The sequence below is a fragment of the Xanthomonas sp. CFBP 7698 genome (assembly GCF_003600855.1).
Taxonomy (GTDB): domain Bacteria; phylum Pseudomonadota; class Gammaproteobacteria; order Xanthomonadales; family Xanthomonadaceae; genus Xanthomonas; species Xanthomonas cannabis.
In genome coordinates this window covers 1-57,250 of record NZ_PRDN01000003.1, presented here as the reverse complement: position 1 = coordinate 57,250, position 57,250 = coordinate 1, and the positions used below count along the sequence as shown (strand labels likewise).

46 protein-coding genes, 1 other RNA gene and 1 pseudogene are annotated in these 57,250 nt (G+C 64.2%); 33 read left to right on the top strand and 15 right to left on the bottom strand.

What is annotated here, in order from left to right:
• Positions 1–71 precede the first annotated feature (71 nt).
• Both XnspCFBP7698_RS14025 and XnspCFBP7698_RS14020 read right to left on the bottom strand, forming a co-directional pair.
• Positions 72–992, bottom strand: coding sequence for an SMP-30/gluconolactonase/LRE family protein (locus XnspCFBP7698_RS14025; RefSeq protein ID WP_123137508.1), 921 nt, complete (start codon positions 990–992; stop codon positions 72–74).
• Positions 992–1,510 carry a hypothetical protein gene (locus tag XnspCFBP7698_RS14020; RefSeq protein WP_123137507.1) on the bottom strand — a complete coding sequence of 173 codons (519 nt, stop codon included), beginning with the start codon at positions 1,508–1,510 and terminating at the stop codon, positions 992–994. Before XnspCFBP7698_RS14020 ends, XnspCFBP7698_RS14025 begins: the two co-directional genes overlap by 1 nt.
• 210 nt (positions 1,511–1,720) lie before the next feature.
• Here XnspCFBP7698_RS14020 and XnspCFBP7698_RS14015 point away from each other — a divergent pair, with 210 nt between their 5' ends.
• From XnspCFBP7698_RS14015 to glnE, 7 genes are all read left to right on the top strand, one after another.
• A complete protein-coding gene (locus tag XnspCFBP7698_RS14015) occupies positions 1,721–2,230 on the top strand; it encodes a sigma-70 family RNA polymerase sigma factor (protein ID WP_047693480.1) in 510 nt (169 codons plus the stop codon).
• A gap of 9 nt (positions 2,231–2,239) precedes the next feature.
• Positions 2,240–3,283, top strand: coding sequence for a FecR domain-containing protein (locus XnspCFBP7698_RS14010; RefSeq protein ID WP_104579249.1), 1,044 nt, complete (start codon positions 2,240–2,242; stop codon positions 3,281–3,283).
• 223 nt (positions 3,284–3,506) lie between these two features.
• Complete coding sequence (locus tag XnspCFBP7698_RS14005) at positions 3,507–6,017, top strand: TonB-dependent siderophore receptor (RefSeq protein WP_104579248.1); 2,511 nt, start codon at positions 3,507–3,509, stop codon at positions 6,015–6,017.
• A gap of 64 nt (positions 6,018–6,081) precedes the next feature.
• The gene (locus tag XnspCFBP7698_RS14000) at positions 6,082–7,677 is read left to right on the top strand and encodes a PepSY-associated TM helix domain-containing protein (RefSeq protein ID WP_233548987.1); all 1,596 of its coding nucleotides are present in this window, start codon (positions 6,082–6,084) and stop codon (positions 7,675–7,677) included.
• Positions 7,674–7,997: a hypothetical protein gene (locus XnspCFBP7698_RS13995; protein WP_104579246.1), complete on the top strand. Its 324-nt coding sequence runs from the start codon at positions 7,674–7,676 to the stop codon at positions 7,995–7,997. The genes XnspCFBP7698_RS14000 and XnspCFBP7698_RS13995 overlap by 4 nt, the downstream gene beginning before the upstream one ends.
• On the top strand, positions 7,997–8,344 hold the full coding sequence (locus tag XnspCFBP7698_RS13990; protein WP_233548985.1) for a DUF3325 domain-containing protein: 348 nt from the start codon (positions 7,997–7,999) through the stop codon (positions 8,342–8,344). Before XnspCFBP7698_RS13995 ends, XnspCFBP7698_RS13990 begins: the two co-directional genes overlap by 1 nt.
• Before the next feature lie 145 nt (positions 8,345–8,489).
• Complete coding sequence (glnE, locus tag XnspCFBP7698_RS13985; protein ID WP_104579244.1) at positions 8,490–11,315, top strand: bifunctional [glutamate--ammonia ligase]-adenylyl-L-tyrosine phosphorylase/[glutamate--ammonia-ligase] adenylyltransferase; 2,826 nt, start codon at positions 8,490–8,492, stop codon at positions 11,313–11,315.
• Positions 11,316–11,509: 194 nt separating this feature from the next.
• On the opposite strand, the gene XnspCFBP7698_RS13980 is transcribed toward glnE, so the two are convergent.
• The gene (locus tag XnspCFBP7698_RS13980; RefSeq protein WP_047693348.1) at positions 11,510–12,067 is read right to left on the bottom strand and encodes a VUT family protein; all 558 of its coding nucleotides are present in this window, start codon (positions 12,065–12,067) and stop codon (positions 11,510–11,512) included.
• A gap of 979 nt (positions 12,068–13,046) precedes the next feature.
• On the opposite strand from XnspCFBP7698_RS13980, the gene XnspCFBP7698_RS13975 reads away from it, so the two are divergent.
• The gene (locus tag XnspCFBP7698_RS13975) at positions 13,047–14,921 is read left to right on the top strand and encodes a S53 family peptidase (protein ID WP_123137506.1); all 1,875 of its coding nucleotides are present in this window, start codon (positions 13,047–13,049) and stop codon (positions 14,919–14,921) included.
• Between the two features lie 98 nt (positions 14,922–15,019).
• Here the strand turns inward: XnspCFBP7698_RS13975 and XnspCFBP7698_RS13970 are convergent, their stop codons facing one another.
• A complete protein-coding gene (locus tag XnspCFBP7698_RS13970) occupies positions 15,020–15,967 on the bottom strand; it encodes a mitochondrial fission ELM1 family protein (protein WP_123137505.1) in 948 nt (315 codons plus the stop codon).
• A gap of 132 nt (positions 15,968–16,099) precedes the next feature.
• On the opposite strand from XnspCFBP7698_RS13970, the gene XnspCFBP7698_RS13965 reads away from it, so the two are divergent.
• The 3 genes from XnspCFBP7698_RS13965 (at position 16,100) to XnspCFBP7698_RS13955 (ending at position 17,900) form a co-directional block, all read left to right on the top strand.
• Positions 16,100–16,690 (top strand): malonic semialdehyde reductase, encoded by a 591-nt coding sequence (locus tag XnspCFBP7698_RS13965; protein ID WP_123137504.1) that lies wholly within the window; start codon positions 16,100–16,102, stop codon positions 16,688–16,690.
• A 341-nt stretch (positions 16,691–17,031) separates the two neighbouring features.
• Complete coding sequence (locus tag XnspCFBP7698_RS13960; protein ID WP_081422286.1) at positions 17,032–17,763, top strand: YceI family protein; 732 nt, start codon at positions 17,032–17,034, stop codon at positions 17,761–17,763.
• A 61-nt stretch (positions 17,764–17,824) separates the two neighbouring features.
• Positions 17,825–17,900, top strand: a non-coding RNA gene (locus XnspCFBP7698_RS13955) — sX9 sRNA.
• Positions 17,901–18,279: 379 nt separating this feature from the next.
• Here the strand turns inward: XnspCFBP7698_RS13955 and XnspCFBP7698_RS13950 are convergent.
• Positions 18,280–19,068 carry a siderophore-interacting protein gene (locus XnspCFBP7698_RS13950; protein ID WP_123137503.1) on the bottom strand — a complete coding sequence of 263 codons (789 nt, stop codon included), beginning with the start codon at positions 19,066–19,068 and terminating at the stop codon, positions 18,280–18,282.
• A gap of 436 nt (positions 19,069–19,504) precedes the next feature.
• On the bottom strand, positions 19,505–20,047 hold the full coding sequence (locus XnspCFBP7698_RS13940; RefSeq protein ID WP_123137502.1) for a PadR family transcriptional regulator: 543 nt from the start codon (positions 20,045–20,047) through the stop codon (positions 19,505–19,507).
• Between the two features lie 186 nt (positions 20,048–20,233).
• Between XnspCFBP7698_RS13940 and mdcA the strand changes: the two genes are divergently transcribed.
• From mdcA to XnspCFBP7698_RS13890, 10 genes are all read left to right on the top strand, one after another.
• On the top strand, positions 20,234–21,880 hold the full coding sequence (gene mdcA, locus XnspCFBP7698_RS13935; RefSeq protein WP_123137501.1) for a malonate decarboxylase subunit alpha: 1,647 nt from the start codon (positions 20,234–20,236) through the stop codon (positions 21,878–21,880).
• Positions 21,881–21,889: 9 nt separating this feature from the next.
• Positions 21,890–22,207 carry a malonate decarboxylase acyl carrier protein gene (gene mdcC / locus XnspCFBP7698_RS13930; protein ID WP_104579238.1) on the top strand — a complete coding sequence of 106 codons (318 nt, stop codon included), beginning with the start codon at positions 21,890–21,892 and terminating at the stop codon, positions 22,205–22,207.
• A 391-nt stretch (positions 22,208–22,598) separates the two neighbouring features.
• A complete protein-coding gene (locus tag XnspCFBP7698_RS13925) occupies positions 22,599–23,522 on the top strand; it encodes a biotin-independent malonate decarboxylase subunit beta (protein ID WP_104579237.1) in 924 nt (307 codons plus the stop codon).
• A complete protein-coding gene (mdcE, locus tag XnspCFBP7698_RS13920) occupies positions 23,513–24,217 on the top strand; it encodes a biotin-independent malonate decarboxylase subunit gamma (RefSeq protein WP_104579236.1) in 705 nt (234 codons plus the stop codon). Before XnspCFBP7698_RS13925 ends, mdcE begins: the two co-directional genes overlap by 10 nt.
• A 2-nt stretch (positions 24,218–24,219) precedes the next feature.
• On the top strand, positions 24,220–24,861 hold the full coding sequence (gene mdcG / locus XnspCFBP7698_RS13915; protein ID WP_104579235.1) for a malonate decarboxylase holo-[acyl-carrier-protein] synthase: 642 nt from the start codon (positions 24,220–24,222) through the stop codon (positions 24,859–24,861).
• A gap of 251 nt (positions 24,862–25,112) precedes the next feature.
• On the top strand, positions 25,113–26,012 hold the full coding sequence (gene mdcB, locus XnspCFBP7698_RS13910) for a triphosphoribosyl-dephospho-CoA synthase MdcB (RefSeq protein ID WP_104579234.1): 900 nt from the start codon (positions 25,113–25,115) through the stop codon (positions 26,010–26,012).
• Positions 26,009–26,194 (top strand): hypothetical protein, encoded by a 186-nt coding sequence (locus XnspCFBP7698_RS13905; protein WP_104579233.1) that lies wholly within the window; start codon positions 26,009–26,011, stop codon positions 26,192–26,194. The genes mdcB and XnspCFBP7698_RS13905 overlap by 4 nt, the downstream gene beginning before the upstream one ends.
• Positions 26,191–27,111 carry a malonate decarboxylase subunit epsilon gene (gene mdcH, locus XnspCFBP7698_RS13900; protein ID WP_104579232.1) on the top strand — a complete coding sequence of 307 codons (921 nt, stop codon included), beginning with the start codon at positions 26,191–26,193 and terminating at the stop codon, positions 27,109–27,111. The genes XnspCFBP7698_RS13905 and mdcH overlap by 4 nt, the downstream gene beginning before the upstream one ends.
• A gap of 87 nt (positions 27,112–27,198) precedes the next feature.
• Entirely contained in the window at positions 27,199–28,554 is a 1,356-nt protein-coding gene (locus tag XnspCFBP7698_RS13895) for an SLC13 family permease (RefSeq protein WP_047693332.1), read from the top strand.
• 79 nt (positions 28,555–28,633) lie between these two features.
• Positions 28,634–29,353, top strand: coding sequence for a GntR family transcriptional regulator (locus tag XnspCFBP7698_RS13890; RefSeq protein WP_104579231.1), 720 nt, complete (start codon positions 28,634–28,636; stop codon positions 29,351–29,353).
• A 309-nt stretch (positions 29,354–29,662) separates the two neighbouring features.
• Here the strand turns inward: XnspCFBP7698_RS13890 and XnspCFBP7698_RS13885 are convergent, their stop codons facing one another.
• The 4 genes from XnspCFBP7698_RS13885 to XnspCFBP7698_RS13870 form a co-directional block, all read right to left on the bottom strand.
• Positions 29,663–30,286 carry an HAD hydrolase-like protein gene (locus XnspCFBP7698_RS13885; protein WP_104579230.1) on the bottom strand — a complete coding sequence of 208 codons (624 nt, stop codon included), beginning with the start codon at positions 30,284–30,286 and terminating at the stop codon, positions 29,663–29,665.
• Positions 30,287–30,379: 93 nt separating this feature from the next.
• Positions 30,380–30,799: an STAS domain-containing protein gene (locus tag XnspCFBP7698_RS13880; protein ID WP_104579229.1), complete on the bottom strand. Its 420-nt coding sequence runs from the start codon at positions 30,797–30,799 to the stop codon at positions 30,380–30,382.
• Positions 30,796–31,227 (bottom strand): ATP-binding protein, encoded by a 432-nt coding sequence (locus XnspCFBP7698_RS13875; RefSeq protein ID WP_047693326.1) that lies wholly within the window; start codon positions 31,225–31,227, stop codon positions 30,796–30,798. Before XnspCFBP7698_RS13875 ends, XnspCFBP7698_RS13880 begins: the two co-directional genes overlap by 4 nt.
• A complete protein-coding gene (locus XnspCFBP7698_RS13870) occupies positions 31,224–33,176 on the bottom strand; it encodes a SpoIIE family protein phosphatase (RefSeq protein WP_233548995.1) in 1,953 nt (650 codons plus the stop codon). Before XnspCFBP7698_RS13870 ends, XnspCFBP7698_RS13875 begins: the two co-directional genes overlap by 4 nt.
• A gap of 296 nt (positions 33,177–33,472) precedes the next feature.
• On the opposite strand from XnspCFBP7698_RS13870, the gene XnspCFBP7698_RS13865 reads away from it, so the two are divergent.
• The 6 genes from XnspCFBP7698_RS13865 to XnspCFBP7698_RS13840 all read left to right on the top strand — a co-directional run bounded on the left by XnspCFBP7698_RS13865 (position 33,473) and on the right by XnspCFBP7698_RS13840 (position 41,764).
• Positions 33,473–34,072: a hypothetical protein gene (locus tag XnspCFBP7698_RS13865; protein ID WP_184374653.1), complete on the top strand. Its 600-nt coding sequence runs from the start codon at positions 33,473–33,475 to the stop codon at positions 34,070–34,072.
• Positions 34,069–35,394 carry an XVIPCD domain-containing protein gene (locus XnspCFBP7698_RS13860; RefSeq protein ID WP_104579228.1) on the top strand — a complete coding sequence of 442 codons (1,326 nt, stop codon included), beginning with the start codon at positions 34,069–34,071 and terminating at the stop codon, positions 35,392–35,394. The genes XnspCFBP7698_RS13865 and XnspCFBP7698_RS13860 overlap by 4 nt, the downstream gene beginning before the upstream one ends.
• A gap of 425 nt (positions 35,395–35,819) precedes the next feature.
• Positions 35,820–36,833: an arabinogalactan endo-1,4-beta-galactosidase gene (locus XnspCFBP7698_RS13855; RefSeq protein ID WP_104579227.1), complete on the top strand. Its 1,014-nt coding sequence runs from the start codon at positions 35,820–35,822 to the stop codon at positions 36,831–36,833.
• Positions 36,834–37,232: 399 nt separating this feature from the next.
• Positions 37,233–39,920, top strand: a complete 2,688-nt coding sequence (gene aceE / locus XnspCFBP7698_RS13850; protein ID WP_123137500.1) for a pyruvate dehydrogenase (acetyl-transferring), homodimeric type — start codon at positions 37,233–37,235, stop codon at positions 39,918–39,920.
• A gap of 54 nt (positions 39,921–39,974) precedes the next feature.
• Entirely contained in the window at positions 39,975–41,144 is a 1,170-nt protein-coding gene (locus XnspCFBP7698_RS13845; RefSeq protein WP_123137499.1) for an AAA family ATPase, read from the top strand.
• The gene (locus XnspCFBP7698_RS13840) at positions 41,141–41,764 is read left to right on the top strand and encodes an HNH endonuclease domain-containing protein (RefSeq protein ID WP_123137498.1); all 624 of its coding nucleotides are present in this window, start codon (positions 41,141–41,143) and stop codon (positions 41,762–41,764) included. Before XnspCFBP7698_RS13845 ends, XnspCFBP7698_RS13840 begins: the two co-directional genes overlap by 4 nt.
• A 58-nt stretch (positions 41,765–41,822) precedes the next feature.
• On the opposite strand, the gene XnspCFBP7698_RS13835 is transcribed toward XnspCFBP7698_RS13840, so the two are convergent.
• The 3 genes from XnspCFBP7698_RS13835 to XnspCFBP7698_RS13825 form a co-directional block, all read right to left on the bottom strand.
• On the bottom strand, positions 41,823–42,578 hold the full coding sequence (locus XnspCFBP7698_RS13835) for a hypothetical protein (RefSeq protein WP_123137497.1): 756 nt from the start codon (positions 42,576–42,578) through the stop codon (positions 41,823–41,825).
• Entirely contained in the window at positions 42,575–44,272 is a 1,698-nt protein-coding gene (locus tag XnspCFBP7698_RS13830; RefSeq protein WP_123137496.1) for a hypothetical protein, read from the bottom strand. The genes XnspCFBP7698_RS13835 and XnspCFBP7698_RS13830 overlap by 4 nt, the downstream gene beginning before the upstream one ends.
• Before the next feature lie 319 nt (positions 44,273–44,591).
• On the bottom strand, positions 44,592–45,083 hold the full coding sequence (locus tag XnspCFBP7698_RS13825; protein WP_123137495.1) for a very short patch repair endonuclease: 492 nt from the start codon (positions 45,081–45,083) through the stop codon (positions 44,592–44,594).
• A gap of 18 nt (positions 45,084–45,101) precedes the next feature.
• Between XnspCFBP7698_RS13825 and XnspCFBP7698_RS13820 the strand changes: the two genes are divergently transcribed.
• The 6 genes from XnspCFBP7698_RS13820 to XnspCFBP7698_RS13795 are packed head-to-tail and all read left to right on the top strand — an operon-like array spanning position 45,102 to position 55,899.
• Complete coding sequence (locus tag XnspCFBP7698_RS13820; protein ID WP_123137494.1) at positions 45,102–46,688, top strand: DNA cytosine methyltransferase; 1,587 nt, start codon at positions 45,102–45,104, stop codon at positions 46,686–46,688.
• A 14-nt stretch (positions 46,689–46,702) separates the two neighbouring features.
• A complete protein-coding gene (locus XnspCFBP7698_RS13815) occupies positions 46,703–48,691 on the top strand; it encodes a sigma-70 family RNA polymerase sigma factor (protein ID WP_123137493.1) in 1,989 nt (662 codons plus the stop codon).
• Positions 48,669–50,222, top strand: coding sequence for an ATP-binding protein (locus XnspCFBP7698_RS13810; RefSeq protein ID WP_233548984.1), 1,554 nt, complete (start codon positions 48,669–48,671; stop codon positions 50,220–50,222). Before XnspCFBP7698_RS13815 ends, XnspCFBP7698_RS13810 begins: the two co-directional genes overlap by 23 nt.
• Positions 50,219–53,101, top strand: a complete 2,883-nt coding sequence (locus tag XnspCFBP7698_RS13805; protein WP_123137491.1) for a Z1 domain-containing protein — start codon at positions 50,219–50,221, stop codon at positions 53,099–53,101. The genes XnspCFBP7698_RS13810 and XnspCFBP7698_RS13805 overlap by 4 nt, the downstream gene beginning before the upstream one ends.
• The gene (locus XnspCFBP7698_RS13800; RefSeq protein ID WP_123137490.1) at positions 53,085–54,095 is read left to right on the top strand and encodes a PD-(D/E)XK motif protein; all 1,011 of its coding nucleotides are present in this window, start codon (positions 53,085–53,087) and stop codon (positions 54,093–54,095) included. The genes XnspCFBP7698_RS13805 and XnspCFBP7698_RS13800 overlap by 17 nt, the downstream gene beginning before the upstream one ends.
• Positions 54,096–54,099: 4 nt before the next feature.
• Positions 54,100–55,899 carry an AIPR family protein gene (locus XnspCFBP7698_RS13795; RefSeq protein ID WP_123137567.1) on the top strand — a complete coding sequence of 600 codons (1,800 nt, stop codon included), beginning with the start codon at positions 54,100–54,102 and terminating at the stop codon, positions 55,897–55,899.
• A gap of 140 nt (positions 55,900–56,039) precedes the next feature.
• On the opposite strand, the gene XnspCFBP7698_RS13790 is transcribed toward XnspCFBP7698_RS13795, so the two are convergent.
• A complete protein-coding gene (locus XnspCFBP7698_RS13790) occupies positions 56,040–56,324 on the bottom strand; it encodes a helix-turn-helix transcriptional regulator (RefSeq protein WP_104579213.1) in 285 nt (94 codons plus the stop codon).
• 68 nt (positions 56,325–56,392) lie between these two features.
• A pseudogene (locus XnspCFBP7698_RS13785) lies at positions 56,393–57,250 on the bottom strand (IS3 family transposase); the annotation flags it as partial.

Here is a 57,250-nt window from a genome sequence, read left to right as displayed (position 1 = left end):
AACCCGGCAAGCTCTCGCCACGCCACAACGGGCGAGGCCCGCGCGCAGTGCAATCGCCAGACTCGCAAGGCTTATTGCGGCAGCTCCAGCAGCCACAGCGCGCTGCCGCCAGTAATGAACAGCCGCCGCTGCTCCATGTCGAACGTGCAATTGGAGGCCGTTGCCGGCGTCGGCACCAGGCCGAGCCATTGCCCATCGCGGTCGAAGACGCACACGCCGGCGCCGGAGCTGCTCCATAACCAACCGTGGCGGTCCACGCAGAAGCCATCCGCCAGGCCGTCTGGCACCACCGCGAACCGACGCTGGTTGTGCAGTGCGCCATCGTGCCAGTCGAAGGCGGTGATCTCCGGCTCGCCCGGGCCGCCTTCGGGCGTCTGCGAGACGTACAGCACGCGTTCGTCGGGCGAGAACGCCAGCCCGTTGGGGTGGTCCAGCGTGGTCATGCATTGCAATGCGCCGCCATTGGGCGGCAGCCGGTAGACGCCGTGATGGTCCAGTTCCTGCGGGGCCGGGCAGCCCTGGCTGGGCTTGAGCAGGCCGAAGGGCGGGTCGGTGAACCAGATCGCGCCATCGCGCGCCACGATCAGATCGTTCGGCGAATTGAGCCGTTTGCCCTCGAAGCGGCTCACCAGCACGTGCGCCTGGCCGTCGCCGTCGCTGCGGGTGATGGCGCGGCGCCCGTGTTCGCAATGCACCAGCCGTTGCTGCGCATCCACGGCATTGCCGTTGGTGAACGCGGTCGCATCCAGCAGCACATCCACCGCGCCGTCCTCGCGCCAGCCCAGCACACGGCGGCCCACCACATCGCTCCACACCAGGGTGCGCTGCGCCTGCCACCAGGCCGGCCCCTCGCTCCAGGTGGCCTGGTCGTAGAGGGTCTGCAGGCGCGAGTCACCCAGCCGCGCAGCTAGGGCTGCGTGCTGTGTGGTGGGTGGCGGGCAATCGGCTGGCTGGGCAGCGCCGGGTGCGCGAACGCGGCAGTAGCTATCCATCAACGTGGCGCCGGATGCCCGAACGGATGCGCAGTGGCGGCCCCAGGCGATTGCGCAAATTGCACCATCATCTGCAGGCAAGGCTCATCGCCCAGTTGGCCGGAGCGGTGGCCACGCTGATCGGTGGTGCCCTGATCTTGGCCGAAGTGGATGTCGCCAGGCCCCATTTCCACCCGTGTGCCGTCGCCGGTTTCGATAAACCAGCGGCCGCGCAGCGGGATCACCCATTGCGGGTGCGGGCTCTCGTGCCAGTCGCCCACCCAGCCCACCGGCAGCACCGCAAACTGGATGCCGAGCACTTCGCCCGGGAACGGCCGCAGCCACTGTGGTGCCGCCCCGCCACCCACGCTCTTGCTGCCGAAGCCGGGCAACTGCGAGGGATTGAGGCGGCTGTTGCCATCCGGACCGGTCCACAGATGCAGGAACGGCAAACTGGGCGGCAGTGCAGGATCGTTGCCGTCGGCGTCGAGCGGGATCTGCGAGGGCAGCAATGCGGCTGGCAGCAGCGTGGGGGACATGACGGGGCCTCCTGCAAAAACCGCAGTGCAGCATGGCGATCGTCAGGGCTTCGTCAGCGGAATGTTCAATCCATCGAACATGCGCACGCCCCGCCGGATAGCCGGGTCGTAGCGGATACCTGCAGCTGCTGCCCGCTTTCGATAGAATGAGAGCAATTCTCATTCCCGTCAGGCGCCGTGTCGCCGGGCTCAGTCGTCCAGGAGGTCTCCGTGTCGGTCACGCAAACGGCGCTGCAGCAGCAGGTGGAGCGCCTGTATGCCGACCACCATGGCTGGCTGCAGGGCTGGCTGCGGCGCAAGTTGGGCGACGGGTTCGTCGCGGCCGATCTGGCGCAGGACACCTTCATCAGCGTGATCAGTGCAGGTGCGGCCGACCAGATCCGCGAGCCGCGGCCGTTCCTGGCCACCATCGCGCGCCGGCTGATGGCGCATCGGCACCGGCGCAAGGTGCTGGAAACCAGCTATCTGGAGCTGCTGGCGGCCCTGCCGGAAGAACTGGCGCCATCGCCGGAGTCGCATTGCCTGGCGCTGGAGGCCATGCAGCAGCTGGATCAGGCATTGGATGGCCTGCCGCCTAAAGTGAAGGAAGCCTTCCTGCTGGCGCATCTGCAGGAACTGAGCTACGCGCAGATCGCGCAACGGCTGGGGGTGTCCAGCAGCTCGGTCAAGCAATACCTCACACGTGCCAACCGGCAGTGCCTGTTCGCGTTGTCGGCGTGAGCGTCGTGCATGGCTGATACCGGCTCCGACGCTGCGCCGCCCCTCGACGGCCAGCGACCGCTGTTGGCCGGTGGCCAGCCGATCAGTGCCGAGGTCGCCGACCAGGCCGCCGACTGGCTGACGGTGCTGATGTCCGGCAATGTCAGCGATGCGCAGCGGCACCAGTGGCAGCACTGGCACGATGCGCATCCGGACCACGCGCGCGCGTGGGCGCATATCGAATCGGTGACCGGGCGGATGAGGACGCTGGCGCCACAGGCGGCGTACCGCAGTCTGTCGCCGTATGCGGGCCAGCACGGCGAGGCATCGCCGGGGCGGCGCAAGGCGCTGAATGTGCTGCTGTGGGGTGGGGTAGCTGGCGCCACCGGCGTGCTGGCCACGCGCACCGAGCGTTGGCAGCATGCCACTGCCGATTACGCCACCGCCACCGGCGAACGCCGCGCGCTGCGGCTGCCTGATGGCAGCCGCATCACGCTCAACACCCATACCGCCATCGACGTGCGTTTCGATGCGCACCTGCGGCTGGTGCGCTTGCTGGAAGGCGAAATCATGGTGGCCACCGCGCATGCGCTGGGTGCCGCGCAAGATGCAAGGCCATTTGTGGTTCGTACGCAGCAAGGTGACATCCGTGCGCTGGGCACCCGCTTTAGCGTGCGCCAGGATGTGGCCGACACCCAGGTGGGCGTGCTGGAAAGCGCGGTGGACGTGCGTCCGCTTGCAGCCACGCAGCACGCCGGGCGTGTGCAAGCGGGCCAGCAATGCCGCTTCACCGCCGTCGCGCTTGGCGCGATCACCAGCGCCGATGCACAGGCTTCTGCATGGGTGCAGGGACAATTGATTGCCGACGAACTGCGCCTGGATGTCTTTGTCGCCGAGTTGAGCCGGTATCGCCCCGGCCTGTTGCGCTGCGACAAGGCGGTGGGTGCGCTGCGGGTTTCCGGAGTATTTCCGCTGGACGATACCGACCGCATCCTGGCCATGCTGCCCAGCGTGCTGCCGGTGCGCGTGAGCCGGCGCAGCCGTTACTGGGTGACGGTGCAGGCTGCCGGTTAGAGGTCAGCGCGCTGATCGAAGCGATGGCGCGGGTGGCAATCGGCCACCTCAAATGGCCGCGTGCATGGCGGTGTCGGCCGCGGATGGCTTGAGGAAACCAGCCGTGCGAGGCCGATGACAAGTGGCCGATCAAAAAAAGCGTGATTCGGTCTGCCCGATCGCCGCAGTTGCGGCACCTCCTTGGTGACGGTGTCAGTGCGACACCAAACCTTGTGGGAACAGCATGTCGATCATTGCCCGCCGCCGCGGCGCCCTTTCTTCGTTGTTTCAGTCCGCACGGCGGCCGATCAGTGCTGCGGTTGCAGTCGCGCTGTGCGGGTTGGCCCTGTGTACGGCAATGCCTGCCGCCATGGCGCAAGACGCCGCCGCCGCGCAGGATGCGCGACAACGCCACCGAATTCCTGCCGGTCCATTGGCGCCGGCGCTGCGCACGCTGGCCGGCTCGGCCAACCTGTTGTTGAGTTTCACCGCCGCGCAGACCGAGGGCAAAACCACTGCCGGGCTCGATGGCACTTACACCGCACCGGCCGCACTGAGTGCGCTGCTGGCCGGAAGTGGCCTGCAGGCAGTACCTCTGGAGACCGGCGGCTATGTGCTGCGCCCGGCACCGGCCCGGCCGGCCGGCCGCAGCCAGGCGGATGCGTCGTTGCTGCCCACGATCACCGTAACCGCGCAGGCCGATCGCAGTGCGGCCACCAGCGGCACCGGCAGCTATACCGCGCGTGCCGTGAGCATCGGGCGTGGCGAGCAATCGCTCAAGGACATTCCGCAGTCGATCAGCGTGGTGACCCGGCAGTTGATGGACGAGCAGAACATCACCTCGGTGTACGACGCGCTGGCCAGCACCGCCGGCATCACCATCGTGCAGAGCCCGCAAGGCGGCAAGTACATCTATTCGCGCGGGTTCGACATCACCACGGTGCAGTACGACGGTGTGCCGCTCAATCGCGGCATGTACGGGCGGGCCAGCAACTACAGCGCCAACATGGGTATCTACGATCGCGCCGAAGTGCTGCGCGGTGCAGCGGGTTTGCTGCAGGGCGCAGGCAATCCGGGTGGCGCGGTCAACCTGGTGCGCAAGCGTCCGCTGGATGTGCCGGGCGTGAGCGTGATGGTGCAAGGCGGCAGCTGGGACCGCTACGGTGCGTTGATCGATGGCAGCGCCACGCTCACCGACGATGGCGCGCTGCGCGCGCGCGGCGTGATCGATTACCAGGATCAGCGCTCATTCGTGGACGGCGTCGAGCGGCGCACGCCGACGTATTACGGCACCCTCGATTACGCGGTCTCAGCGCAGACGCAGCTCAGTCTGGGCGTGAGCTACGAACAGGTCGACGGCCGGCCGTTCTTCGGCGGTTTGCCCAGTTTCACCGATGGTCGCGATATCGGGCTGCCGCGCCACACCAATCTGGGCGCGCGGTGGAACCGGCAGTCGTCATCCAACCGCGGTCTGTACCTCGATGTCGATCATCGCTTCAATGCCGATTGGGCGTTCAAGCTCAGTGCGGTGCAGGTGCGCGAGCAGCACGACCTGAAGTTCGCCAGCTCCAGCCGCGCAATCAAACCCGCAAACGGCACTGGCGCGCTGCTGGCGGCACGCACGATTTCCGATGCGGATGCGTTCGGCTTCGATGCCAACCTGATCGGCCACTTCGCCGCATTGGGGCGCCGTCACGAGCTGGTGCTGGGCAGCAATTTCGCCGAAACCACCGTGGATACCGTGTACGGCAACAAGAACAATTTCCAGACCTTCAATGTGTTCGATCTGCAGCGCAGCGTACGGCCGATCAGCGATGCCGAAATTTTCGCCAATGCGCGTGAGGCGCGACGCGGCACGGCGCGCGAATTCGGCGTGTACGGCGCCTTGCGTTGGCAGTTGAGCGACCCGTTGAGAGCCATCGTCGGCACGCGCGTGAGCTGGCACGACACGCAATGGAACACCACCACGACCGGCATCTCGCCCTCGCAATCGATCGAACACACCCGCGAGACCGGGCAGGTCACGCCGTATGCCGGCGTGCTGTATGCGTTGAACCCACACTGGTCGGCGTATGCGAGTTACGCGGACATCTTTCAACCGCAAAACGCACAGACCGAAGCCGGCGAGATGCTCAAGCCCATGACCGGCACCAACTACGAGCTGGGGGCGAAAGGCGAGTGGCTGGATGGGCGCATCAACACCGCTTTTGCGCTGTTCCAGATCGAGCAGAAGAATCGCGCCCAGGCCGACCTGAGCACCAGCCCCACCTGCCGCAACAACGATTTCTGCTACACCGACAGCGGCAAGGTGCGCAGCCGTGGACTCGATGCCGAAGTGAGCGGCGAGGTGCTGCGCGACTGGAATGTGTTCGCCGGCTATACCTTCAACCGCACCACCTATCTGCAGGATGTCAGCAGCCAGGGCCAGAGTTTCAACAGCTACACGCCCAAGCATCTGCTGCGGGTGTGGACAACCTACCAGCTGCCCGGAGCGCTGCATGACTTCACCGTGGGCGGGGGCGTGAGCGCGCAAAGCCTGGCGTACCGGCAGATCGGCACCGCCACTGCCGACATCAGCGGCCGTGCGGTGTGGAATGCGTTGGCGCGCTACCAGCTCAATCGGCAATGGTCGTTGGCGGTCAACCTCAACAACGTCTTCGACAAGCGCTACTACACCACCTTGTCCAGCTTCGTGAATGGCCGCTATTACGGCGAACCGCGCAACGTGATGGTGACCCTGCGCGGCGCACTGTGATGGGCCGCGTCTGGATGGGGCGGGGTGGGGCGGTTAGCGCATGAAGGAGGGTTTTCGCCAAAGCATGGCGTGGTTGCACACCTGGTGCGGTCTCAGCTGCGGCTGGTTGCTGTGCGCAATCTTTTTGACCGGCACGCTCAGCGTATTTCGCGACCCGATCACGCAGTGGATGCAGGGCACACCTGCGTTACCCAGTGCGGCCAGCCACGCGGCCCTGCACGAAGACAGTCTGGTGCCGCATGCATTGGCACAGTTGCGCCAGCTGGCGCCACAGGCACGCGTGTGGCGGATCGCATTGCCTGTCGAGCGTGGCGATGCGCTCACGCTGTTCTGGCGGACGCTGGACGGGCAGGGTCAGGCCGCGTTGGATCCCGGCAGCGGCGAGCTGTTGCCGGCGCCGTGGGGCCGGCAGACCGAGGGTGGCCGGCATTTCATGAGTTTCCATTACACCTTGCACGGCGGCATTCCCGGCTATTGGCTGGTGGGCTGGGTGTCGATGTGCGGGCTGATCGCGCTGGTGTCCGGTGTGATCGTGCACAAGCGCATCTTTCTGGACTTTTTCACATTTCGCCCCGGCAAGGGCCAGCGCTCGTGGCTGGATGCGCATAACGCCACCGCGGTACTGACGCTGCCGTTCCTACTGATGATCGTCTACACCGGCCTGGCCTATTTCTCCACCAGCTATATGCCCGCGCCGCTGCAGGCGGTGTACGGCAGCGACGATGATGCGTACGCGCGCTACGGTGCGGACCTTGCGCCGACGGTGGCAGCCCGCACAAACGCACCGCCGGCAAACGCGCTGCCCGCCTATCTGCCGGACCTGGTGCAGCGTGCCGCCTTGCTCAATGGCGCGCCGGCGCAGACAGTGGTAGTTGAGCGACCCGATCAACCCGGCAGCACGCTACGCGTCATTGCGCGCGCTGCCGACACCGACAGGTCGCGGCGCCTGCTCAATCCCTCCCACAGCGTGGTGTTCGACGCATCCGCCGGCGCGCTACTCGAACAGCACGCGGATGGGTCACGTGCCACGGTGGAAGCCCGGGATGTGGAAGAAGCCATCAAGACCTTGCACGTGGCCGGCTTCGGTGGCTGGACCGCCAAGTGGCTGTACTTCATCAGCGGGATCGCCGGTACCTTGATGATGGCCACCGGCACGCTGTTGTTTTCGATCAAACGGCGTCGGCGCAGCGAGCAGGAATTCGGTGCCGCCACGGCCGGCATCTACCGAGTGGTGGAAGCGTTCAACGTGGCTGCATTGGCTGGCACCGCACTGGCCAGCAGTGCGTACTTCTATGCAAACCGCTTGCTACCACCGGCATTGGATGGCCGCGCACAGCTCGAAATCCGCGCGTTTCTGTGGGTCTGGGCCGCAAGCCTGGCGCATGCAGTAGCGCGTGCGCCTGCGCGCGCATGGGTCGAACAGTTGAGCGCCACCGCACTGCTATGCCTTGGCCTGCCGCTGCTCAATGCGATCACCACCGGCCAGCATCTTGGTGTCTATCTGGCGGCGGGCGCTTTGCAGCCTGCAGCGGTCGAGCTGACGGCGCTTGCGCTTGGCCTGGCCTTCGCCTATGCCGCGTGGCGGGTACACCGCAATGCGGCGCGGCCGGCACCGACGCCTGCCAGGCGTGGCGCGGCTAGCCCCGTGGACACCGCATGAGACGTTCTCCGGCGCTCGCAGCGGTTGCACGCTATCGCTGGTCGGTGGCAGGCCGTGTGCTGGCCGCCAGCGTCGGCGGCTACGCGTTGACATCCACTGGCTGCAGCGTGATGGCGCAGCTGCTGGTGCATGGCGCGGGCGTCGCACCCGCGGTGGCGGTCCTTAGTGCGACGCTGCTCAGTTTTGTCGTCTACACCGTGGTGGCGCTGTGGATGTTTCGCGCGCGCGATGCAGTGCACATGTGGCGATGGTCGGGCGCGTGGCTGGCAATGTTGGCGGGCGCAGACTGGTTGCTGCGGAGCGCGTCATGGACGGGCTGATGACCGCACTTGCAGGTGCTGCGCTGTGCCACGCCGGGCTGATGGCACTGTGCCTGGCGATGCATCGTCATCATGAGCAACTCACCGGCCAACGCACGGCGCCATCCGCGCGACGCTGGCAGTTGCGCATGATCGGCGCCGGCCTGCTGACCACCGCACTCGCGGTGTGCGTGCAGGGGTGGGGTGGCAGCGTCGGCACGCTGCTCTGGCTGGGCTTGCTGAGCGTGGGCGCATTCTGGGTCGCGTCAGGCATGGCGTACGCGCCGCGGCAGAGTGCATGGCTTGCGCTGCTGGTCGGGTGCCTGGCCTGCCTGCTGCTCGGCTGGCGTGCGATGCCGATGTGGTGACCCCCGCTGCAGGTGTGGTTGCCGATGCGACGGCCTGGGCAACAGTGGGGAAAGGCCATGATCGACAGCACGAGGGACGCAGCTGCCGGGCGAGATAGCGCCGCGTGCACATGCCGCCATCGTGCAGGGATGCCAGAATCGGCGCATGTCGCTGCCTACTGCCTCGGTGTCTCCTGCGCTCACCGCTCTGATCGAGCGGGCGGTGGCGCGCGTCCGTCAATCGCTGCCTGTCGAGCAGGCGTGGCCGGGGGGCGATTTCGATCGGCAGCTTGCCCAGGTCGCGCTCGTCAGCGATTTCGCGCTCGATACATTGGCGCGGCAACCGGCATTGCTGCAGCACCTGGCGCAGCCCGACCCACCACCGTTGCCAGTGCCGCAGCTGGATCCAGCGCAGCCGCAGCTGTGGCCTGCCCAACTGCGGCGCTACCGCAGCGCCGAATCCACGCGCCTGGTGTGGCGCGATGTGCTGGGCCTGGACAGCGTGGATGCCACGCTGGCCGGCGCGACCCGGCTGGCCGAAAACTGCCTGCAATGCGGCCTGCGGGCGTTGCAGCAGCAATTCGACGCCCGCCATGGCCAGGTCATTGCCGCGGACGGCAGCGTGCAGCGGCTGGTGGTGTTCGGGCTGGGCAAGCTGGGCGGTGGCGAGCTGAATTTTTCCTCGGACGTGGACCTGGTGTACGCCTATCCGCAGGGCGGCCAATCCGATGGCGCGCGCCCATTGGCGGCAGAAGAATACTTCGCGCGGTTGGGTCAGCAGCTGGCCAAGTTGCTCGACGAAACCACGGCCGATGGTTTCAGCCATCGGGTGGATCTGCGCCTGCGTCCGTTCGGCACTGCCGGCCGCGTGGCGTTGTCGTTTACCGGCATGGACCAGTATTTCCAGCGCGAAGGCCGCGATTGGGAGCGCTACGCCTGGCTCAAGGCGCGCGCGGTAGCCGGCGATATCGATGCCGGCGAAGCCTGGCTGGAAACGCTGCGGCCGTTCGTCTACCGGCGCTATCTGGATTTCACCGCGCTGGATGGCCTGCGCGAGATGAAGGCGGTCATCACCGCCGAGGTGGCACGGCACGACCGGCTGGACGACATCAAGCGCGGGCCCGGGGGCATCCGCGAGATCGAGTTCCTCGCCCAATCGCTGCAGCTGATCCGCGCCGGCCGCGAGCCGGCCCTGCGCGAGCGGCGCTTGTTGCCCGCGCTGCAGGCGCTGGTCGCCGCCGGCCAGGTCGAGGCCGACAACGGCGCCGCGCTCACCGCGGCCTACCGCTTCTTGCGCCGGCTGGAAAACCGCCTGCAGATGCTGCGCGATGCACAGACCCACGCCTTGCCGCAGGCGGAGATGGATCGCGAACGCATCGCGCTGGGCCTGGGGTATGCCGACTGGCCCGCCCTGCTGGACGCGCTGGCCCCGCACCGCCGGCGTGTGGCCGCCGAATTTGCCGAGTTGCTGGCGCCACGCGTGCGGGCCACCGCGCCGGACGCGCTGGCCGACTACTGGCGCGCGCTGCCCGATGGCGATGCAACGCCGCTGCTGGGCATTGGTCTGCACGACCCGGGTACCGCGCATCAGGTGCTGGGCGATTTTGCGCAGTCGGCCGGTGTGCACGCGCTGTCGGACACGGCGCGGGCGCGGCTAGATCGCGTGGTGCCGGCACTGCTGCTCGCCGCCACGCGGGCCAGCCAACCCGATGCCGCCGTGCGCCGCATGCTGGGCCTGTTGCAGGCCACCTTGCGCCGCACCAGCTATCTGGCCTTGCTGGACGAGCAGCCCAGCGCGCTGGCCCGCCTGGTCGATGTGCTCTCGCGCAGTGCCTTGCTCGCCGAGCGGCTGGCGGCGCACCCGTTGTTGCTGGACGAGTTGCTGGATACGCGCATCGGCGGCCCGTTGCCGGATCGCGCGGCGCTGCAGGCTGCCTGCGTGGAGACCTTGCAGATCGCAGACACCGAGGCGGCCTTGCGCGAGCTCAACGAGCGCCGGCTCGCGCTGAGTTTCCGGATCGCCCTGGCCACGCTCGACGGCCGCCAGCACGCGGTGCAGAGCACCCGGCAACTGGCCTGGCTGGCCGAGGCCGTGGTGCAGGTGGTGCTGCACCTGGCACGCAGCGAGCTGGTTGCCGCGCACGGACAGGTGCCGGGCGGCCTGTTCGCCATCATCGGCTACGGCAGCCTGGGCGGGCTGGAGCTGGGGTTCGGGTCGGATCTGGATCTGGTGTTTCTTTACGACCACCCGCGCACGGTGGACAGCTCCGACGGCAAGCGGCCACTGGATGCGGCGCGCTGGTTCGCCCGTCTGGCGCAAAAGGTGATGGCCTTGCTCGGCGCCGAAACCGGTGCCGGCCGCCTCTACGACATCGATGTGCGGCTGCGTCCGGACGGTGGCCAGGGCGCGCTGGTGTCGTCGCTGGCCAGCTACCGTGAGTACCAGCGCGAGCGCGCCTGGACCTGGGAGCATCAGGCGCTGGTGCGTGCGCGCGCGGTCGCCGGCGATGCCACGCTGTGCGAGGCCTTTGCGCAGGTGCGCCACGACACGCTGACCCGCGCACGCGACCCCGCGCTGCTGCACGACGACGTGCGCAAGATGCGCACGCGCATGCGCGCCGAACTCGATCGCAGCGATGCCGGCCGGCTGGATCTCAAGCAAGGTGCCGGCGGCCTGGTGGACCTGGAATTCGTGCTGCAGGCTGGCGTGCTGGGGCAGGCCGCGCAGCATGCGCGGCTGCTGGCATGTTGCGATACGCCTGGCGTGATCGATGCGCTGGTGCAGGCGCAGTGGTTGCCCGTCGAGATGGCGCAGCCGCTGCATGAGGCGCATGCCGCGCTGGTGGAGGCCGGGCTGGCGTGCACGCTGGACCGGCGTCCACGCTTGATCGCACCGACACCGGCCATCCAGCAGGCGCGCAGCGTCATCTTCAACGCAGCGCGTGCGCAGGGGCTGGCATTTCCGGCCGGCAAGGACGCGGCCACGCTCTAGCGGGGCGGCGGGAGCCGGCTGTCCGCAGTCGCCGGTCGTGCATGCCAGGCCGATGCCACCGGTGCGTGCAGGCGAGCAACGGCGCAGGTCAGGCGTTGTACTCGGCGCGTCCGGGTTGCGCATCGGTCTGCCGGAGGCGGGCAGGGGTGTTGTGCTGTTGCCTGGCGCGCTCGGTAGCTACAGCGCACCGCGCTTCAGACAGGGCGGCGTGGTGCGCTCCGCCACAGCAACGCGCGAAACGGCCCGAGCAGAAACACGCCCATGCCCAGCTTTACCGCCAGATCGCCGGCCGCCCAGCTCACCCACGGCAGCGCCGCACCGGCGAAGGCGATGCTCCAGAAGATCGCCGTATCCAGCGTGGCGCTGCAGGTGGTGGCCACGATCGGTGCGCGCCACCAGCTGCCATTGCGCAGGCGGTCGAACACGGTGATGTCGAGCAGCTGGGCGGCGATGAAGGCGGTGCACGAGGCCGCCGCAATGCGCGGCGTCGCCAGCCACACCGACAGCACCACCGCCAATGCAAAGCCGCACCACGCCACCGTGCGTGCCGCACGCGGCCCGAAGCGACGGTTGATCAGGTTGCTGACCAGAAACGCCAATGGATACGAAAACGCGCCCCAGGTCAGCCAATCGTTGATCGGGTACTGCACCAGGACGTTGGACAACAGCACCACCGCACCCATTGCCAGCACCGCCCAGGTCAAGGCACGGGCGGTGAGCGGGGCGAAGACGGGTGGCGAGGCAAGACGCATGGCGACACGGTGTTGATGGGGTGCGCAATTATCGCTTCGACGGCAGGGCTGGACCAGCGCAATTCATGGGTTTGTGCATCGGTTTGCCACAATAGACAACCAAACCGACGCGGCCACAGTGGCGAACGCCGTGCCGCTAGTTTCCAGCATTACACCGCGCAGCGATGCGCTCGCCGGCCATGGCCTCGGTACGCGACGATCCGCATCCCGGATTGCGCGAGCGCCTGCCGGCGGGCCATGCCTGTATCGCCGGCGGCGACCGACCAGACGCGTGCGCACATCGCGGTCGCAATCGAAAGGTGCGTGGGCCTGCCTTCGTGGCGGCGCATACGCTCGACGGCAGTGTCGGCACGCGATATGCACAGGGGGCACGCCTGCACCACGCTATCGGCGCGTCATCGGGTACGTGTGCACATGACGCCTGACCGACCGCATCGCGAGCACGGGGTGATCGCAAAGCGCGCGGCAGGCCTCGACGTAGGAAATGGGTGGCGTGAGCGGGCGCATGTGCGCGCACTGGGCGCTTGCAGGTGCTTGATGCAACGGCGCGCAGCTTGAGACATCCACGCGCGGTGAGCTGGCATGCCGCGGCACCTGCAGCCGCAGACACGCGCACCTCGCTGGTGGCGACACAATCTCGCCCGCTGGCAGTTCAGCCATAGACATCGCACGTATCGTCCCGGCTCCTGGCCCCGTCGTCTGATGGATGGCGGCCCTTGCACGCCCCGCGACCTGCCGATGCCGATGGAGATAGCCGCCGAATGCGCAGTGTCGCGATGATGCACTGGCAGCTTTGGCCTCGCTGCCGCCTGCGGCAGCGGCCAGGCGTGCGTATTGCGGCCGCCGCGGCCATCGATCGCAGCCGGCACCTGCTTCCTGTTTTCGTGTCGACATGTTCGCGCCGTTGGTCCGCGAGCGCTGGTGCACGCCCCTGCGGTGCCGTTTGGCCTCGCTCACTGTTTTGCCCCCGGAGAGATCCATGCTTACTCGCACCCGCTGTCGGCCGCTGCTGGCTGCCGTGTTGTCCGCTTCGCTGTTCGCCTTCGGCAGCGCCAGCGCTGCCACAACTGTCCCCGATGCTGGGCTTGACGCCATGACGGCCAGCTTGCGCGCAGCCCCCATGTCCTTCGACGTGCATCTGCCATCACGCGACCAGGCGGCGCTGAATGCGCTGCTGGCCGACATCCAGGACCCGCTGTCGCCGCGCTACCACAAGTGGCTGTCGGCGGCCGAATTCCAGCGGCGTTTTGGTCCGGCGCCTGCACAGCTCGCGCAGGTGCGCGCCGCCCTGCAGGCCGCACACATGACCGTGGTGCAGCAGGGGCCAACCCTGCATGTCAGCGCGAATGCAGACAGCGTGGAGCGGCTGTTTGCCGCGCCGTTGGTCGCCGATCTGAAGGCCGGCCAGCAGGTGCGCCTGGCGGCCGCCGCTCCCCTGCAGCTGCCGGCTGCGCTGCGTGCCAACGGTGTCACCGTCACCGGCCTGAGCCGCGGGCTGCCGGTGGCGCACATGGACTCGCGCATGTTGCCCGCCGACCCCGGCAACCGCTCCGGTGATGGCACCACCAGCTATTGGTACAACGACCTCAAGCAGGCCTACGGCTATCCGTCCTACCAGACGATGATTGGTGCGCCGGGGAAGCAGCAGCGGCTCGACGGTAGCGGCAGCACGATCGCCGTGTTGATCGGCAGCGACGTGCTGGACACGGACATCGCCGCGATGTTCGACCACGAACGCTTCAGCCGGTATGCCGGCAACCATGCCAATCCGACGCTGTATGCGCGCCGCTATGTGGCCGGTGCCAAGCCCGGGGTGCAGGATGGCAATCGCGCTGCGGCGCGCGAGGCAACGCTCAATGTGGACATGGCGCTTGGCGGCGCGCCGGGCGCGCACGTGCTGCTGTACGTGACTCCCGATCTCTCCATCGATTCCATCCTGGCCGGCTACCGACAGATCGTGCAGGACAATGAGGCGGACGTGGTCAGCTCCTCGTTCGGGTTCTGCGAACAGGTTTTCACCGCGGCCTATAACGGCAAGGACGCCACCTCCATCCTTGGCCTGTTCGATTCGGTCTTCAAGCAGGGCAACGCACAGGGCATCAGCTTCGTGGCCTCCAGCGGCGACAATGCCGGCCTGGATTGCCCGGACACGCAATACCTGGTGGAGGGCAAGAACGGCCGATACGTCCCCAGCGTGCATTGGCCTGCCGCCGATGCGTATGTGACCGCGGTCGGTGGTGGCAACCTGCTCACTGCCTACAAGAAGGGCAGCCTGGATGCGAGCTACCTCAGCGAAAGCGCGTTTGCCGACCCGTTGCAGGCCGAGGACCCGTATGGCGTGGGCGCGCTGCTCAGCGGTGGCTACTGGGGTGCCGGTGGCGGCGTCAGCACGCTGTTCCAGCGTCCGGCGTATCAGCTGCGCGCGTTGGGCGGCACGCGTACCTCGATGCGCGCATTGCCCGATGTCGGCATGCTGGTCGGTGGTTGCCCGGGAATCGCCGTGCATCCCTGTCAGCAGGGCACCAGCTCGGTGTCCATCTACGTGGGCGGTGCCATCACCAAGTTGATCGGCACCAGCGTGGCGGCGCCGGAGTTCGCCAGTGTGGCCGCGTTGCTGGTGCAGAAGCAGGGCCGGCAGGGCAATCTCAACGATTACCTGTATCGCCTGGCCGCCAACGGCCCGGAGGCCTACCACCGCGGCATCCCCGGCAATAACGGGGTCGTCAGCAACGACGTGCCGATCGCCGGCAAATACAACTACACCACCGGCTTGGGAACCCCGATCGTGCGGCTGATGATCGGCGCGCTGGACGCGGCGCCGGCAGGCATTCCGCGTTCTCCCAGCAATCCGTAAACGCGGCGCGGTTGGAGGCGTCGCGTCGTGGCAACGCCGCCGATGCTCCCTGTCATGCAGATCATCCTTGTGCCGTCTACCCGCCGCCGGGCCTTGGGTCATGGCAGGAGGCGTGCGCGCACCTGCAGGGCGATGCGCTCGGTTTCGCGCACTGGAGTGATATCGACAGCGGGCGCGAGAACTTCATCGGCTGCCTGCAAGCGCTGGCGTTGCCGCAAGGCCTGCAGGTAGCTGCCTACGCGCCCGCTCGCGCGCTCGCCGAATGCGGCGGCCACCGGCGCGCGTGTGGCACAGGCTTCGGAGAGCAGGTTGACCGAGTCGGCGGTGGCGATCAGCGCATCGGCCCAGCCCAGCAGGCCAGCATACGGGTTGGGCCCGTCGCGCGCGTCGCACCACAGCAGGTGCGGCAGGCCGGCGCAGGCCGCACGCAGCGGGGCGATGGCCGCGGGCGGGGTACGCCGGGAAACGGTGACCAGCAGGCTGCCGCCGGCCGCATGCAGCTGGTCGCGCAGCGGCGCGCACAGCGCCGCCAGGTCCTGTACGGTCCAGGGCACCTGGGCGGTCGGGCCGCCGATCAGCAGCGCCAGACGCGGGCCGGGCAGGGCGCCCAGCTCCGGGAAGGTGGCCCGCCCGGCGGCCAGCCAGGCATCGTCCACCGGGTGCAGGCTGCCCAGCAGGGTCAGCACGTTGGCGCCGCGCAACCCATCGTGCTCGGGCACGATCAGCAGGTCCCAGTGGCGCGGGTCCAGGCGCGGGTCCAGGATCTGCACGCTGCGGCTGCCGCGTGCACGCAGCAACCGCGTGGCCAGCGCGGCCTGGCGCCCGCAGCCGATCGCCAGGGCCGGTGGGTGCTGCAGCTGCTGCGCAAATGCAGCGCCGAAGGCGGCCCGTGCACCGGGTAACCGGCGCGGCGCCGCCCAGCGCCAGGGCGCCTGTGCGTGCAGATGCATCGGCTGGAAGGCGCCAGGCTGCAGTGCCCGCGCCAGCGCTTCGGCCTGGCGCGCGTTGCCGGCGCGGCCGTCGCTCAGCGCCCAGGTCAGCCTCATCGTTTCAGATCCGACATAGATTTGTTTCAGATTGAACGCGTGTGACGGCAATCGCACCACTCTACACTGCGGGTCTTCACACTGACGCCGATGCCGCCCGGCCTGGCGCCTTTCCCCTCTTCTGGAGTGCTCATGTCCGACTCGCTCAACGCCGCCGCACTGGACCAGCTGTTCCGTACCGCCCGCACGCAAAACGCGTTTGCCGACACGCCGGTCAGCCAGGACGTGCTGCGCGAGCTCTATGAGCTGGTGAAGTGGGGCCCGACTGCCGCCAACAGCTCGCCGGCGCGGTTCGTGTTCGTGACCAGCGCCGAAGGCAAGGCCAAGCTCAAGCCGGCCCTGTCCGAGGGCAACGCGGCCAAGACCCTGGCCGCACCGGTGACGGTGATCGTGGCGCACGATGAGGATTTCCACGAGAAGCTGCCGTACCTGTTTCCGCATGCCGATGCCAAGAGCTGGTTCGACGGCCCGCGTGAGGGCCGCGCCGAGTCCGCATTCCGCAACAGCTCGCTGCAGGGTGCGTATCTGATCCTGGCCGCGCGCGCGCTGGGGCTGGATGCCGGCCCGATGTCCGGCTTCGACAATGCCAAGGTCGATGCGGCGTTCTTTGCCGGCACGCCGATCAAGTCCAATTTCCTGGTCAATCTCGGCTACGGCGATCCGGCCGGGCTGTTCCCGCGTTTGCCGCGTCTGAGCTTCGACGAAGCCGCGCGCTTCGAGTGAGCGTGGCAGCGCGCAGTGCGGCCTGTGATGCAACATCGGCGCTGCACGCGGGGTGCGGGTGATCGCACCCACGGGGTGTGTGCTTTTGAAGCGTGAGTGCTGCGTTGTTTTGCCTGCGTGTGGAATGTTGTGATCAGCACGTGCGCTCGTGTCCGCGTGAGCGCAGTCGGTGCCCGCAGGCGGTCAGGTCGTGCGGTCAGCTCGCTACCGAGCCTGCCGCGCATCCGCGCTGATCACCGCATGCAAGAAGTGTGTGTCGCCCAGTTTCCTGCAGTCCTCGTCCGTCTGCGTTTTGCCCCATCCGCGTTGTTCCAACGCGTCTCTCATCACATGGAGTTCCAATGAAGATCACCCACAAGCTGTTGCTGCCGCTCGCCCTCACCGTGGCCATCGCCGCCTGCTCCAAGCCGGCCGACAACACCGCCGCACCGGCGGCCGATGCCCCGGCCGCGACCACTGCACCGGCGGATGCCGCTGCTGCCCCGGCCCCGGCCGCCGACGCGGCCGCTTCGACCGCTCCGGCCGTGCAGGTTGCCTCCGGCACCTACACCCTGGACCCGAGCCACACCGACGTGATTGCGCAGTGGAGCCACTTCGGCTTCTCCAACCCGAGCGCGCATTTCGGCAATGTCGACGGCACCCTGGTGTACGACGCAGCCGACGTGACAAAGTCCACCGTGCAGGTCACCCTGCCGCTGTCGGGCTTGAACAGCTTCACCGCCAAGTTCGACGAGCACCTGAAGAGCGGTGACTTCTTCGACGCGGCCAAGTTCCCGACCGCCACCTTCAAGAGCACCAAGGTCGAAGCGGCCGGCACCAACAAGCTGACCGTTACTGGCGATCTGACCATCAAGGACCAGACCAAGCCGGTCGTGCTGGACGTCACCCTCAACGGTGCCGGCGAGCACCCGATGAAGAAGGTGCCGGCAGCTGGTTTCGATGCCACCACCACCATCAAGCGCAGCGACTTCGGCGTGGGCCAGTACGCCCCGAACGTCAGCGACGAAGTAAAGATCCGCATCACCACCGAAGCGCTGCAGGCCAAGGCCGGCGACGCCGCTGCCGCGAAGTAAGAGCAGCTAGCAAAACTGCTGCGCGGCCGCCAGGCGGGCGCGGTCGGTGCTCGGAATCCTCATGTACCACTCGTACACTGCGGTTCCTCCGCGCCGCCCGCACCCACCTGACGACCGCTCGCTACGTGTTGTTAGCCGCTCCAAGACCCGCGCAGATCGCGGTATCGGTGCGCGCAGCCGCCCGATGCCGCAACCCAAAAGCCCGCCAATCGGCGGGCTTTTGCTTGTGTGCGCAAACGCGTTGCCACTCCGGGCGCGCTTGCGTAGGAGCGGACCTGGCCGCGACCGCGTTACCGACGCACTCTCCGACAACGCGCGACCATCTCGGGCAAGCCCGTCGCGCCCGGGTGCGCTCCTACGCGAGGATGCTGCGCCATCCGTGACAGCGAGCACGCCAGCCCTATGTAGGAGCGGACCTGGCCGCGACCGCGTTACCGACGAACCCGGCACAAGGCACGCAATCTCGATAAAACTCCCTCCCGCGCCAGCGCGTCCCAACAAGAAGCGCGTGTCACATCATCCCTCTGCGGAATGTGCCTTCCAGTAGCCCTTCGCGCGAATCCATTCCTTGTCCACGCCCAGGTGTTCTTCGATGAACTTGCGCATTGCACGGGCGCGCATGGACTCGGTGCCGATCCAGTAGAACGTGTCGCCGTCGTGCGGCTCGTAGTCGCGCAGGCTATCTTCCAGCAAGGTGCTGCTGGCTGCATCGAAGCCGTTGCGCTCCAGCCAGTACACATCGACATCGGCCGCACTCAGCAACGCCTGCCGCTCGGCGGCATCGGCCACTTCGATGAACACCTCTGCCTGCAGGTCGGCCGGCATCGCCTCCAGCCAGCGGCCGATTGCCGGCAATGCGGTTTCATCGCCGATCAATACGTAACGATCGAAGTCGTCGGCCACCAGGAACGAGCCGCGTGGGCCGCCAATGCGCAGTTCGTCGCCTGGCTGCGCCTGGGCGGCCCAACCGGAGGCCACCCCGTCACCGTGCAACACGAAATCGATGCTGAGCTCGCCGGTTTGCGGGTCGAACAGGCGCGGCGTGTAGTCGCGGCCGGGCGAGGGCAGGGCGCCGTCGGCGTAACGCGGTCCTTCCGGTGTCATGGTCGGTAGCACGAACGCGCCGTCGGCATTGGGGAAAAACAGTTTGACGTGATCGTCCGGTGCGTCGCTCTGGAAGCCGGCAAGCTCGCTGCCACCAAAGAAAATGCGGCGCATCTGTGGCGTGATCGACTCGCAGCGCACCACCTGTACGGAGCGCAGGCGCGGGTCGCGACGGATTTGGGTGCTGGTATGCGGTGCCATGGGGTGCAGTTCCTGGAGGTACTTTGCAGTTGCGTGGTGGTGGAGGTGGGAGGTCAGGAGCAAAACTGACGAGCTAACAAACAGGTAAGTAGCCACTGACGGACAGCGGCTGTTGGCGATTCCTTCTCCCACCGGGACACTGTCCGCCTTTATGGGGGAGAAGGTGCCCCGGAGGGGCGGATGAGGGTACGAGCGAAGCCCTGCGCAGTTGCAATAACGCGTGGCTTCGTCCGTACCCTCACCCCAACCCCTCTCCCGAAGGGAGAGGGGCTTCAAGCCGCCGCGAAGAGACACGATCGCCGTGGCAATTTGCAGAGTGATGAAACTCGCAAACGGCGCATCCACCGCCACTCCTGCACGCCACTCGCATCAGTAATGCAACCTGTCGTAGTGACGCAGCCGCAATGACAGGTTTGTAGTCGCCAAGCACACCCGCTCAGCCGTCATCGCGCTCCATGCCGTCGGCGGCGGCGTTGAGTAACGCCGCAATGCGGGCAGTTTCTGCGTCGCTCCACTGCCCGTGCCGTGCAAACAGGCCGTGCTTGATGCGGTGAATCGCATCGCGAATCGGCGCCGGCGTCTGCGCCTTGATCAATTCGCGTGCGCGCCGATGCGTGCGTGCCAGCGCTGCGTCGAGTGCATCGCGTTGCTGCGCGACATGCGCGCGGCCGGCATCGGTGACCTGATAGCGCTTGCGGCCGTCATCCAGCGAGGTCTGCACCCAGCCATCGGTTTCCAGCTGCGCCAGCGCGGGATAGATCGCGCCGGCACTTGGGGTGTACAGCCCTTTGAACAGCGCGGCGATCTGCCGCATCAACTCGTAGCCATGGCGCGGGCGCTCGTCGATCAGCGCCAGCAACAGCAGGCGCAGATCGCCGTGCTCCAGCGGCCGCGCCCGCCCGCTCGCCGCGCGGCCACGTGCGGCGAGCGGAGACGGATCGAGATCTGGAGGGCTGGACTGGCGCAAGCGCGGTCTCATTCGATATATCGAAGCATGCCGAAACGATATATCGAAGCTTGCCTGCCGGCAAGTGCTTCGCCGTCGCGTCGATGACCGGCCATCGGCCGCAAGCACAGATGCTGCAACGCGGCTGGACAGTGGCTGTCTCCATAATTACGATGTAATTACTTCGGCATGACGGGCTCGGCCCGGTGAGGCAGCAGCATGAGTCGACAGTGGGACACCCAGGCCGAGAGCCGGCGTCAGCGCCTGCAGCGCGCCGCTGCACTGGCGCCTCAGGGGCGCGTGGTGGCCGCCAACGATGTGGTGGCGTTGCTGGAGGCGGTCATCGAGCCCGGCGACCGCGTATGCCTGGAAGGCAACAACCAGAAGCAGGCCGATTTCCTGGCGCGCTGCCTGACCGAGGTAGACCCTGCGCGTGTGCACGACCTGCACATGGTGCAGTCGGTGCTCTCGCTGGCGGCACACCTGGATGTCTTCGAGCGTGGCATCGCCAAGCGCCTGGATTTTTCGTTTTCCGGCCCGCAGGCCGCGCGCCTGGCCGGGCTGGTCAGCGAAGGCCGCATCGAGATCGGCGCCATCCACACCTATCTGGAATTGTTCGGCCGCTATTTCATCGACCTGACGCCGCGTATCGCACTGGTCACCGCGCAGGCCGCCGACCGCCACGGCAATCTCTACACCGGGCCCAATACCGAAGACACGCCGGTGATCGTGGAAGCCACTGCGTTCAAGGGCGGCATCGTCATTGCGCAGGTCAACGAGATTCTCGACACCTTGCCGCGCGTGGACATCCCGGCCGATTGGGTGGACTTCGTCACCCAGGCTCCCAAGCCCAATTACATCGAGCCGCTGTTCACCCGCGACCCGGCGCAGATCTCCGAGATCCAGGTGTTGATGGCGATGATGGCCATCAAGGGCATCTACGCCGAATACGGCGTGGACCGGCTCAATCACGGCATCGGTTTCGATACTGCCGCCATCGAGTTGCTGCTGCCCACCTACGCCGAATCGCTGGGGCTGAAGGGCAAGATCTGCCGGCATTGGGCGCTCAATCCGCACCCGGCGTTGATCCCGGCGATCGAATCGGGCTTCGTGCACTCGGTGCATTCGTTCGGTTCCGAACTGGGCATGGAAAACTATATCGCCGCACGCCCGGATGTGTTTTTTACCGGTGCCGACGGCAGCATGCGCTCCAACCGCGCGTTGTCGCAGACCGCAGGCATGTACGCCTGCGACATGTTCATCGGCTCCACCTTGCAGATCGATCTGCAGGGCAACAGCTCCACCGCTACGCGCGATCGCATTGCCGGCTTCGGCGGTGCGCCCAACATGGGCTCGGATGCGCGCGGCCGCCGGCATGCCAGCGCTGCCTGGCTCAAGGCCGGGCGCGAAGCGGCAAAACCGGGTGAGATGCCGCGCGGGCGCAAGCTGGTGGTGCAGATGGTGGAAACCTTCCGCGAGCACATGGCGCCGGCCTTTGTCGACAGGCTCGATGCGTGGGAACTGGCCGAGCGCGCCAACATGCCGCTGCCGCCGGTGATGATCTACGGCGATGACGTCAGCCATGTGTTGACCGAAGAAGGCATCGCCAATCTGTTGTTATGCCGCACGCCGGAAGAACGCGAGCAGGCGATCCGGGGTGTGTCCGGCTACACCGCCGTGGGCCTGGGGCGCGACAAGCGCATGGTGGAAAACCTGCGCGATCGCGGCGTCATCAAGCGGCCGGAAGACCTGGGCATTCGTCCGCGCGATGCCACGCGCGACCTGCTCGCCGCGCGCACGGTCAAGGACCTGGTGCGCTGGTCCGGTGGGTTGTACGACCCGCCGAAACGTTTTCGCAATTGGTAAGGGCTCAGCATGGAAACCCTGCGATATCGCTTTGACGGCCAGCACGGTGCACGTGTTGGCGTGGATCACGCACTGGTCGGCGTGGTCGCCTCCGGCAACCTGGAAGTGCTGGTCGAGCGCGTGCCGCTCGACGGCGCGATGGAGATCGAGATTCTCACCGCCGCACGCGGCTTCGGCGCGATCTGGCAGGCGGTGCTGGACGATTTCGCCGCGCGCCATCCACTGCGTGATGTGCGCATCAGCATCAACGATGTGGGCGCCACGCCCGCAGTGGTGAGCCTGCGCCTGGAACAGGCCATCGACGTGCTGCAAGGAGCCGACGCATGAGCCACCCCATCCACCTCACCGCAGGAGCGCACCCGGGCGCGACGGGCATTGCCGGTAATGCCGCAATCACGCCCAGGTGCGCTCCTACGCACGTTGTCGCCAGCGCCAGCGTCACCGCGGCCGAGCGCAGCCACAACGAACCCGCACACCCAGGCCATCTCGTAGGAGCGCACCCGGGCGCGACGGGCGTTCCCGGTAATGCCGCGATCGCGCCCAGGTGCGCTTCTACGCACGTTGTCGCCAGCGCCAGCGTCACCGCGGCCGAGCGCAGCCACAACGAGCCCGCACACCCAGTCCATCCCGTAGGAGCGTACCCGGGCGCGACGAGCATTGCCGGTTACGCCCCGGTCGCGCCCAGATGCGCTCCTACGCATGTCGTCGGGAGACGCGTATGAGCACCACCATTCCCATCGCCGAACGCAGCTACTACGAAGCCGATGCGCGCGAGCGGATCGACGGGTTGCTGGATGCCGGCAGCTTCCGCGAATTGGTCGGTCCACGTCGCCGCTTGATCAGCCCGCATCTGGCCCAGCTCGACACGCCCGGCGCCTTCGACGACGGCATCGTCGTCGGCGAAGGCACGCTGCGTGACCGCACCGTACTGGTCGCCGCACAACAGGGCGCCTTCATGGGCGGCGGCGTCGGCGAGGTGCACGGTGCCAAGCTCACCGGCCTGCTCGAACGCGCTGCAGCCACGCAACCGGCTGCGGTATTGCTGCTGCTCGACACCGGCGGCGTGCGCTTGCATGAAGCCAACGCCGGCCTGATCGCCATTTCCGAAATCATGCGGGCCACCTTGAACGCGCGCGCGGCCGGCGTGCCGGTGCTGGCCTTGATCGGCAGCGGCAACGGCGCCTTCGGCGGCATGGGCATCGTGGCGCGCTGCTGCAGCGCGGTGATCATGTCCGAAGAGGGCCGGCTGTCGTTGTCCGGCCCGGATGTGATCGAAACCGTGCGCGGGGTGGAAGAGTTCGACGCGCGCGACCGTGCCCTGGTGTGGCGCGTGACCGGTGGCAAGCACCGTTACCTGCTGGGCGACGCGCAGACCCTGGTGGCCGACCGCATCGCGGCGTTTGCCGATGCGGCGCTCACCACACTCGACACACTCGCAGAATCCGACGACGGCGATGCCGCCTTGCAGGCCCTGGAGCACGCGCATCAACAGCTGGCCGCGCGCATCGATAGCTACGGCGACTGCCGCGATGGCCTGGAGATCTGGCAGCGCCAGGGTATCGTCGACGCGCAGCGCCTGCCGCTGCTGGACACCGACGCCTTCCTTGCCGCCACCGCCGACCGGAGCACGCCATGGAACTGAGCCAACTGCTGGACCAGCTGTTCCCGCTCGGCCACACCATCGCCCGCAACGCCGACGTGCTCACCGGCAGCGCCACCACCGCGACCGGCGAGGTCACCGTGATCGGCACCGCCAACAAGCTGGAAGTCGGCGTGGACCATGCGCTGGCATTGGCGGCCAGCGTACTTGCCAGCACGCGCGCGCATCCGCAGCGCCCCATCGTGATGCTGGCCGACACGGCCGGGCAACGGCTCGCACGCCGCGACGAACTGCTCGGCATCAATGGCTATTTTGCACATCTTGCACGCGCGCTGGATCTGGCGCGCAGGCGCGGCGCGCGGCTGCTGACCCTGGTCTATGGCGAAGCGGTCAGCGGCGGGTTTCTGTCGTTCGGGTTGATGGCCGACCACATCCACGCGCTGCCGGACGCGCAGGTGCGGGTGATGGATCTACGTGCGATGGCGCGTGTGACCAAGCAATCGGTAGACACCTTGCAGGCGCTGAGCAAGAGCTCGCCAGTATTCGCGCCGGGCGTTGAAAACTACGTGCGCATGGGTGCGGTGGAATCGCTGTGGGACGGCGATCTGGCAAAAGCATTACTCGATGCATTGGCCGCGCCCACCGATGGCGACCAGCGCCGCGCACTCGGCGCGCAGCGCGGCGGGCGCACCCTGGCGCGCGATGTCGCCGCTGCCGTGGCCGCAGGCGAGGTCTGAGCATGCTCGGCCGCCACGCACTGGTGTGGTTGCGTCCCGGCGCGCGCTGGCAAGCGCTGACGCCGGGTGCGCAGCCACGGCTGCAGCAGTGGTTTGCTGAGGGCCTGCCAGCGGTGGTGGCGCGTGGGGATGGCAGCCAGGCACCCGGTCGCATACGGCTCGGCGTGCCGTTGCCGCCGGACGAGGGTAAACAGCGCCTGGCATTAATCGCCGGGCTGGACGACATCGCACGCAGCACCGCCCCGATGGCGCTGGATGCCGTGATCGCTACCGCCCCCATGTCGGTGCAGCCTGCACTGCGGGCCTTGCTGACGCAGGCCAATGTCAGCGGCCTGCAGCCGCGCGTGTTCGGCAGCGTTGCCTGGCAGGCCCTCACCGGGCTTGCGTATGTGCATGCGCAATCGGATCTGGATCTGCTGTGGTCCGTCGCCACACCCGAACAGGCGCACAGGGTGGTGACGTTGCTGCAGCGCTGGGAACGGGACCACGGGCTGCGCGCAGACGGCGAGCTGCTGCTGCCCGACGACACCGCGGTGAACTGGCGCGAATACGCCGGCAGCGCACAGCAGGTCTTGGTGAAATCCAGCGACGGCTGCCGCTTGCTGCCGCGCAGCGCGCTGTTTCCGGTGGGGTGCGCGGCATGAGGACGCTGGTCGAACGCACCACCGATGCCAGGCCCTCGGCGACGCAGTGCAATGCGGCCGGGCGGCAGCCACCCGCACCACCGTCAACAGACAGCCGTGTTGCACCACACCTGGCTTGTGCGGCTCGCCCGTCGACAGGCCTGGCACGTGCGGGGCACCCGTTGGCACCGGTACCGGCACCTGCAGCACCGCAGGACTCGCCGTCGCAGCCAGGCCCGGGCCTGGCTCCCGCAGACGGCGGCAGGGGCCTCATGCGTACTGCGGCTGTGCGTGGCGATCTGCAATACAACGCAGTGCTGCAAGGCACATCGCATGCGGTTGCCGGCACCGACAGCGCACTGGCGCATCGGCTGGGCCGGCTCGCGGTCGCCGCCTTGCATGCAGAACTGAGCTGCGCACCCAAGCCCGGCCTGGTCACGCCGTTCGACTGCGGTAGCCATACCGATATGGACGCGTCGACGTTTCTGCGCAGCCTGTTCGCCTTGCGCAGCTACTTCGTCGCGATTGCACAGGCCGGTATCGACAACGCGCCGTTCGAGCAATTGCGCCAGCTCGGCATCGCGGCCGAAGCGGCGATGCTGCGTGCCACCGGCGGCATCAACACCCATCGCGGCGCGATCTTCAGCCTGGGCCTGCTCACGGCGCAGGCCGCGCGCTTGCGTGTCGCACACGGGAGCCGCCCCGTCGGCGAAGCCGTCTGCACCGCGGTGCAGGTCTGGCGCGACCCCTTGCGCACCGCACCGCTGGATCACCACAGCAATGGCCAGCGCGTGCGTGCAGCGTTGCAGATCGGTGGTGTGCGCGAGCAGGCCGCAGCCGGTTATCCATTGCTGCGCGAGATCGCATTGCCGTCGCTGCGCAGCGCACTGCGCAGCGGCGCCACGCGCGAGGCCGCATTGGCGCAGACCTTGATGCACTTGATTGCCGAGGTCGACGATCTCAACCTGTTGCATCGCGGCGGGCAGGCTGGGCTGGCCTACGCAAGGGCGCAAGCACGTGCATTTCTCGCCGCGGGTGGTGTCGCACAAGCGCAGTGGCGCGATCGCTTGAACGCCATCGGCAGGCAATTCGTCGCGCGTCGTCTGAGCCCGGGTGGCAGCGCCGATCTGCTGGCCTGCGCCTGGTTCCTGCACTGTCAGGAGACCGCATGAGCACGCAGCAGCCACCGGCAGCGGCGAAGACGCTGTACGTGCACACGAGCGGCAATGGCGCCCATCCCACTGCCCCAGGAAACGGCGTCCTGCTCCGGCGCGCGGAAGAACAGGCCCTCAGCGCGGATGCGGGCCATGCGCGCATGGCGCACGGCGTGACCTGCACGCAGGCCACGCCATGAGCCTGGCCGTGCTCTGTCCCGGCCAGGGCGGTCAGCACGCCGCGATGTTTGCGCGTGTCGCCGATGCGCCTGCCGCGGCCGACGTACTCGCTGCAGCGGGTCAGGTGCTTGGCGCCGCGCCGCACATCCTTGCCGCAGACCCGGGCCGCTATGCCAACGCCATTGCGCAGCCGCTGGTGTGCGCGGGCACCCTGGCGCAGTGGCAGGTGTTGCGCCAGCAGCTCCCCGTGCCGTTGCTGGTGCTCGGCTACAGCGTGGGCGAGCTGGCGGCGCATGCAGTGGCCGGCAGCGTCGACATCGACACCTGCCTGCAGCTTGCAGCCACCCGCGCCCGCCTGATGGATGCCGCCAGCCCCGACAACGCCGGGCTGATGGCCGTCATCGGCCTGCCACTGCCCACGCTCACTGCCCTGTGCACCGCGCACGGCGCAGCGCTGGCCATCGTCAATGGCGATGACCATGCGGTGCTTGGCGGTCCACGTCTTGCGCTGCAGGCGCTGGGCGACGCAGCGCAGGCGCGTGGCGCACGCGTCACGCTGCTGCCGGTGAGCGTGCCGGCGCACACCCCGTGGCTGCGTAGCGCCGCCGCTGCATTCGCCATCGCATTGAACACCGCCCGCATCGGTGCCCCGAAGGTGCGCGTGCTCGCCGGCATCGATGCACGTGCGGTCGGCACCAAGGCGCAGGTTGTCGACAGCCTGGCCGCGCAGATCGCGCAGACCGTGCGCTGGTACGACGTACTGGTGCAGGCCGCCGAGCGCGGCGCGCGCGTCTTTCTCGAACTCGGGCCCGGCAGCGCCTTGGCGCGCATGGCGCGTGAGATCTTGCCGGCGTGCGAGGCGCGCTCGGTGGACGACTTCCACAGCACCGACGGTGTTGTGGAGTGGGTCAACGCCGCGTGCGAGCGTGCGGCATGACGATCAGGCAGGTGCTGCACACGGTGTGACCCTGGGGTGGCGGGTGGCCATCCGTGCTGTACGCGTATCAGGTGTCTGGGAGGGCGCATGACCCCGCAAATTGCAACGATTCTTGGCTTGGTGATCATGTTCATCGTCGCCACCGCATTGCCCATCAACATGGGAGCGGTGGCCTTCGCGCTGGCGTTCATCGTTGGCGGCGTGTGGGTGGGGCTGGATGGCAAGGAGGTGCTGGCCGGCTTTCCGGGCGATCTGTTCCTCACCCTGGTCGGCATCACCTATCTGTTCGCCATCGCGCAGAAAAACGGCACCATCGATCTGCTGGTGCACTGGGCGGTACGCGCGGTGCGTGGGCGCATCGTCGCCATTCCGTGGGTGATGTTCGTGATCACCGGCCTGCTCACTGCCTTCGGTGCGCTGGGCCCGGCCGCGGTGGCCATCATCGGCCCGGTGGCGTTGCGCTTTGCCAAGCAGTACCGCATCAATCCGTTGATGATGGGCCTGCTGGTGATCCATGGTGCGCAGGGCGGCGGCTTCTCGCCGATCAGCGTGTATGGCGGCATCACCAACAAGGTGGTGGAAAAGGCCGGGCTGGATGTCACGGAGATGGCGGTGTTCCTCACCAGCCTGGGCTTCAACCTGATGATGGCCATCATCTGCTTCTGCGCCTTCGGCGGGCTCAAGCTGATGCGCCGGCAAGAGGTCTCGCTGGCCGATGCGCAGTACGTGCCGGTCAGCGGCGATCAGGCCTCGCAACGCCGCTTCGCCATCGAAGGGCATGGCGCGCTGGTGGCACCGGGTGGCGGCACCTTGTCCACCGACCCGCTGGCACTGGAAGCGGTCTCCATCACGCGCGACCGCGTCATCACCCTGGTCGGCCTGCTGGGCCTGGGCGTTGCGGCGCTGGTCTACAACCTCAACGTCGGGCTGGTGTCGATCACCGTTGCGGTGGCATTGGCGCTGATCTCGCCCAACGCGCAGAAGGGTGCGGTAGACGGCATCAGCTGGTCCACGGTGCTGTTGATCAGCGGCGTGGTCACCTATGTCGCAGTGCTGGAAAAAGCCGGTGCGGTGGACTACATCGGCACCGGCGTGTCGCACATCGGCATGCCGCTGCTGGGCGCCTTGCTGGTCTGCTATGTGGGCGGCATCGTGTCTGCGTTCGCGTCGTCTGCGGCGGTGCTGGGCGCCACCATCCCGCTGGCGGTGCCGTTCCTGATGCAGGGCCAGTTGGGCGCCGCCGGGGTGATCTGCGCGCTCGCCGTGTCGTCCACCATCGTCGATGTCAGCCCGTTTTCCACCAATGGCGCGCTGGTGGTGGCCTCGGCCGCCAAGGAAGAGCGCGACGGCCTGTTCCGCCGCTTCCTGGTCTACAGCGGGCTGGTGGTGTTGCTGGGGCCGCTGGCAGCGTGGCTGCTGTTCGTGGTGCCGGGCTGGCTGTGAGGGTGGCGGCGTCGGGCAGGTGCAAGGGGCGCCCCGCTAGAATGGGCGCCCCAGACCCGATGCCGACGACCTGCCTGCCATGACCCTCGCCCCTGATTCGCGCGTGTCCAAAAAGCGCGTACCGCTGTACGAGGAAGTGGCCGAGCGCCTGCGCCAGAAGATCTACGACTACGCGCTGCCGCCGGGCGAATGGATCGACGAACCGGCCCTGGCCGAGGAACTGGGCATCAGCCGCACCCCGCTGCGCGAGAGCCTGAAGTTGCTTGCCGCCGAAGGCCTGGTGCAGCTGGATGCCGGCCGCGGCAGCCGGGTCACGCGGCTGACGCTGGAAGACCTCAACCAGCTGTTCCCGGTGATGGCGATGCTGGAAGGGCGCTGCGCGCACGATGCGGTCAAGCGCCTGGATGCGGCCGGCGTGCAACGGCTGGAAGACCTGCATGCGGCAATGGAAGCCGCATCGGCGGCGGGCGATCTGGCCGAGTACTACCGCAACAATTATCTGATCCACGAAACCGTGCAGCAGTATGCCGGCAATCCTTGGTTGATCCGGGTGACGCACGATCTGCACCGCATCTTGAAGATGCACCGCGGGCGGCAATTGCTGACCCCCGGGCGCATGGCGCAATCGCTGGCAGAGCATCGCGAACTGATGGACTGCGTGCGCCGCGGCGATGCGGAAGGTGCGGAGCGCACCATGCACGGGCATCTGCTGAGCCAGGGCCAGGCGCTGGCAGCCTATGTGGCGGCCGGCGGAATGCTGAATGTACCGGCGCCGTTGCCGCGCTCGGGCGGGGTGTAGTCGTCTGCTTGAACGGGGCGGCGTGCTGCGCCCGGTATCACGTGCGGCAGCTGGGTGCCCGCGTAGCTGATCGAGAGCACCACGACCATGCAAGGGACGCGCAAGGAAGCCATGCGCGCGGACGTGATGTCGAAACGGGCGTTCGCTTGGCGAGCGACCAACCGGATGCTTGCGGCGAAAGACGGAACGGCTAGACCGCTGCCCGACACACCACACCGCTGGCACGTCCAGCCCCAGCAGCTGTCGCCACGTCCTTCTCCCACCTGTGGGAGAAGGTGCCCGAAGGGCGGATGAGGGCTGCGCCTGGTGCTAGCGCACGCCCAGCGCAAGCAAGTCTTCCACGCGCTCGATCAGCTGCGTTCCGGCCAATCCGGCAAATACCTCCGGATGCGCGTAGCCCCAGGCTACCGCGGCGAATGGCAGGCCCAGCACCTGGGCCGCTTCCCAATCGGCGACCTGGTCACCCACATAGATCGCCTGTGCTGGGGTGTGTGATGTGGCGCGCAGCACGCGTCGCAGGGCGCGCTGTTTGCCCAGCAGATGCGCGCCGCCTTCGATGAGGGCGAACTTCGTACTCAGCTCTTCGCCCAGTACGCGTTGCACGTTCTCTGCCGAGTTGGACGACACCACCGCCAGCCGCGTCCCCCCGGCGTGCAACGCGCTCACTGTCTGCGCAATGCCTGGAAACAACGCCGCCGGCGGCGCGGCGCGCATAAGGCGGATGAAGTCAGACGCCACCAGTGGAACCTTCCAGGCGGGCAATCCGGACTGCTTGATCAGCGCGCGCGTGCTCAACCTGCGCGCGGCGTCCACTTCATGCGTTTCGGCCGCGCGGAACCCGTGCCGCGCAGCCAGGTCGCGCTGTGTGCTCAGGAAGAAGCCGAACGAATCGGCCAGCGTGCCGTCGAAATCGAAAATGATCAGTGCAGCCATGGCAACGCACGCAGCGGGGCGCCATAGCCTAACCAGACGCGTGCAGCTGGCGCACGCGCACACGTCCCCACGTGTACGCGCACGCGATGCCGATTACGCTTCGGCGAAATGCGGCAAGATCGGCGTATCGCTTTGCGCGCTCTGCTCGATCACCTTGCGCTGCATCGCGGCCAGGTAGGCATCCAGCTCTTCGGTGGAGGCGAATACATCGCTCAACGGCACGGCCTTGACCATGTCGAAGACCTTGCGGATCTGTGGCTGCGGGTTGCTCACCAGCACCTTGCCCTGGCGCGTGGCCAGCGCCTTGCGCGCCTTGAAGATGCAGCGGATGCCGGCGCTGGAAATGTATTCCAGCGCGCTCAGGTCCAGCACCAGGGTGGTGATGCGGGTGCCCAGCAACGGCGACAGCGCCGCGTCCAGGTCCTGATAGGTGTGAGTGTCCAGCCGCCCGGTCAGGATGACGCGTTGACGGGTGTCTTGCGGCGGGTCGATCTGGATGGCGAGCGTGGTCATGACAGGGCCTCGGGGACAGGGGCGTACGGGTGGAGCAGGGTGACGCGCACGATGTTGTATGCACCATCGCGGCGGTAGTCGATGTGATCGGCGAACTGATGCACCAAAAACAACCCCAGCCCGCCGATCTGGCGGTCGTCGAGCTCGCTGGCGACATCGGGCATGTGCGCTGCGCAGGGGTCGAACGCGATGCCGGCATCGTGCATTTCCAGCACCAGCGCCTGTGGGTCCAGCTGCAGTTGCAGGCGCAGCGGCTGCTCGGCGCACTGCCCATGGGTGAGCGCGTTGCAGCCGAGCTCTTCCACGATCAGCCGCACCTGGCCGATGCGTTCGGCGTGCAGGCCTTCGCGCGTCAGCGAGTCTTCCAGCGCGTCGTTGGCGCCGGCCAGCTGGGCCAGCGACGGGGCAATGGCCAGATCGAGCTTCATGGAGCCGTCACCTCTCCGGGAACGCCCCGGCCGGTCTCTGCGACCCGTCCAGCATGCTCCTGGCGCAGCCGGATCGCCAGCAGCGTGATGTCGTCATAAGGGTCGGCCTGGCCAGTGAAACGGGCGATATTGGCCACCACCGCCTTGCACTGCGCGGCAGCGCTGCGGCGCGGGTGCAGCGTGGCCAGCAGCCGCTCCAGCCCGTAGCTGGCGCCGTGTTCGTCCATTGCCTCGGTCACGCCGTCGGTATAGCCCAGCAGGGTCTGGCCGGCGGTCATGCGCCCGTGCAGCACCGGAAACGAAACCTGCGGCTCGATCCCCAACGGGGCGCCGGTCTCCAGCGGCAGGACGCGTGCCTTGCCATCGATATCGATCAGCAAGGGCGGCTCGTGCCCGGCGCTGGCCAGCCAGTAGTCGCCGCTCACCACATTGATCAATCCGCACAACACGGTGGCGAACATGCAGGTGTCGTTGTTCTCGGCCAGCCGCGTGGACGCGGTAATCAGGATCCCGTCCGGACGTGTATAGCGGCGCGCAGCGATCTCCAGCACGCTCACCGCGCGCGCCATGAACAAGGCCGCCGGCACGCCCTTGTCGGACACATCGCCCACCACGAACCACAGCAGCCCCGGTTCGGTCTCGAAGAAATGATAGAAGTCGCCGCCCACCGCCTTGGCCGGCTCCAGCCACGCGCAGGTTTCCAGATGCGAACTGGCGCGGTCGAAGGTGCGCCCGGAGGGCAGCATGGCCTGCTGGATCTCGCGCGCAATCTGCAGCTCGCTGTGCATGCGCTCGCGCGCGGCGGTCATCTCGCCGATCTCGCCGATGTGGTGACGGATCGCATCGCGCGCCGTGTCGAACGCGCGCGCCATCACGCCCACCTCGTCGTCGCGTTCGATATGCCGCAACGGGTACTCGAATTCGCCGCGCCGGAAGTGCTCGGCGGTGTCGGTCAGTTCCTCGATCGGCCGCGTCAACTTGCGCGTGATCCGCCCCATCAACCACCACCAGACGCCCGCGCCCAGCAACGCCGCCATCGCCACCCACGCTACCAGCCAGTTCAGGCCGGACAGCACGTAGCGTTCGGAGGCGGACAGCACGAAGGTCCAGCCACTGCGGCCCACCGCCGCGCTGTGGGTCAGGAACCGCTCGCCATCCGGCGCGGTATGCGCAAACGAAATCGGCTGGCCGGCTGCCAGTGCGCGCTGCAACGGCCGCAGGTCCGGCCGCGAGCGCGCCACATAGCTGTCCAGGCTGTGGTGCAGATTCAGCGCCGGGTCGGGGCTGAACACCAGCATGCCTTCCGGCGACAACAGCATCGGCTGGATCCCGATGTCGCGCGGCAGCTGGTCGATGATCTCGCGCAGGTGTTGCAGCGGCAGATCCACGCTCACCATCCCCACCGGCGCCGCATCCGGCGCGTCACCGGGGCGCCGCAGCGGCAGGTTGTAGCTGGTGTACAGGGCATTGCCACCATTGCTGTTGAGGTAGGGCTCTGACCACCACGCACGGCCCTCGCGCTGGGTGCGCACATACCACGGCATCGTGCGGTAGTCGTAGCCCAGCTCCAGCGCCGATTTCTCCACCAGTTGGGTGCCATCGCGGCGCACGTACCAGACAAACCCGGTATCGCCGGCCTTCTGCGTGCGCGGCTCGATGATCAGGCGCGCCGCTCCGATATCCGGGTCGCCACTGAGCGTGGCCACCAGCAAGGCACGCAGATTGAACGGCTGCAGCCCCACCGCACTGCTGCTCGCGGCCAAGGTGCGCCCGCTCACCTGCACCGAATCCAGCATCGCCGCCAGGCTGCGCGCGGTCTGCTCGGTCAGCCCGTCCACTTCGGTGCGCGCCGCTTCCACCAACTCGGTGCGCGCCCCGACGTAGAACACCGTCCCCAGCACTACCAGCAACACCAGCAACACGGCAGTTGCCGCCAGCATCACCCGCATGCGCAGGCTGTTGCGCCAGTGCACACGCGGGGTGACCGGCGATGGCCGTGCGGGCGGGCGGGCAACGGTGGCGATGAAGCGCGCTCCTTGGCGGCGGCTGCGCCCGATCATGGCAGCTTTGCACTCATCCACAAGCGCGGCGAGCGGCCTCATCCTCACAAGCGTCCAATTGACCACCCGAACTCAAGCGGACTAGATTGGCGGCCCAACTGCCACGGAGGCCGGCCTTGCGCCAGATTCTGACCCCAAGCCTGCTGGCCCTACTGCTTACGGCCTGTAACGCCCCGGAGACCAGCATGACCCAGACCCTTTCCCCCGCCACCGAGGCCACCGCAGAAGCCGACGTCGAGGCCGGCGGCCGCGGCCTTGCCAAGTTGAATCCGAGCCCGCGCAAGGCGTATGAGGTCACCGTCAAGATCGACAAAGCACCGGGAGCGTTCGGAGCTGTCAATGGGTATGCGCAGTACGACGTCAGCAATGACAGCGAGTGTGGCCAGATTCATCCCCAGACCGGCGTTGGGCAGCGCATCACCAGCAATGAGCCGGTCGTGCTGAAAAAAGTCTCAGAGCAGGAATATCAAGGAATCGTCTACCTCGATCTGATGCTAGATGAGGACTACTACGGGCGCGGGACGTGTCATTGGGAAATGACCGGCGCACGTGTTTCCCTGAAGGCCAGTGGGAAAAAAGAGGAGACCGAGTTTCTGCCGTTTATTGAAACCAAGGACGTCGTGGCAGGCAAGCCGGTCACGCTGTATTTCTGGAAGGGCGGTTATCCCAAGGAAGATATCGAAGACTACGCCGACAATGGTTTGCCCTCGGCTTCAGACTTCAAGCCGGAGCTGCGTGATCAGTTGTTCTCGGTCACCCTGGTCGCCAAAGAGGTTTCACCGTGAAGCCGACCTCGCAGCAATACGCCATTCTGTCCAATGAGGGCTACGTCGACCACAAGGTCGGCAAGCGCGGCCCTGGCGATCGTGAGCGAGTGGACGTTGGTGGCGTGAGTTACGAAATTCTGGAGCACGTCAATAATCGAAAGACGGGCTACCAGGGAACGATTTACCAACGCGTTGGCGGCGGAGACATTGTCGTCGCTCACCGGGGGACGGAGGAAATCTATCGCGACGCGCTGCAGGCAGATGGCTCGATGGTTTTTCAGCGCGTTAATCCCCAAGCCGAAGATGCGATAGCCCTGACAAAAAGTGCGCTTGGCTATGCGGCCAAGCAGGAGCAGCGCACCGGGCACGCGCCCGAGGTCACCGTCACCGGCCACTCGCTAGGCGGAGCGCTTGCGCAGGTCAGCGCGCACCACTTCGATTTGAAAGGTGAGACCTTCAACGCGTATGGCGCGGCGAGCTTGGCGTATCGCATTCCAGAAGGTGGCCACAGCGTGGTCAATCATGTGATGGCTGCCGATCCGGTGAGTGCAGCGTCTCCGCATTACGGAGAAGTGCGCGTTTACGCCAGACCCAGCGAGATCGCGGCGCTGAGCGCCATGGGCTACAGCAACAGCAAGGTGAACTTTCTGATTCCCGATTCTCCGGTGGCCTCTGCCGTCAATTCGTTGGGGTCGCACACCATCAAAAATTTCCTGGATGAGCGTTCCCCGCTCAATGACCCGCAAGCACGTCAGCTTGCAGATCAGAACAAGAGAATGATCAACGAGTATCGATCCGATCTGGACGAGATCCGCGCCGGCATCACCTTGTTGAGTCGTGGCCCGAAGGGCCTCGGCCAGGACGCCATCGACGCCATCCGTGGCCCGCTCGCTCCGGGCGAGCCGGCCAAGCGCGACGCGCGCGAGCATGGCAACGGCCACACCTCGCTGCGCATCGATCAGCCGGGGCACGTGGGTAACTCCTTGTTCCAGGATGCCCAGCGTGGCGTGCATGCGCAGGATGCACGCGCCGGCCGCACGCCCGACCAGCAGAGCGCGCAGCTATCGGGCGCGCTCGCCTCGGAGATGCACGCCGCCGGTGGCCAGCGCATCGACGCGGTGATGATGACCCCGGATGCCGCACGGACCTTTGCGGTGCAGGGGCGCGTGGACGACCCCGCGCAACTGCGCGTCAGCGTGGAGACGATGACCGCCATGAACACCCCGCTGGAGCAGAGCAGCCAGCGCGTGGCCGACAACGCCGCGCGTCAGTCAGTGGCATTGGAGCAGCAGCAGGCGCAGACCCAGCAACAGCAGCAAGGTGCGCGCGCCATGGGCTGATGGGTGCGCGTGGCATGCTGCCGCGGCGGATGAGTGCGCGGGTGTGCATCACCCCGGCGCGCGTTGCGGCGGCGCCCAACCTGCTCACCACTCGCATCACGTGGCTTACCGAAACGCCGGCCTTGCCCGGCGTTTTCGCGTTCAATCGCGCAGTAATGCGCAGGGGTGCTGCTGCACCCGCACAACCACGCGCCTGCACAACCCGCGTGGACTCAACGTTTTCCTGCCTCGAGATATGCCGCAATACCCTTGCACCTATAGCGGCCTCAACCGCGCTGTACCACCGTGCTTGAATCGCAACCGCTGTGCAGCGACACACGGTGAAGCAGCAACGCTCGCGCGCACCGTGGCCGCATGCACACCGCAACGCAGGGGATCACGCAAGGCGCCGCCCGGCGCGACATCCATCGATCGAGGAACGTTTCATGGCTATTTTTCGCATCCACTACCACCGCGTGCTGCTCGTGCTGGCGCTGTGCCTGTGCAGCGCCGGCGTCAGCGCCCAGGGCATTGCCAAGGGCGCCGATGTCAGCTGGCTCAACCAGCAAGCTGCCAACAATCCGCCGCAGGTATTTCGCGATGCGGCCGGCAACACCACCGACTTCATCAAGCTGTTCAAGGACGTGGGCGGCAACGCGATTCGCCTGCGCGTGTGGGTCAACCCGTCCGGCGGCTGGAACGATGGCCGCGACACCCTGGATAAAGCCAAGCGCGCCGCCGCCCAGGGCATGCGCATCATGATCGACTTCCATTACAGCGACAGCTGGGCCGACCCGGGCAAGCAGACCAAGCCGGCCGCCTGGGCCGGGCACAGCGTCGCCCAACTCAACACCGATGTGTACAGCCACACGCAAGGCATCCTCAAATACCTCAAGGACAACGGCATCACCGTCACCTGGGTGCAGGTGGGCAACGAGATCAACAGCGGCATGTTGTGGAACGAAGGCAAGACGCCCAACTTCGCCAACCTGGGCCAGTTCATCAACAGCGGCTACAACGCCACCAAGGCGGTGTATCCCAACGCCAAGGTCATCGTGCACCTGGCCAACGGCTACGACAACGCCAACTTCCGCTGGTTCTTCGACAACCTGCGCTCGGCCGGCGGCAAGTGGGACGTCATCGGCATGTCGCATTACCCGCCTGTCGGCAGCTGGCAGGACTACAACAACCGCCTGGACACCAACCTGCGCGACATGATCACCCGCTACGGCAGCGACGTGGTGGTGGCCGAGGTCGGCATGGACTGGCAACAAGCGGCTACCACCCGCGCCATGCTCACCAACCTGCTCAGCCGCAGCAACGCCATCAACAGCAGCCACAGCAAGCAGGTGCTCGGCGTGTTCTATTGGGAGCCCAACGCCTACCCCGGCTGGCAGGGCTACACCATGGGCGCAGTCAACAACAACGGCCAATTGACCGAAGCGCTGCAGGCGTTCTGACCAGCACGCTCCTACGGGGCGGCGCCCGCTGCGGGATTTCCTGGCGCGCACCCACAGACACGCCATCGCGTAGGAGCGCACCCGGGCGCGACAGGCTTCACCGAGAAAGCCCCTCGCGCCCAGGTGTGCTCCTACGGGGGCATGCATATCGGCCCACCCGGTACGGTATCGGCCGGCCATCGCCTGCCGCTGGCTCTCATCCTTTGGTCGTACCCCGGCAGCGCCCGCTGTGCCAAAGCGTCGTTCCAGCCGGTGCCGATGCCCCACTCAGCGCACAACACTATCCCATTCCATACGCCACCGTAGCGAGGAATGGCAACAGGTGCGTGCGGTACACTTGGGGGTTCACGAATTCACGATGTCGACACACCCGCGGGGTGTGTCCCCCCGGGAGCGCTAATGAACTGGTTGAACGAAGTGCTGCACAACGATCCGAACCCGCTCGAGACGCAGGAGTGGCTCGAATCGATCAAGGCCGTCATCGACGTCGAAGGCCCGGAGCGCGCCCATCAGCTGCTGGAAGGCATGGTCGAACAGACCCGCCGCGCCGGCGCTTACCTGCCGTTCTCGCCCACCACCGAGTACGTCAACACCATCGCACCGGCCAACGAGGCCAAGAACCCCGGCGACTCCGCGCTGGAGTGGAAGATCCGCTCGATCATCCGCTGGAACGCCATGGCCACCGTCGTGCGGGCCAACCGCAAGCCGGGCGACCTGGGCGGCCACATTGCCTCGTTCGCTTCCAGCGCCACCCTGTACGACGTGGGCTTCAACCACTTCTGGCGCGCGCCCAGCGACCAGCACCCGGGCGATCTGCTGTTCATCCAGGGCCACAGCGCCCCGGGCATCTACGCCCGCGCTTTCCTGGAAGGCCGCATCAGCGAAGCCCAGCTGGACAACTTCCGCATGGAAGTGGACGGCCAGGGCATCTCCTCCTACCCGCACCCGTGGCTGATGCCCGAGTTCTGGCAGACCCCCACCGTGTCGATGGGCCTGGGCCCGCTGGCCGCCATCTACCAGGCGCAGTTCATGCGCTACCTGGAAAACCGCGGCCTCATCGAGAAGTCCGACCGCAAGGTGTGGTGCTTCATCGGCGACGGCGAGTCTGATGAGCCAGAAACCCTCGGCGCCATCGCGCTGGCCGGCCGTGAAGGCCTGGACAACCTGATCTTCGTGGTCAACTGCAACCTGCAGCGCCTGGACGGCCCGGTGCGCGGCAACGGCAAGATCATCCAGGAACTGGAAGGCGTGTTCCGTGGCGGCGGCTGGAACGTCATCAAGCTGCTCTGGGGCGGTTACTGGGACGCGCTGCTGGCCAAGGACACCGACGGCGTGCTGCGCAAGCTGATGATGGAAACCGTCGACGGCGAATACCAGAACTGCAAGGCCTTCGGCGGCGCCTACACCCGCGAGAATTTCTTCGGCAAGTACCCGGAGACCGCGGCCATGGTCGCCGGCCTGTCCGACGACGACATCTGGCGCCTGAACCGTGGCGGCCACGACCCGCACAAGGTGTACGCCGCCTACCACCAGGCCGTGAACACCACCGGCATGCCCACCGTGATCCTGGCCAAGACGGTCAAGGGCTACGGCATGGGCTCGGCCGGTGAGGCGCTTAACCCCACCCACCAGACCAAAAAGCTGGACGACGCGGCGGTCAAGCACTTCCGCGACCGCTTCAACATTCCGGTGACCGACGCCCAGCTGGAAGACGGCCAGGTGCCGTTCTATCACCCCGGCGAAGATTCCCCGGAAGTGCAGTACCTCAAGGAGCGCCGCAGCGCGCTGGGCGGCTTCCTGCCCTCGCGCCGTCCCAAGGCCAGCAAGTCGTTTGTCGCGCCCACGCTCGACAAGTTCGAGCGCCTGCTCAAGGACAGCGGCGAGCGCAGCTATTCCACCACCATGTCCTTCGTGCAGAGCCTCAACATCGCCCTGCGCGACAAGGAGCTGGGCCCGCGCATCGTGCCGATCGTGGCCGATGAAGCGCGTACCTTCGGTATGGAAGGCATGTTCCGCCAGATCGGCATCTATGCCCCGTTCGGCCAGAAGTATAAGCCGGTCGATGCCGACCAGCTGATGTACTACCGCGAAGACCAGACCGGCCAGGTGCTGCAGCAGGGCATCAGCGAGCCGGGCGCCATCGCCTCGTGGATGGCCGCAGGTACCAGCTACTCGGTGTCGGATGTGCCGATGCTGCCGTTCTACATCTACTACTCCATGTTCGGCTTCCAGCGCGTGGGCGACATCGCCTGGCAGGCAGCGGACATGCGCACGCGTGGCTTCCTGCTCGGCGGCACCGCCGGCCGCACCACGCTCAACGGCGAAGGCCTGCAGCACGAAGACGGCTTCAGCCAGGTCATCGCCGGCTCCATCCCGAATGTGCGTAGCTACGACCCGACCTTCGGCTTCGAGGTCACCGTCATCATGCAGCACGGCATGAAGGCGATGATGGAAGACCAGATCGACGAGTACTACTACATCACCCTGATGAACGAGAACTACGCCCACCCCGGCATGCCGGAAGGCGCAGCCGAGGGCATCATCAAGGGCATGTACCTGCTCAAGGACGCCGGCAAGCCCAAGAAGGGCGAGCTGCGCGTGCAGCTGCTGGGCAGCGGCACCATCCTGCGCGAGGCCATTGCCGCGGCCGAGCTGTTGGACAAGGACTTCGGCGTCACCGCCGACATCTGGTCCTGCCCCAGCCTCAACGAAGTGCGCCGCGACGGTTACGCCGTAGAACGCTGGAACCGCCTGCACCCGGAAGCCGAACAGCGCAAGCCCTACGTCACCCAGCTGCTGGAAGGCCGCCAGGGCCCGGCCATCGCCGCAACCGACTACGTGCGCGCCTTCGCCGACCAGATCCGCGCCTTCGTCCCGATGACCTACACCGTGCTCGGTACGGATGGGTTCGGTCGCTCGGATACGCGTGCCAACCTGCGTCGCTTCTTCGAGGTGGACCGCTACTACATCGCGCATGCGGCGATTGCCGCGCTGGCGAAGGATGGCAAGATGACGGGCAAGGATGTGGCCAGGGCGATCAAGCAGTACAAGATTGATCCTGAGAAGGCGAATCCTGTTGGGGTTTGAGTCAATACATGAGGGGGCGACGTGAGTCGCCCCTTTTTTTGTGGGGGGTAAGGGATGATCCAAATAAAAAAGGTCTCGCTTCACGAGATCACTGAAGAGAGCGTACAACCGATCCATGGTGGGGTTACGTTGCTTGTTGGCGAGAATGGGGCCGGGAAGACGCGCGCCCTTCGCTCTCTTGCAATGTCAGCATGCCGAGATCGCGAAGTCATTGTGATGTCGAGTTCGCCCTTCAATCGCTTTGCTCGCCTTCGAAGGCAGGCGCATGTTCTGGCCTATGGTCGAGGTAGCAGTCCTGAGCGCGTACTCAAACGTGCAATATCCAATTCTTACGAAAGAGATGAGCTGCAGCTGCGCTCGATCTCACGAATACTACGGTACTGCGGGTACCAGCCGGAGGTTGGCTTCAAGATCTCGATATCTTCGAATCAACCGACTCAGGACATCAGAGAGAGAATCGAGGAGCTATCAGCTCGCAAAGAGCGCGATCGAGATGACTTGATATCTATCATCTATTTGATCACATCTAGCATTGATCGAGAAACATTGTGGATGGATTTTGATGGCTATAGCGTCAATGACTTTGTCCGCATAAATATTCCGAGAGTGCTTTTCTGGGAGAAGGAGCTTAAGGCGCTTGGAATTATTTCCGGGATCTCGTTATTTCTTCGTTCGCATGCGGGGGTGGTTTCACTTTCTGCTGCCAGTTCCGGCGAAGTGTCACTCATAATTTCAATGGTGTTTTTGGCGTTGACGCGGCAAAAAGGCTCCCTGCTGCTGATCGATGAGCCGGAGAATAGTCTGCATCCCACGTGGCAGCGAGAGTATCTATCCACCCTCAGTGGGGTGCTTGGCTACGAGACTGTCACCATCGTGATAGCAACCCATTCTCCTATGATCGTTATGGGCTGCGAGGCTCTCGATGCGGATGCATCTGTCTACGTAATGTCGCCAACACTCAGTTCATTCGAAGATGTTGATCTAGCTGATCTGGCTGATCAGGGGATAGAGGCGATAATGGCTGAAGTTTTTCATATAATTACTCCCAAAAATCACTTTCTTAGTGGCTATCTGGTTGAACTGCTGGATCGCCTGGAGAGTGGCGATATTTCGCGACGTCAATTACACGGAGCGGTAGCGGAGCTCTCGAAGATGGGGCTCGACAGCACACAAGAGGCTGCGGTTGCGTTGGTGGAAAAGATGGCCGATGAATTGGGGTCATGACTATGCCGACCTACCTTGACCTTAAGTTCGATACAGCCGAGACCGCTCTGATTGCGGTCCATAGTGTGGGAGGGGCGCTCGATTGGTCCTGTAAAGGCATTCGCCCGATAAGAAAGAAAGTCCGCAATTTGCACCGCCTAATTCAAGGGGATATGTGTTGCTATTGTCGTAAGCAATTCCACCAAGATCATGATCTGGCGGTTGATGTTGAGCACATTCTCCCGCAATCGTCCTTTCCCGATCAGGTTCTTGAGCCCGTCAATCTAAGTGTTGCCTGCAAAAGGTGTAACATGGGCATTAAGGGGTGCGACTACTCTTTTGTACATGGCGCTTCGCCTGCCCAAGTTGTGAAAGGAATTTTTCGTGCGAGCCAGTACGAAATAATTCATCCGAACTTGGATTGCTATTCTGCTCATATTGCAGTGCTCTCTGTCAGAGTTACCGGTGTCTCATTTCACCGATACAAAGTTCTTCGCAAGTCTGCGAAGGGACAGAAAACGGTGGAGTACTTCCGGTTGCGTGACCTGGAAATTGAGCAGCTTGATGCGGCTCAAGGGATTCGAGGCGTGACGCAGAGACTCCGGGCAGTGGCTATAAATGCAATTTTGAGGTTGTCCTAGGGTCTTGCGCCGAGCACTCACAGCAGAGGGTAATCGCTTTGGGCAAGGTCCCTCCTGATTAGAAAAAAATCTGCCACCCCATCAGGCCCACCACCATCGCCAACCCACCCAGCGCCCACTTCATCACCCGTATCTGCTGCTGCAACTTGCGCAGCGCCAAGCGCCCCTCGTCGATACCGGCGCCTATCTCCACCTGTATCTCATCCAGCCGCACCTGCGCGTGCTCCAGCGCCAAATGGCGCACTCCCATGTCTGCCATGCTCGCTTCCACTTGCGCCAGCGCAGTGTCGAACCGCTGCTGCAGGCCCTCCCGCGCGCTCTTTACTTCTGTCGCCACCCGCATCAGCTTACGCGCACCGTCCTCCGTGAGCCCACGCAGCGCCACATAGTCCACCACCAGCGTCTCCAGCGCCTCGGACTGCTCCTTCAGCGCCACTTGCTGCGCCACCAGAGCTTGGGTCTGTTCCGCCAACTCCTCCGCCTGCCCCGCAAGCGCCGTCTGCTGCACGCCGATCTGGCGCTGCTGTGAGGCAATGCGCTGCGAGTGCAGCAGCACGATCATCATCAGCTGGGACAGCGACTTGGAGAACTCCGCCTGCAGTTCCTGCGCATCCAGCTGCGCGCCTTCCAGCTTGTCGTTGTCCCACCAGCGCATGAATGCATTGCGCTGATCGTGTTCGTTACGGAACTTCTTCAGCGAATCCAGCTTGCAGAAATTCCCGTGCATCCGCGCGACGACGGCATCGACATCGATGCGATGCAGGAAATCTTCCGGCACCTGCACCAAGGCCATTTTTTCGATGATGTCGCTCATTCCGTTTCGTCCAGTTCCATGTCAATGAAAAACGCCGCCATCTCTTCCTCCAGCGCCAACATCGAGGCACCCGCGACTTCCAACGCGGCACCCGTGCGCAGATAGGCATCCTGGGTCCGCGCGGCGCCTTCGTGCGCCTGATCCAGCGCCTGTGCGTTCGTGGCAAACGTCTCCGCCAGCGCGGCATTCATCTGCGCCAGTTCCAAGTTGGAGGCCACCATTTGCGCTTGGCTGGCCACCAGCTCGGCCAGGGTCTGGGCAAGACGCGCGTCGGCCTCCAGCCCCTCCAGTTGGGCTTGCAGGTGTTCGGTCCCCGGGGAGGTCAGCGCATCGAACAGACGATCGATGCCATACACGACCAGCGCGGCCATCAGGCCGGTCAGGATCGCAGTGATCACCGGCGAAAGAATCCCCGCCAGCGGTGCCAGCAGCGGAATGCCGAGCAGGAACCCGTTGACCGACTGCTCCAGCAGCAGCCCCAGGCTCGTGGTGACCACGCCAGTCAGTACCTTGGTCACATCGCGCGCGATGTCCATCGACGAGCGGCCCTCGGCAGGCGCCACCAGCATCTTGATCGCCTGGAACAGGCTGCCGGCGCCTTCCCGGATCACCGTGACCACTTTCGCCGAGGTCGTCACGAAGGTATTGATGACGAAGGTCATCAGGTTCGACACGAAGCCCTCGATGCCGCCCACTAACAGCGCCTTCAGCGCCGCGCGCAGCTTGGCCTGTACGCGCGCCATCACGCGCTTCAATGCCGCGAGAATCTGGTCGACGAGGCTCACCTTAGACTCGGGCTCGCGCACGATCCGCACCACCTCCACGAACGAGCCATTGACGAATTCGTGCATCACCACACCCATGGCCTTGCGCAGCGCATTGCGCCCCGCCTGCTCGGCGCCGGTCACCAGCAGCCGTCCCGTGTGGTGCTGTACCCGCTCGCCCATGGTCGGCAGGTGGTCGTCGATCGCCGAGCGCGCCTTCTCGATGACCGGCTTGGTCAGGCTTTCGTCGTAGCCTTTCTCGCTGGACAACGACGACTCCGCGGACTTGTGGCCCTTCTCGCGGTTGTTCTCCATCGTCGTGTAGTTGAGGTTGGCCGGATCAGAGCTGAGCGCGGTGCGCTCGGCCTTGTCCAGCATCCAGCCCCCTTCCCGATGCGCCTGCTTGAGCGGGATGGTATGGTCCAGCTCGGCGTTCATAACCAGCATGCCGTTGCGATCTTCGCGCTTGGTGGCAGCCTTCTCGCCTGTGTAGGTGTCCGTGAACTCATTGGAGTTCATCTGGCCACCGCGCACCGCCTCGCGCATTTTTTTCTTGCGGGCGGCCTCGTATTTGTATTCCTTGCGGCGGTACTGCTCGCACTGGCGCGAGTAGATGTCCTTCTCCGCATTGAACTGGGTGGTGACGTTGCCACCCTGCTTGTCGTCGAACATCAATGTGGCCAGGCCGAATGGCCCGATGATCTGCTGCAGCACCTGCTCGCGACTGCTTTCCAGTAGCTCTTGGAAGCGCTGCTGGCGCAGCGCGTGCAGCGATGGGCTCGCTGACAAAGGCAACGGCTCGCGTTCCTGCAGCCCGTACAGAACGCTCGCCCGGTCGATCGCGCTGGCCAACAACAGGTCGACCTGCTCGGCCTCCACCACCTGCCGTTCGTCCTGCTGATAGAAACCGGCGCCTTCCTTGTATTGCATGCCTACTTCCCCGTTGATGGCGCGCCATGCTTGCCGAGCACGATCTCAGCGAATGCGACAACAGAACAGGCCGACGCCACTGAAGCGCACCGCGAGATCTTCCTATCGGCAGGCTACCAAATTTATTGAGGCGCGGAGAAACGGGTGGCAAAATTGGGGCCTGTGTTGATCTTTCGCTTCATTCGAGCTGCATAGCCGCAAGTGATTCGCGAAGCTCGGTGCATCTCGCAGCATCTGCTCGGTGGATATCACGCAGATGATCGTCAGAGCACCCAAAGTCTGCCCTGACTTTGGCTGCGCTGGTCTCGGGGCTGTAGGCTTAGTAGGGCGAGGTGAACTGTGGGGTCTCAATGGACGAGATGGACGTGCCGCATGCTCCGATGGAAATGTTGCCATTGCCCATTCCTATCCAATGCGCCAATGCGTCGGAGGCCGACTCCGCTGAGCGCCGTATCGAGCATTCCCATACGACTCCTGCACGCCAGCCAAGATCGATGATCGCCCGGATGGCGGCCAGGTCACGCTCCCTGTTTCTCTGCAACTTCGCATCCCAGAACTCTGGACGTGTCTTGGGAAGCCGGAAGTACGAGCAGCCCTCATGGCGATGCCAGAAGCAGCCGTGGACGAAGACGGCCACCTTGCGTCCAGCGAAGACAAGATCCGGTCTTCCTGGTAGTTTGCGGTCATGGAGCCGGTACCTTAGCCCTTTCTGCCATAGCAACTGTCTGAGAATGAGCTCGGGGGCGGTATCCTTGCTTCTGATCCGCGACATCAGCGCCGAACGCTTCTCTGCGGTCATCACATCAACCATTGCCAGAGTCCTCTGATCTTGTCCGCGGCATCAAAGCGCAAAAGTGGTTCAGTCGGTGTCATCGACATCTTTGCCGGTCCGGGTGGCTTGGGCGAAGGCTTCAGTAGCTTCAGTCCGAAGAACTCGACACTTCACCCCTTCCAACTGGCTGTCTCGGCGGAGATGGAGAAGTCTGCCCATGCGACGCTGCAGTTGCGGGCCTTCGTGCGGCTCCTGCAAAGGGCTGAGGGAGAGCTGCCCACGGTATATCGGAACTACCTCCAGGAGTTCGCATACGGCAATGCGGCGCTTCCGGGTGCCCGGTTCCGCGAGGGGAAGTGGGCGAGCCTCTGGCGTGAGGCCGAGGAGGAAGCCCTCAATCTCACAATGGGTGTGGATGCCGACAACGAGCGGCTCCATCAGCGCATCGAAGCGGTACGCGAGTACTACGACCAGCTCGTATTGATCGGCGGGCCTCCATGCCAGGCTTATTCTGTCGTCGGCCGTGCCAGGCAATCCAGGATCAGCGAGTTCAAGGCGAAGGGTGACCACCGCCACTTCCTTTACAAGCAGTACTTGGGAATCCTGGCCAACTTCACGCCCGACGTCTTCATCATGGAGAACGTCAAGGGGATCCTCACTTCCAAGGTGGGTGACCAGGCAATGTTCGAGGCGATCCAGCGCGATCTGGCGGATCCGAAGGCCGCGCTGGGCAAGGGGCGCGGCGGCACCGGCGAACGGTACGTGCTGTTGCCGATCCATGTCGACGGCGATTCGCTCAGGACCCACGAAAGCGTTGCCGAAGATCCCGCAGGCTTCCTGATCCGATGCGAGGACCACGGAGTGCCGCAGGCGCGGCACCGGATCATCATCATGGGGGTGCGCGAGGACCGGTTCAGTGGTCGCATCGAGCGGATTCCTGGTCTGGAGTGTCCGGACAAGCAGACATCTGTCGCAGATGCGTTGAGAGGGTTGCCAGGGCTGCGAAGTGGAATCAGCCGGCAGCAGGACAACGCCAAGGACTGGAAGGAAGCGTTCGAAATTCAGCGGCGTCTGCTTGTCCAGTGCGTGGATGATCCGAAGCTGAAGGCGGAGCTGAGGACGATCGAGCCCAAGTCCCGATTGCCGCGATCCTCGGTCAGCTATACCACAAGCGTTATCACGGGTTTCGAGGACAAGGTGCGAAAAGGGGGGCAGCCGGCAGTCCTCAATCACGAGGCGCGCTCGCACATGCCTTCGGACATGGGGCGTTACCTCTTCTGTGCCGCCTTCGCCCAAGTACACAAGCGCTCGCCAAGAGGTGCTGAATTTCCTTTGGCGCTTGCCCCCTATCACGCAAGCTGGACCACGGGTGCTTTTTCGGACCGGTTTCGTGTTCAAGTCAGGAACCGGCCATCCAATACCGTGACCAGTCATCTGTCGAAGGATGGGCATGCCTTCATTCATCATGACCCGGGACAGTGCAGGAGCCTCACGGTTCGTGAGGCTGCGAGGTTGCAGACTTTCCCGGACGACTACCTCTTCATGGGCAACCGGACACAGCAATTCGTGCAGGTGGGCAACGCCGTCCCGCCGATGATTGCCCGTCAGATCGCCAGGGTCGTTTCGGACATCATCAAGGAATAGGCGGGAGGACAGCTTTGAGTGATGCGCAGCTTTCCAAGCAGTCCCTGCCTCCACTTTTTCGTGCGGCCCTACAGCAAGGCGACATTGAGCGTGTCGCACGACACATCGCAGAAGGCAGAAGTGTCGACTCCGCCGATCAGCGCGGTCGCACTCCTTTGATGTTTGCGGCCCAGGCAGGGAATGTGCAGCTATGTAAGCTGCTTCTGGAACATGGAGCAGACAAGGCCGCATTGGACGGATCAGGCATGTCGGCAAGCGACGTGGCCAAGGCTGCTGGTTGGATCGCTGTGGTCGAGCTTCTCGCGCCACATGGAGATCCGGATGTAATGGACCTTGGCGATCCCGCCGAGACCGATACGGAGGCCGACATCTTCGGGACATGGGAGCCGGAAGACGTCGCTACTATTCCCGCCGACGACGAGGTTGTCCGAACCGGCATCATCGAAGCCCAGTCGTTACTCGAAGGCCAGCGGCCTATTCCGCAGGATGCCGGTTGGGGAAACTTTGTCTTTGAGTTGCCGGACCCCGACGGAATGGATGCTGCCATCGGGCTGCAAGAAGACGACCAGCAGGCGCTGTTTGCAACCCTCATCGGGCGAGCCTCGGACTACGGCCTATACAGACAACGCCAGATCGATCTGCTTGTTAGCGACTCGGAACTGGGGGCAGATGTGGACTTCGGTCAGCACCTGCGGCAACTGCTGGGTGATATCGGCGCGATCCCCGACGACGAACGGGATGAATGGCTGGTCGGGCCTCTGATCGACGAGCGTCTGGACCTTGAGGAGGATCCGGAAGCGTATCTGCAGTATCTGAGGGACCTGTCGGCTACACGAAATGATCCGCACTTCCAGCTGACGAAGGAGGTGGAGCGCTCGGTACTGCTCGACCGTGATGGCGAGGAGCGCCTGGGCCTCTTGGCATCCTTGGTAATCAACGACGCGATCCGCACCATCTCAAATGATGAGCATGCCATGGAAGCCCTCATCAATTTGGAAATGGTCATTGCCGATGACCCTTATGCGGCCGGAAGAATAAGTCGCATCGAAGCGGATGGCGATGAAGAAGGAAGTTCCAAGATATCCGAAAAGTTGAAGGGGGTTCTGGCGCTCGTATCTTCAGCTTGGGCAAACAGGGATACCGTCCCCAGCAAGAATATTTCCGTTCTTGTTGAACGGCTCGAACTGACGATGTACGGCGTCAGGACGGTTCATCAATCGATGTCGGCGGCGGGGCATGCAAATCCGCATCTTGCGGAGATCCTTGCGCGTGGTACGAGGGTGGAGCGGGAAATGTTCGCCGCCAACATCAGGCTTGCTATCTCGGTGGCAGAGAAATATGCCTGGTCCAATATCCCGCGGATGGACCGCATACAAGAGTCCTTCATCGGACTGTTGAAGGCGATCGAGAAGTTCGACTTCCGGCGGGGATACAAATTCTCGACCTATGCGACCTGGTGGCTGAAGCAGGCTGTCACTCGAGCTATTGCGGACAAGAGCAGGCTTATTCGTGTGCCGGTGCACATGATGGAGAGGTTGAGCAAGGTTGCGAAAGCGGCCCGAATGACCGGCTTCGAGTCTCCCATGGGAATACCGCTCTCCGAGATCGCGAACCTGACCGGGTACTCGGAAGCGGAGGTGAGGAGAACCTTGTCGGTTGTCGAGGATGCTTCCTTATGGGAGGACTCGCCTGCCGATCAAGATGCTGTCATGTCCGTCGCCGATGAGTTGGCGGATCCGGCAGACTTCGCCGAGCACATGGAGATGGCAAGGCTCGTCCACCTCAGCATCAAAGAGATCTCGGAAAAGCAGGCTGATGTAATTCGGCACAGGTTCGGTCTGGTCGATGGCGTCGAGAGAACGCTCGAAGAAGTTGGGCAGATGCACGGAGTGACGAGGGAGCGCATACGCCAGATCGAATCCAAGGCACTGAAGGCTCTGCGTCATCCGCAGAGGACATTGGCTGCTTTGGAGGGATACGTTGGAGAGCTATTCGATGAATAGTGGTCATTCCAGCTTGTCGGGAATCCGCAATGCGCCACCCAAGGCCAGCGCCATGGTCGAGGCACTGCGCGGCCTTGGCTACACGACCGAGACAGCCTTGGCCGACCTGATAGACAACAGTATTTCTGCAGGCGCCCGAGCTATCGACGTTGGCTTCCACTGGTCAATGCACGACAGCTGGATAGCAATCAGTGACGACGGGGGAGGGATGACAGATGCCGAGCTCGAGAGTGCGATGAGGCTGGGTGACAGGAATCCTCTCCATCAACGTAGCTCAACCGACCTCGGAAGATTCGGCCTTGGCCTGAAGACCGCCTCGTTCTCGCAGGCTAGGCGCCTGACAGTCGCCAGCAGCAAGGATGGTCAAACCAGCTGTTTGCGCTGGGATCTCGATGTACTGGCCAATGACCCGCACGGAAACTGGAATCTTCTGGAAGGCTCCTTCGTGGGGTCTGAGAGCAGGTTGAATCTGCCTGCGGGTGGCGGCCGAGGCACGGTCGTACTTTGGGAAAGCCTGGATCGCATCGTATCCAAGTCCTACAAGGAGCGGGACTTCCTGGACCTGATGGACAGGGTTGAGGCCCACCTCTGCATGGTGTTCCACCGCTTCCTCGACCGAAGCGGTCCTTGGATCCGACTGCGCATCAATGGGAAGGAACTGAAGCCCTGGGACCCATTCCTGACCACGAACTCGGCGACGTGGCGATCTCCGGAAGCCAACATCGGTTCGGGTGATTGGCAGGTATCGGCACAGGCGTTCGTGCTGCCACACAAGGACCGTCTCAGCGACAAAGCGTTCTTGGATGCGGGCGGGCCAGAAGGCTGGGCTTCACAGCAGGGCTTCTATGTGTACCGTGGCCGTAGACTTTTGGTTGCCGGAAGCTGGCTGGGTCTCGGGCGTGGTCGATCATGGTCCAAGGACGAGGCGCACAGGTTGGCACGGATCCGTCTGGATATTGCCAACAACACTGATGCGGACTGGAAGATCGATGTCCGGAAGTCGTCCGCGCAGCCACCGGTGAGGCTGCGGGACCAGTTGACCCGCTTGGCAGACGATGTGCGCGACAGGGCCAGGAAGGTGTTCCTGCACAGGGCCCAGTCCAACGCTTCATCCAACCGTCCCGAGGACCTAGCAGCGGTCTGGATGTCGCATGAGATCAAATCAGGCCGCCGCTATCGGGTAGACCGCAGTCATCCGGCCATCAAGCCGTTGCTGGATGAGGGCGGGGAAATCAAGGAGCGCGTGGAGACGATGCTCCGTGTGCTCGAAGAGACCATTCCGGTTCAAAGAATCTGGCTGGAAGCTGCCGAGACAGGAGAGCACGCCAAAGGTGGCTTCACAGAAGAGCCAGATGAGTCGGTAAGAAAAGTCCTCTTGAGCCTTTACAGAACACTTATGGTGAGGTCGGGTTTGTCCTCGGACGAGGCGAAATCTAGGTTGCTCAAGACAGAGCCCTTCGATCTGCATCCCGATCTGGTCAAAGGCTTGCCCTCCGATATCAATGAGAACAGTGAGCGTGGAGCTGTATGAGCGATTCCAATGAAAGCAAGACCATCCGCCTCGTACAGATGCTTCTTCTCGAGGAAGAGGACAAAGGAGGAATCACCCCCGCGTTGATTGCCGAAAAAATCGGGATCGCCATGATGTTGAATCCGAAGTGGACCGTGGATCTCGACAAGGATGCGGTCACCGACGAGTTGATCCGAAGGTTCAGCATCTGGGTCGGAGATGACACATCCCTGAGGGACGAGGCTGGACATGAGCCGTGGCTGGATGCAACGCGAAAGAAGGACTGGCGATACTGGCAGCGCTATCGCGAACTTCTGGAGAAGGACCTTTCCTGGGACATAGCCGACAAGTTGGACAAGTCGACCGACAAGATTCTTGGAATGCTCGAGGATCCGGTCCGGAAGGGGAGCTGGAGCAGGCGCGGGCTCGTTGTGGGTCATGTCCAATCTGGCAAGACTGCCAGCTATACCGGTTTGGTGTGCAAGGCCGCGGACGCCCAGTACAAGGTGATCATCGTCCTTGCAGGGCTCCACAACAACTTGAGGTCGCAGACACAGATCCGCTTGGAGGAGGGCTTCCTCGGGTACGAAGCAAACGGAGAGAGCGACGTCCTCCGCCGGGTCGGTGTCGGCTTGATCGATACCGACATGTCCATCAAGCCGAACTGCGCGACTACCCGTGCGGAAAATGGTGACTTCGGCGGTCGTGCTGCTACGCAACTCTCCATATCCCCCGAGGAGCGCCCTTGGCTCTTCGTCGTCAAGAAGAACAAGTCGGTCCTCGTGCGTCTTCTGAAATGGATCCAGAACCATGTGGCCGACCTCACCTTGCGGGATGCGGAGGAAGGGACGAGCTCCGACGAAAACAAGTTGCCGTTGGTGAAGAAGCGCGTCACCAAGCTTCCACTTCTCATCATTGACGATGAAGCCGACAACGGTTCGGTGGACACAGGCGAGACCGTGCTGGATGAAGACGGCAAGCCGGACGACGAACACCAGCCGACAACCATCAACAAACTGATTCGACGGATACTGCATTCGTTCTCGAGGTCCGCCTACGTCGGCTATACGGCCACTCCCTTCGCCAATATCTTCATTCATGAGAAGGGGGAGACGAAAAGGGAGGGACTGGACCTCTTCCCATCCGCTTTTATTCAGAGCCTCGCTGCACCAAGCAATTATGTGGGGCCATCCACGGTGTTTGGCTATCCGTCACCCGAAGGGCGGCAAGGACAGCTGCCATTGGTCAAGGAGATCAGCGATTTCCAGTCCGCGGACAAGCAGACGGGATGGATGCCTGCGAAGCACAAGATCACCCACATGCCGGCTTGGAGCAGTGATGAACCGCTTCCTCCAAGTCTACGAACTGCAATCGATTCCTTTGTACTTGCTTGTGCGGTCCGCTCCATGCGTAGGCAAGGGGCGATGCACAGCTCAATGCTGATCCACGTCACTCGCTTCAACCAGGTTCAAAAGCTGGTAAAGGCTGACGTTGAGGACTACGTGAGGTCTATGCGTCAGCGGGTCACGAGAGGCATCGGGGAGGAGGATGTCGTCGTGCGCCTCCGCCGGATGTGGGAAGAAGACTTTGTCCCCGCCACACGTGTCCTCGTGGACGCAGGCATCGGCGACGTCCCGGAATTGGAAATTTCCTGGCCGGAGCTTCTTGATGCGATTCCCGGCGTGTTGGAGGACATTGATGTAAGGCTTGTCAATGGCACTGCCAAGGACGCCTTGGACTATGAGTACAACAAGGGAAGGGGGTTGAAGGTCATCGCCATCGGTGGCGACAAGTTGGCGCGTGGACTGACGTTGGAAGGCCTTTGTACAAGCTACTTCCTCCGTGCCTCCAAGATGTACGACACTCTGATGCAGATGGGCCGCTGGTTCGGATATCGCCGGGGCTATCTGGACCTGTGCCGCCTGTACACGTCCTCCGATCTGGTTGAATGGTTCCGCCACATCTCCGATGCGGCAGGTGAGCTGAGGGAGGAGTTCGATCTGATGGCAAACTTCGGAGCCACGCCGAAGGAGTTCGGACTGAAGGTGCAGTCGCATCCTGAGCTGATGGTCACTTCCCAGATCAAGATGCGGAGTGCCAGGACATTGCTGCTCTCGTACAGCGGTCAGCTGATGCAGACGGTCTCATTCTCGAAGGGAGATGTCGGGAGGAATCTGCAGGCTGCTCGAATGCTTGTCGGAAATCTGGGCCGTCAGGACGAATACGGCGAGATTGCAAGGACCTTTGGAGATACCCGTCAAGCCTGGCACGGCCACCTCTGGAAAGGTGTCAATTACCAGACCGTTGTCGATTTCCTTCTGGACTACAGGACGAACAGCACTGCGCATCGGGTAAACAGCGCGGTGCTGGCGGAATTCGTGCGGAAGATGGCTAGCCTAGGGGAGCTGACGAACTGGGATGTCGCGCTGATCGGGAACAAGTCGGGAGTTCCCGTTGAAGTGGCTGATGGGATCAGGGTCAACAAGGTTGGCCGAAGTGCCGATGTAGTCGAGGGAGATAGGTTCGCCATAGGGGTCCTGTCCGATCCAAAGGACGAGATGATCTGCCTAGACCAAAGTCAGTGGGATGCTGCTTTGAGAATGTCCGTAGAGACTTGGGAGCGCCGACAGGAAAAGAAGTCGGCCACGGCTCCAGAGGTGCCGAGTGGTCCAGCCATGCGTACAGTTAGAGGACTTGGTGCGGACGGTGTCCAAGCCAAACCTGAGAGTGGTCTCCTCATCATCTACGTGCTGGATCCGAAGGGTGAGCAAGGCGCGCTGGCCGATGTCTCCGACGTCGTCGCCTTTGCCATGAGCTTTCCGGGAAGCAAGGCGGATGTCCGCGTCGAGTACAAGATCAACAATGTAGGTTGGGAACTGGACTATGGCGCATCGGAATAAGGAGGAACAGCTAGCTTCGGCATGGAGGGCGTTGAGCGGGCTGGCCGATGGCGCGGGCTGGAAGGTCATCGAACTTTCGAAGACCGTGACCAGTCTGGTCCTGGCTGGAAGACGGGGGAGTGGAAACGAGGAGAGTTTGCTGGTGGGGATCGCCGATGTGGTACCTCCAAATGATTCCAGGCTGCCACGTGGGCAGGGTTTCGCGTTCCACCAAACTGAGATGCCGCATGGCGGCGGGCGCGCCTGGTTTGCACTCGTTCGTCAGCAAGGCGGGCCACTTGCGTTGTTTACGCTCATGGCGGCAGATCTCGTGTCGCTTTTGGAGCGTGCCCATGACGATAGAGGAGAGAAGGTCCTCGGTTCGCTGTTGGCTAGAATTCGAGCATGGCAGGACTTCATGAAGAGGGAACAGCCCGCTGTTCTTTCGACTGAAGAGGAGGTTGGACTGCTTGGTGAACTCGTTGTCTTACGGAATATGATTGCCGACGGCATGTTGGCGGCCGATGCTATGGAGTCCTGGGTCGGCCCCATGGATGGATTGCATGACTTCTCCATCGGAACTGGCGGGGTTGAGGTCAAGACCACCACATTGCCTGCTGGATTCACGGCCAGGATCGGCAACTTGGACCAGCTCGACAACAGTCTTCATCGGCCGCTCTATATCGCCTGTGTTCGTGTATCCCAGAGCGATGGAGGGAAGACCCTTCCTGAGTATGTCGATGATCTGGCGCGAGCTATTCAGGATGACGCAGCAGCCTTGTTGTTCTCAGGGAGGCTTTTCGCAGCAGGCTATCTTGAGGCCATGCGTGACCATTACAGCAGGCGCTTTCTGACAAGGGAGCTGATGTATCGCCTGGTTGAAGACGAGAGCCCTCGTTTGACAAGGGCTACGGTACCGGCGGCGGTCAGCGAAGTGATGTATACGCTGGATCTGGATGCTTTCCCGGTGGTCGCGAGGAGCTTCGCGGAGATTTCTGGAAAACTTGGAGCGTAGGAAGATGGAACTGATTGAATTCCTCGGACAGATAAGAGCTGAGGTCCAAGATGAGATTTCAGAAAGAATGACTGCATCGGGCGCGGCCTACCCTTATCCGGAGCTTGTCTTCTCGGAGATCGTCATGAAGCACATGGAGGAAGTAGGGATGACCTATGAGCCCCAAGTGTGTCACGTCGACAGCAAAGTCGGACGAGGCGGTGCGAGTATCAGGCTCAGCGGCTATTCGATCTCGGAGGATGGAGACCGTCTTGATCTTTTCGTGACACACTACTTGAACTTGGACGAGCCTAGTTCGATTCCGGATTCCGAAACCAAGCAGGCAGCGGAGTACTGTGCGCGTTTCCTCAGGCTGTCGGCCGAAGGATCGATGGCAAAGAACTTGGATCCTTCTCATGACGCGCATGAGCTCGCCGTCCACATCCAAAGAGCGTACGGGGACCTCGAGGAGATCCGGATCTACGTTCTGACGGATGGCCAAGTCAAGACCAAGAATTTCAAGTCGCAGGAAATCGCTGCAAAGACCATCCGTCTTGAAGTGATGGACATCGAGAGGTTGCATCGTCACCTTTCAGAGGGGAGGCCACGCGATGAGCTGGTCGTCAATTTTGAGGAGTTGGCAGGTGGACCCTTGCCGTGCGTCTACATTCCTGGCGAAGCTGAGTCCTATGACTATGCGATGACGGTATTCCCTGGTGATGTGCTTCGCCACCTGTATGACAAGTATGGAGCTCGTCTACTCGAGGCCAATGTACGCTCATTCCTGAGCGCAACTGGAAAAGTGAATAAGGGCATCCAAGCTTCGCTCCGTTCGGAACCAGAGAAGTTTGTGGCGTACAACAATGGCATTGTGGTCGTCGCTGACGAAGCGAGTCTTGGCAGGACCTCGCAGGGTGGGCCTGGGATCGCTTGGTTGAAGGGAATGCAGATAGTGAATGGTGGGCAGACAACTGCATCCATTTACTTCACCAAGAAGAAATATCCCGACACCGACTTGGCGAAGGTTCGCGTTCCTGCCAAGGTTGTCGTACTGAAGGCGGATAACGCAGTCGCAGAAGAATCGCTGATAAGCGACATATCTAGGTTTGCCAACAGCCAGAATACTGTGAAGCAATCCGACCTCTCCGCCAACTCTCCTTTCCACGTAGAGCTGGAGAAGCTGTCGAATTCCGTGTATCTGCCGGACGGCGTAGGTCGCTGGTTCTATGAGCGTGCAGCGGGAAGCTACACGACCATGTTGGCGCGTGAGGGAAGTACGCCGGCGAAGTACAGGAACTTGAAGTCGAATGTAGTTCCACCTGCTCGTCGGCTCACCAAGACAGATCTTGCGAAGTTCTTGAATGCTTGGGGCGGACTTCCGCACTTGGCGAGTCTGGGCGGTCAGAAGAACTTCGCACGTTTCATGGACGACGTGCGTGAGAGGGAGGAGCGTGGCGAGCCCGTGATGCCCAGTGCCGGTGGCTTCAAGGAGATGATCGGTAAGGTGATCCTGTTCAAGCAAGTGCATTCACTTGTCAGGCCAATGTTTCCAGCATTCCAAGGCAATGTGGCGATCTACCTTGTCTCGCTGTTGGCAAAGCAGCATGGTAGTGCGATAGATCTGATGCGGATCTGGGAGCAGCAAGGCATCTCCGCAGCCTTCAAGGACCAAGTGAGGGTGTGGGCAAAGGAGGTGAATGCAGGCCTCCACTCTACAGCCGATGGCAGGATGATCAGCGAATGGTCAAAGAAGGAAGAGTGCTGGAAGAAGCTACAGCAACTTGAGCTGACCAGCATCAACGCGTTGATTCCCGAGATCAAGTGAGGATGTGCAAGGCCGCGAATCGTCACTGCGGCCATGTCGCCAGAACGAACAATGCCCGCGATGGGAAAGCGATCTGAGCTTGCAGCGGGGAGCCTTGTTTTCCGCCGACAACGAGGACGCCTTGAAGGGTCTTCGATCTGTCAGGCGTTACGCTTCGCCCGGCTCTTGAACTCAAAGATCATCTGGGCGAGTTCGTCGTCCTCGGCGTAGAAATAGGCCAGGGGGTAGCCGAGTACAGCTGCTATGCGTTGCTGGGTCTGCAGGTCGGGCTGGTGTACGCCCGTTTCGTACCGGTTGACGCGCGTACTCGCGACGAACTCATCAAGGCCAGCCTCAATTCCGAGCGCCCGTTGCGATAGTCCGCGCGCCTCCCGCGCCTCACGCAGGCGCTGGCTATAGATCGGAAGGGTCTTCCTCTTTGTCACGTTCTGATGTGCTCCGGGCTGCTCGTCCTGCGGTAATCCCCCCGTTTTAGCGTTCGCCAAAAGTGGAGCTACGCGGCCATCGCCAATTTCATTGCTGGGGTGATGCCGCCGAGCGCCATGTTGGGGCGCTCATGGTTGTACGTCCATAGCCAGCGCGTGGCTTTGTCCTGAACCTGCTCGATGGTGTCGAACAACGTTGTGGCCAGCCAAGCGTAGCGGACGGTGCGGTTGTAACGTTCGACGTAGGCATTTTGCTGCGGCTTGCCTGGCTGGATGTGCTCGATCCGGATGCCGCGCTGCTGTGCCCAAGCTAGCAGCGCGCCGCTGATGTACTCCGGGCCGTTGTCGCAGCGAATGGCGTTTGGCTTGCCGCGCCAGTCGATGATCTGATCCAACGCGCGGATCACACGGGCCGATGGCAGCGATAGGTCGACCTCGATGCCCAGACCCTCGCGATTGAAGTCGTCGAGCACGTTAAATAACCGGAAGCTGCGACCATCGGCCAACTGGTCGTTCATGAAATCCATCGACCAGACCTAGTTGATCGTCTCCGGTACCGACAACGGCTCTGGCCGCTCACGTACCAGCCGTTTCTTCGGCTTGATCCGCAGGTTCAACTCCAGCTCCCGGTAGATGCGGTACACCCGCTTGCGGTTCCAGCCGAAGCCCTTCACGTTGCGCAGGTGCAGAAAACATAGGCCGAACCCCCAGTCACGATAGGTCGTGGTCAACCGGACAAGCCAATCGGCAATCTGGACGTTCTCCTCGCTGGCCTTGGCTTGATAGCGGTAGCAAGTTTGGCTGATATCAAACGCCTGGCAGGCGTGCCGGATGCTCATTGTTTTGTTCGCCACGGCCCATCGGGCCATCTCCCGGCGTTGAGATGGCCTCACCATTTTTTTGCCATCGCCTCCTTCAGCAGGTCG

Excerpts from the sequence above, each read along its gene's own strand:
- mdcA (WP_123137501.1), top strand. The coding sequence starts at position 20,234 with ATGAGTCGACAGTGGGACACCCAGGCCGAGAGCCGGCGTCAGCGCCTG.
- XnspCFBP7698_RS13875 (WP_047693326.1), bottom strand. The coding sequence starts at position 31,227 with ATGAAGCTCGATCTGGCCATTGCCCCGTCGCTGGCCCAGCTGGCCGGC.
- XnspCFBP7698_RS14005 (WP_104579248.1), top strand. The coding sequence starts at position 3,507 with ATGTCGATCATTGCCCGCCGCCGCGGCGCCCTTTCTTCGTTGTTTCAG.
- XnspCFBP7698_RS13840 (WP_123137498.1), top strand. The coding sequence starts at position 41,141 with ATGACTATGCCGACCTACCTTGACCTTAAGTTCGATACAGCCGAGACC.
- XnspCFBP7698_RS13865 (WP_184374653.1), top strand. The coding sequence starts at position 33,473 with ATGACCCAGACCCTTTCCCCCGCCACCGAGGCCACCGCAGAAGCCGAC.
- XnspCFBP7698_RS13870 (WP_233548995.1), bottom strand. The coding sequence starts at position 33,176 with ATGCGGGTGATGCTGGCGGCAACTGCCGTGTTGCTGGTGTTGCTGGTA.
- XnspCFBP7698_RS13925 (WP_104579237.1), top strand. The coding sequence starts at position 22,599 with ATGAGCACCACCATTCCCATCGCCGAACGCAGCTACTACGAAGCCGAT.
- XnspCFBP7698_RS13800 (WP_123137490.1), top strand. The coding sequence starts at position 53,085 with ATGGCGCATCGGAATAAGGAGGAACAGCTAGCTTCGGCATGGAGGGCG.
- XnspCFBP7698_RS13795 (WP_123137567.1), top strand. The coding sequence starts at position 54,100 with ATGGAACTGATTGAATTCCTCGGACAGATAAGAGCTGAGGTCCAAGAT.
- XnspCFBP7698_RS13805 (WP_123137491.1), top strand. The coding sequence starts at position 50,219 with ATGAGCGATTCCAATGAAAGCAAGACCATCCGCCTCGTACAGATGCTT.
- XnspCFBP7698_RS14000 (WP_233548987.1), top strand. The coding sequence starts at position 6,082 with ATGGCGTGGTTGCACACCTGGTGCGGTCTCAGCTGCGGCTGGTTGCTG.
- mdcC (WP_104579238.1), top strand. The coding sequence starts at position 21,890 with ATGGAAACCCTGCGATATCGCTTTGACGGCCAGCACGGTGCACGTGTT.
- XnspCFBP7698_RS13835 (WP_123137497.1), bottom strand. The coding sequence starts at position 42,578 with ATGAGCGACATCATCGAAAAAATGGCCTTGGTGCAGGTGCCGGAAGAT.
- XnspCFBP7698_RS13905 (WP_104579233.1), top strand. The coding sequence starts at position 26,009 with ATGAGCACGCAGCAGCCACCGGCAGCGGCGAAGACGCTGTACGTGCAC.
- XnspCFBP7698_RS13830 (WP_123137496.1), bottom strand. The coding sequence starts at position 44,272 with ATGCAATACAAGGAAGGCGCCGGTTTCTATCAGCAGGACGAACGGCAG.
- XnspCFBP7698_RS13890 (WP_104579231.1), top strand. The coding sequence starts at position 28,634 with ATGACCCTCGCCCCTGATTCGCGCGTGTCCAAAAAGCGCGTACCGCTG.
- XnspCFBP7698_RS13895 (WP_047693332.1), top strand. The coding sequence starts at position 27,199 with ATGACCCCGCAAATTGCAACGATTCTTGGCTTGGTGATCATGTTCATC.
- XnspCFBP7698_RS13970 (WP_123137505.1), bottom strand. The coding sequence starts at position 15,967 with ATGAGGCTGACCTGGGCGCTGAGCGACGGCCGCGCCGGCAACGCGCGC.
- XnspCFBP7698_RS13990 (WP_233548985.1), top strand. The coding sequence starts at position 7,997 with ATGACCGCACTTGCAGGTGCTGCGCTGTGCCACGCCGGGCTGATGGCA.
- XnspCFBP7698_RS13995 (WP_104579246.1), top strand. The coding sequence starts at position 7,674 with ATGAGACGTTCTCCGGCGCTCGCAGCGGTTGCACGCTATCGCTGGTCG.
- XnspCFBP7698_RS13880 (WP_104579229.1), bottom strand. The coding sequence starts at position 30,799 with ATGACCACGCTCGCCATCCAGATCGACCCGCCGCAAGACACCCGTCAA.
- glnE (WP_104579244.1), top strand. The coding sequence starts at position 8,490 with ATGTCGCTGCCTACTGCCTCGGTGTCTCCTGCGCTCACCGCTCTGATC.
- XnspCFBP7698_RS13940 (WP_123137502.1), bottom strand. The coding sequence starts at position 20,047 with ATGAGACCGCGCTTGCGCCAGTCCAGCCCTCCAGATCTCGATCCGTCT.
- mdcE (WP_104579236.1), top strand. The coding sequence starts at position 23,513 with ATGGAACTGAGCCAACTGCTGGACCAGCTGTTCCCGCTCGGCCACACC.
- XnspCFBP7698_RS13980 (WP_047693348.1), bottom strand. The coding sequence starts at position 12,067 with ATGCGTCTTGCCTCGCCACCCGTCTTCGCCCCGCTCACCGCCCGTGCC.
- XnspCFBP7698_RS14025 (WP_123137508.1), bottom strand. The coding sequence starts at position 992 with ATGGATAGCTACTGCCGCGTTCGCGCACCCGGCGCTGCCCAGCCAGCC.
- XnspCFBP7698_RS13950 (WP_123137503.1), bottom strand. The coding sequence starts at position 19,068 with ATGGCACCGCATACCAGCACCCAAATCCGTCGCGACCCGCGCCTGCGC.
- mdcB (WP_104579234.1), top strand. The coding sequence starts at position 25,113 with ATGCGTACTGCGGCTGTGCGTGGCGATCTGCAATACAACGCAGTGCTG.
- XnspCFBP7698_RS14020 (WP_123137507.1), bottom strand. The coding sequence starts at position 1,510 with ATGTCCCCCACGCTGCTGCCAGCCGCATTGCTGCCCTCGCAGATCCCG.
- XnspCFBP7698_RS13845 (WP_123137499.1), top strand. The coding sequence starts at position 39,975 with ATGATCCAAATAAAAAAGGTCTCGCTTCACGAGATCACTGAAGAGAGC.
- XnspCFBP7698_RS13825 (WP_123137495.1), bottom strand. The coding sequence starts at position 45,083 with ATGGTTGATGTGATGACCGCAGAGAAGCGTTCGGCGCTGATGTCGCGG.
- XnspCFBP7698_RS13855 (WP_104579227.1), top strand. The coding sequence starts at position 35,820 with ATGGCTATTTTTCGCATCCACTACCACCGCGTGCTGCTCGTGCTGGCG.
- aceE (WP_123137500.1), top strand. The coding sequence starts at position 37,233 with ATGAACTGGTTGAACGAAGTGCTGCACAACGATCCGAACCCGCTCGAG.
- XnspCFBP7698_RS13960 (WP_081422286.1), top strand. The coding sequence starts at position 17,032 with ATGAAGATCACCCACAAGCTGTTGCTGCCGCTCGCCCTCACCGTGGCC.
- XnspCFBP7698_RS13885 (WP_104579230.1), bottom strand. The coding sequence starts at position 30,286 with ATGGCTGCACTGATCATTTTCGATTTCGACGGCACGCTGGCCGATTCG.
- XnspCFBP7698_RS13975 (WP_123137506.1), top strand. The coding sequence starts at position 13,047 with ATGCTTACTCGCACCCGCTGTCGGCCGCTGCTGGCTGCCGTGTTGTCC.
- mdcG (WP_104579235.1), top strand. The coding sequence starts at position 24,220 with ATGCTCGGCCGCCACGCACTGGTGTGGTTGCGTCCCGGCGCGCGCTGG.
- XnspCFBP7698_RS14010 (WP_104579249.1), top strand. The coding sequence starts at position 2,240 with ATGGCTGATACCGGCTCCGACGCTGCGCCGCCCCTCGACGGCCAGCGA.
- XnspCFBP7698_RS13965 (WP_123137504.1), top strand. The coding sequence starts at position 16,100 with ATGTCCGACTCGCTCAACGCCGCCGCACTGGACCAGCTGTTCCGTACC.
- mdcH (WP_104579232.1), top strand. The coding sequence starts at position 26,191 with ATGAGCCTGGCCGTGCTCTGTCCCGGCCAGGGCGGTCAGCACGCCGCG.